This window comes from Polaribacter tangerinus, from assembly GCF_038024095.1.
GTDB classification, from domain to species: Bacteria; Bacteroidota; Bacteroidia; order Flavobacteriales; family Flavobacteriaceae; genus Polaribacter; species Polaribacter tangerinus.
Window position 1 is genome coordinate 749,730 of record NZ_CP150668.1, and the last position, 57,671, is coordinate 807,400.

At 32.1% G+C, this 57,671-nt stretch carries 51 protein-coding genes and 2 tRNA genes (2 of these 53 cut by a window edge); 24 read left to right on the forward strand and 29 right to left on the reverse strand.

What is annotated here, in order from left to right:
* The 5 genes from WHD54_RS03425 to WHD54_RS03445 all read right to left on the reverse strand — a co-directional run.
* Positions 1-102, reverse strand: the start of a protein-coding gene (locus WHD54_RS03425; RefSeq protein WP_088323252.1) for a peroxiredoxin. Its footprint begins 540 nt before the window's first position; the window shows 102 of its 642 coding nt (coding positions 1-102); its start codon is at positions 100-102; the stop codon falls past the left edge of the window.
* A gap of 148 nt (positions 103-250) precedes the next feature.
* Positions 251-1,414 (reverse strand): sigma-54-dependent transcriptional regulator, encoded by a 1,164-nt coding sequence (locus tag WHD54_RS03430; RefSeq protein ID WP_088323253.1) that lies wholly within the window; start codon positions 1,412-1,414, stop codon positions 251-253.
* Between the two features lie 59 nt (positions 1,415-1,473).
* Entirely contained in the window at positions 1,474-2,337 is an 864-nt protein-coding gene (locus WHD54_RS03435) for a mechanosensitive ion channel family protein (RefSeq protein ID WP_088323254.1), read from the reverse strand.
* 3 nt (positions 2,338-2,340) lie between these two features.
* A complete protein-coding gene (locus WHD54_RS03440) occupies positions 2,341-3,660 on the reverse strand; it encodes an ABC transporter permease (RefSeq protein ID WP_088323255.1) in 1,320 nt (439 codons plus the stop codon).
* Between the two features lie 2 nt (positions 3,661-3,662).
* Positions 3,663-4,592 (reverse strand): ABC transporter ATP-binding protein, encoded by a 930-nt coding sequence (locus WHD54_RS03445; protein ID WP_088323256.1) that lies wholly within the window; start codon positions 4,590-4,592, stop codon positions 3,663-3,665.
* A gap of 179 nt (positions 4,593-4,771) precedes the next feature.
* Here WHD54_RS03445 and WHD54_RS03450 point away from each other — a divergent pair, with 179 nt between their 5' ends.
* From WHD54_RS03450 to WHD54_RS03475, 6 genes are all read left to right on the forward strand, one after another.
* Positions 4,772-5,230 carry a MarR family winged helix-turn-helix transcriptional regulator gene (locus tag WHD54_RS03450; RefSeq protein ID WP_088323257.1) on the forward strand — a complete coding sequence of 153 codons (459 nt, stop codon included), beginning with the start codon at positions 4,772-4,774 and terminating at the stop codon, positions 5,228-5,230.
* Between the two features lie 79 nt (positions 5,231-5,309).
* Positions 5,310-7,715 (forward strand): 3-hydroxyacyl-CoA dehydrogenase/enoyl-CoA hydratase family protein, encoded by a 2,406-nt coding sequence (locus WHD54_RS03455; RefSeq protein WP_088323258.1) that lies wholly within the window; start codon positions 5,310-5,312, stop codon positions 7,713-7,715.
* Positions 7,716-7,758: 43 nt separating this feature from the next.
* Entirely contained in the window at positions 7,759-8,142 is a 384-nt protein-coding gene (locus WHD54_RS03460; RefSeq protein ID WP_088323259.1) for a hypothetical protein, read from the forward strand.
* A gap of 31 nt (positions 8,143-8,173) precedes the next feature.
* Positions 8,174-9,364 carry an acetyl-CoA C-acyltransferase gene (locus WHD54_RS03465; protein ID WP_088323260.1) on the forward strand — a complete coding sequence of 397 codons (1,191 nt, stop codon included), beginning with the start codon at positions 8,174-8,176 and terminating at the stop codon, positions 9,362-9,364.
* Positions 9,365-9,504: 140 nt separating this feature from the next.
* A complete protein-coding gene (locus WHD54_RS03470) occupies positions 9,505-11,313 on the forward strand; it encodes an acyl-CoA dehydrogenase family protein (protein WP_088323261.1) in 1,809 nt (602 codons plus the stop codon).
* A gap of 128 nt (positions 11,314-11,441) precedes the next feature.
* A complete protein-coding gene (locus WHD54_RS03475) occupies positions 11,442-11,888 on the forward strand; it encodes a KTSC domain-containing protein (protein WP_088323262.1) in 447 nt (148 codons plus the stop codon).
* Positions 11,889-11,988: 100 nt separating this feature from the next.
* On the opposite strand, the gene trxB is transcribed toward WHD54_RS03475, so the two are convergent.
* Positions 11,989-12,936, reverse strand: coding sequence for a thioredoxin-disulfide reductase (trxB, locus tag WHD54_RS03480; protein WP_088323263.1), 948 nt, complete (start codon positions 12,934-12,936; stop codon positions 11,989-11,991).
* A 212-nt stretch (positions 12,937-13,148) separates the two neighbouring features.
* Between trxB and WHD54_RS03485 the strand changes: the two genes are divergently transcribed.
* From WHD54_RS03485 to WHD54_RS11855, 4 genes are all read left to right on the forward strand, one after another.
* A tRNA-Pro gene (locus tag WHD54_RS03485) sits at positions 13,149-13,223 on the forward strand.
* Positions 13,224-13,271: 48 nt separating this feature from the next.
* Positions 13,272-13,517 (forward strand): GIY-YIG nuclease family protein, encoded by a 246-nt coding sequence (locus WHD54_RS11845; protein ID WP_088323264.1) that lies wholly within the window; start codon positions 13,272-13,274, stop codon positions 13,515-13,517.
* Between the two features lie 85 nt (positions 13,518-13,602).
* Positions 13,603-13,848 (forward strand): GIY-YIG nuclease family protein, encoded by a 246-nt coding sequence (locus tag WHD54_RS11850; protein WP_088323265.1) that lies wholly within the window; start codon positions 13,603-13,605, stop codon positions 13,846-13,848.
* A gap of 85 nt (positions 13,849-13,933) precedes the next feature.
* Positions 13,934-14,218 carry a GIY-YIG nuclease family protein gene (locus WHD54_RS11855; RefSeq protein ID WP_088323363.1) on the forward strand — a complete coding sequence of 95 codons (285 nt, stop codon included), beginning with the start codon at positions 13,934-13,936 and terminating at the stop codon, positions 14,216-14,218.
* Here WHD54_RS11855 and WHD54_RS03490 read toward each other — a convergent pair.
* From WHD54_RS03490 to WHD54_RS03525, 8 genes are all read right to left on the reverse strand, one after another.
* Positions 14,175-14,252 (reverse strand) — tRNA-Val (locus tag WHD54_RS03490). The genes WHD54_RS11855 and WHD54_RS03490 overlap by 44 nt on opposite strands.
* 59 nt (positions 14,253-14,311) lie before the next feature.
* Positions 14,312-15,520 (reverse strand): bifunctional folylpolyglutamate synthase/dihydrofolate synthase, encoded by a 1,209-nt coding sequence (locus tag WHD54_RS03495; protein WP_088323266.1) that lies wholly within the window; start codon positions 15,518-15,520, stop codon positions 14,312-14,314.
* 64 nt (positions 15,521-15,584) lie between these two features.
* On the reverse strand, positions 15,585-16,409 hold the full coding sequence (locus WHD54_RS03500) for an energy transducer TonB (RefSeq protein ID WP_088323267.1): 825 nt from the start codon (positions 16,407-16,409) through the stop codon (positions 15,585-15,587).
* 27 nt (positions 16,410-16,436) lie between these two features.
* Complete coding sequence (locus WHD54_RS03505; protein ID WP_088323268.1) at positions 16,437-16,829, reverse strand: ExbD/TolR family protein; 393 nt, start codon at positions 16,827-16,829, stop codon at positions 16,437-16,439.
* Positions 16,830-16,874: 45 nt separating this feature from the next.
* Positions 16,875-17,564: a MotA/TolQ/ExbB proton channel family protein gene (locus WHD54_RS03510; protein WP_088323269.1), complete on the reverse strand. Its 690-nt coding sequence runs from the start codon at positions 17,562-17,564 to the stop codon at positions 16,875-16,877.
* 139 nt (positions 17,565-17,703) lie between these two features.
* Entirely contained in the window at positions 17,704-19,107 is a 1,404-nt protein-coding gene (gene nhaD / locus WHD54_RS03515; RefSeq protein ID WP_088323270.1) for a sodium:proton antiporter NhaD, read from the reverse strand.
* Positions 19,108-19,121: 14 nt separating this feature from the next.
* Positions 19,122-20,354 (reverse strand): Glu/Leu/Phe/Val dehydrogenase dimerization domain-containing protein, encoded by a 1,233-nt coding sequence (locus WHD54_RS03520; RefSeq protein ID WP_088323271.1) that lies wholly within the window; start codon positions 20,352-20,354, stop codon positions 19,122-19,124.
* Positions 20,355-20,537: 183 nt separating this feature from the next.
* Positions 20,538-21,596 carry an anhydro-N-acetylmuramic acid kinase gene (locus tag WHD54_RS03525; RefSeq protein WP_088323272.1) on the reverse strand — a complete coding sequence of 353 codons (1,059 nt, stop codon included), beginning with the start codon at positions 21,594-21,596 and terminating at the stop codon, positions 20,538-20,540.
* Positions 21,597-21,686: 90 nt separating this feature from the next.
* Here WHD54_RS03525 and WHD54_RS03530 point away from each other — a divergent pair, with 90 nt between their 5' ends.
* The gene (locus WHD54_RS03530; protein ID WP_088323273.1) at positions 21,687-22,829 is read left to right on the forward strand and encodes an acyl-CoA dehydrogenase; all 1,143 of its coding nucleotides are present in this window, start codon (positions 21,687-21,689) and stop codon (positions 22,827-22,829) included.
* 157 nt (positions 22,830-22,986) lie between these two features.
* Here the strand turns inward: WHD54_RS03530 and WHD54_RS03535 are convergent, their stop codons facing one another.
* Positions 22,987-23,772, reverse strand: a complete 786-nt coding sequence (locus tag WHD54_RS03535; protein WP_088323274.1) for a tRNA pseudouridine(38-40) synthase TruA — start codon at positions 23,770-23,772, stop codon at positions 22,987-22,989.
* A gap of 264 nt (positions 23,773-24,036) precedes the next feature.
* Here WHD54_RS03535 and WHD54_RS03540 point away from each other — a divergent pair, with 264 nt between their 5' ends.
* The 6 genes from WHD54_RS03540 to WHD54_RS03565 all read left to right on the forward strand — a co-directional run bounded on the left by WHD54_RS03540 (position 24,037) and on the right by WHD54_RS03565 (position 33,858).
* Positions 24,037-24,762, forward strand: coding sequence for a DUF6733 family protein (locus WHD54_RS03540; RefSeq protein ID WP_143744238.1), 726 nt, complete (start codon positions 24,037-24,039; stop codon positions 24,760-24,762).
* Between the two features lie 66 nt (positions 24,763-24,828).
* The gene (locus WHD54_RS03545) at positions 24,829-25,179 is read left to right on the forward strand and encodes a P-II family nitrogen regulator (protein ID WP_088323276.1); all 351 of its coding nucleotides are present in this window, start codon (positions 24,829-24,831) and stop codon (positions 25,177-25,179) included.
* Positions 25,180-25,185: 6 nt separating this feature from the next.
* Positions 25,186-26,424, forward strand: coding sequence for an ammonium transporter (locus WHD54_RS03550; protein WP_088323277.1), 1,239 nt, complete (start codon positions 25,186-25,188; stop codon positions 26,422-26,424).
* Positions 26,425-26,640: 216 nt separating this feature from the next.
* On the forward strand, positions 26,641-31,152 hold the full coding sequence (gltB, locus tag WHD54_RS03555) for a glutamate synthase large subunit (RefSeq protein ID WP_088323278.1): 4,512 nt from the start codon (positions 26,641-26,643) through the stop codon (positions 31,150-31,152).
* A 4-nt stretch (positions 31,153-31,156) separates the two neighbouring features.
* Positions 31,157-32,620 (forward strand): glutamate synthase subunit beta, encoded by a 1,464-nt coding sequence (locus tag WHD54_RS03560; RefSeq protein ID WP_088323279.1) that lies wholly within the window; start codon positions 31,157-31,159, stop codon positions 32,618-32,620.
* A gap of 152 nt (positions 32,621-32,772) precedes the next feature.
* On the forward strand, positions 32,773-33,858 hold the full coding sequence (locus WHD54_RS03565) for a glycosyltransferase (protein ID WP_088323280.1): 1,086 nt from the start codon (positions 32,773-32,775) through the stop codon (positions 33,856-33,858).
* On the opposite strand, the gene WHD54_RS03570 is transcribed toward WHD54_RS03565, so the two are convergent.
* The 3 genes from WHD54_RS03570 to WHD54_RS03580 are packed head-to-tail and all read right to left on the reverse strand — an operon-like array spanning position 33,859 to position 36,228.
* Complete coding sequence (locus WHD54_RS03570) at positions 33,859-34,671, reverse strand: 2OG-Fe(II) oxygenase (protein WP_088323281.1); 813 nt, start codon at positions 34,669-34,671, stop codon at positions 33,859-33,861.
* Positions 34,664-35,542: a glycosyltransferase family 2 protein gene (locus tag WHD54_RS03575; protein WP_088323282.1), complete on the reverse strand. Its 879-nt coding sequence runs from the start codon at positions 35,540-35,542 to the stop codon at positions 34,664-34,666. The genes WHD54_RS03570 and WHD54_RS03575 overlap by 8 nt, the downstream gene beginning before the upstream one ends.
* Positions 35,542-36,228, reverse strand: a complete 687-nt coding sequence (locus tag WHD54_RS03580) for a cell division ATP-binding protein FtsE (RefSeq protein ID WP_088323283.1) — start codon at positions 36,226-36,228, stop codon at positions 35,542-35,544. The genes WHD54_RS03575 and WHD54_RS03580 overlap by 1 nt, the downstream gene beginning before the upstream one ends.
* Before the next feature lie 158 nt (positions 36,229-36,386).
* On the opposite strand from WHD54_RS03580, the gene WHD54_RS03585 reads away from it, so the two are divergent.
* From WHD54_RS03585 to WHD54_RS03615, 7 genes are all read left to right on the forward strand, one after another.
* On the forward strand, positions 36,387-39,425 hold the full coding sequence (locus tag WHD54_RS03585) for a tetratricopeptide repeat protein (protein WP_088323284.1): 3,039 nt from the start codon (positions 36,387-36,389) through the stop codon (positions 39,423-39,425).
* Entirely contained in the window at positions 39,422-41,185 is a 1,764-nt protein-coding gene (locus tag WHD54_RS03590) for a TonB-dependent receptor (protein WP_088323285.1), read from the forward strand. The genes WHD54_RS03585 and WHD54_RS03590 overlap by 4 nt, the downstream gene beginning before the upstream one ends.
* Positions 41,186-41,262: 77 nt before the next feature.
* Positions 41,263-42,693, forward strand: coding sequence for a M20/M25/M40 family metallo-hydrolase (locus WHD54_RS03595; protein ID WP_088323286.1), 1,431 nt, complete (start codon positions 41,263-41,265; stop codon positions 42,691-42,693).
* Between the two features lie 14 nt (positions 42,694-42,707).
* A complete protein-coding gene (locus tag WHD54_RS03600; RefSeq protein ID WP_088323287.1) occupies positions 42,708-43,070 on the forward strand; it encodes a DoxX family protein in 363 nt (120 codons plus the stop codon).
* A gap of 12 nt (positions 43,071-43,082) precedes the next feature.
* Complete coding sequence (locus WHD54_RS03605) at positions 43,083-44,696, forward strand: amidohydrolase (RefSeq protein WP_088323288.1); 1,614 nt, start codon at positions 43,083-43,085, stop codon at positions 44,694-44,696.
* 190 nt (positions 44,697-44,886) lie between these two features.
* The gene (locus tag WHD54_RS03610) at positions 44,887-45,504 is read left to right on the forward strand and encodes a TonB-dependent receptor plug domain-containing protein (RefSeq protein ID WP_088323289.1); all 618 of its coding nucleotides are present in this window, start codon (positions 44,887-44,889) and stop codon (positions 45,502-45,504) included.
* A gap of 21 nt (positions 45,505-45,525) precedes the next feature.
* The gene (locus WHD54_RS03615; protein WP_088323290.1) at positions 45,526-45,972 is read left to right on the forward strand and encodes an FKBP-type peptidyl-prolyl cis-trans isomerase; all 447 of its coding nucleotides are present in this window, start codon (positions 45,526-45,528) and stop codon (positions 45,970-45,972) included.
* A 56-nt stretch (positions 45,973-46,028) separates the two neighbouring features.
* On the opposite strand, the gene WHD54_RS03620 is transcribed toward WHD54_RS03615, so the two are convergent.
* The 11 genes from WHD54_RS03620 to gatB/aspS form a co-directional block, all read right to left on the reverse strand.
* Positions 46,029-49,196: a S41 family peptidase gene (locus WHD54_RS03620; protein ID WP_088323291.1), complete on the reverse strand. Its 3,168-nt coding sequence runs from the start codon at positions 49,194-49,196 to the stop codon at positions 46,029-46,031.
* An 86-nt stretch (positions 49,197-49,282) separates the two neighbouring features.
* Positions 49,283-50,047 carry a tryptophan synthase subunit alpha gene (trpA, locus tag WHD54_RS03625; protein WP_088323292.1) on the reverse strand — a complete coding sequence of 255 codons (765 nt, stop codon included), beginning with the start codon at positions 50,045-50,047 and terminating at the stop codon, positions 49,283-49,285.
* Positions 50,048-50,061: 14 nt separating this feature from the next.
* Positions 50,062-50,835 carry a DUF3050 domain-containing protein gene (locus tag WHD54_RS03630; protein ID WP_317043140.1) on the reverse strand — a complete coding sequence of 258 codons (774 nt, stop codon included), beginning with the start codon at positions 50,833-50,835 and terminating at the stop codon, positions 50,062-50,064.
* A 2-nt stretch (positions 50,836-50,837) separates the two neighbouring features.
* The gene (trpB, locus tag WHD54_RS03635; RefSeq protein WP_088323293.1) at positions 50,838-52,022 is read right to left on the reverse strand and encodes a tryptophan synthase subunit beta; all 1,185 of its coding nucleotides are present in this window, start codon (positions 52,020-52,022) and stop codon (positions 50,838-50,840) included.
* Positions 52,023-52,036: 14 nt separating this feature from the next.
* Positions 52,037-52,714, reverse strand: a complete 678-nt coding sequence (locus tag WHD54_RS03640) for a phosphoribosylanthranilate isomerase (RefSeq protein WP_233130962.1) — start codon at positions 52,712-52,714, stop codon at positions 52,037-52,039.
* 28 nt (positions 52,715-52,742) lie between these two features.
* The gene (gene trpC, locus WHD54_RS03645; RefSeq protein ID WP_088323294.1) at positions 52,743-53,531 is read right to left on the reverse strand and encodes an indole-3-glycerol phosphate synthase TrpC; all 789 of its coding nucleotides are present in this window, start codon (positions 53,529-53,531) and stop codon (positions 52,743-52,745) included.
* A gap of 29 nt (positions 53,532-53,560) precedes the next feature.
* Positions 53,561-53,728, reverse strand: coding sequence for a hypothetical protein (locus WHD54_RS03650; protein ID WP_198943139.1), 168 nt, complete (start codon positions 53,726-53,728; stop codon positions 53,561-53,563).
* 1 nt (position 53,729) lies between these two features.
* The gene (trpD, locus tag WHD54_RS03655) at positions 53,730-54,719 is read right to left on the reverse strand and encodes an anthranilate phosphoribosyltransferase (protein ID WP_088323295.1); all 990 of its coding nucleotides are present in this window, start codon (positions 54,717-54,719) and stop codon (positions 53,730-53,732) included.
* Positions 54,716-55,294 (reverse strand): anthranilate synthase component II, encoded by a 579-nt coding sequence (locus tag WHD54_RS03660; protein WP_088323296.1) that lies wholly within the window; start codon positions 55,292-55,294, stop codon positions 54,716-54,718. Before WHD54_RS03660 ends, trpD begins: the two co-directional genes overlap by 4 nt.
* A gap of 10 nt (positions 55,295-55,304) precedes the next feature.
* Complete coding sequence (locus WHD54_RS03665; RefSeq protein WP_088323297.1) at positions 55,305-56,696, reverse strand: anthranilate synthase component I family protein; 1,392 nt, start codon at positions 56,694-56,696, stop codon at positions 55,305-55,307.
* A gap of 269 nt (positions 56,697-56,965) precedes the next feature.
* Positions 56,966-57,671 carry the 3' end of a bifunctional amidotransferase subunit GatB/aspartate--tRNA ligase AspS gene (gene gatB/aspS / locus WHD54_RS03670; protein ID WP_088323298.1) on the reverse strand. 2,636 nt of this gene lie beyond the right edge of the window, so only the last 706 of its 3,342 coding nucleotides appear in the window; the start codon falls outside the window, past its right edge — the gene reads right to left on this strand; the stop codon is at positions 56,966-56,968.

The following is a 57,671-nucleotide window of genomic DNA, read 5'->3' on the forward strand; positions in this document are numbered from 1 at the left end:
GTTAACGGCCTCTTCTAAGACGTTAATTTTGAACGTATCTCCCATATCGTTCATTGCATCTACATTTAAATCTGGAAATTTTTTACCAACTGCTGTTGCCATGTTTTTATAATTTTAATTGGGTTAAATATTATTTTTTTACACCACAAAGATACCAATCAACACTTGCAAAAAAGAGAAAAGTTAATGGGAAGTTTTTATATTTCAATCAACTTTATTTATAGCTTTTATGATTTTAAATAGTTTTATACTATTTACTAGCAAAAAGTTTTACATCATTAGCAGATACCGTTTTTTCACCTAAAATAAGTAGGCGCTCCACAACATTTCTGAGTTCTCTAATATTACCTGTCCAATTATAGTCTTGCAACAGAGATATAGCTTCCTCAGAAAATATTTTTTCAGGAATTCCTTGTTCTTCACAAATTTTACTTGCAAAAAAATTTACTAGTAAAGGAATATCATCTCTCCGATCATTTAATGCTGGTACTTTTATTAAAATTACTGCCAATCTGTGGTACAAGTCTTCTCGAAACCTTCCTTGCGTAATTTCTTCTTGTAGGTTTTTGTTAGTAGCAGCAATCACTCTTACATTTACCTTAATATCTTTATCACTTCCTACTCTGGCTATTTTATTTTCTTGTAATGCTCTTAAAACTTTTGCTTGTGCAGACAAACTCATATCGCCTATCTCATCTAAAAATATAGTTCCGTGATTTGCTGCTTCAAATTTTCCTGCTCTGTCTTTATTAGCTCCAGTAAAAGAGCCTTTTACATGTCCAAAAAGTTCACTTTCTATCAATTCAGATGGTATGGCTGCACAATTAACCTCAATTAATGCCGCTTTATGTCTGTCGGATTTTTCATGTAACCAATGTGCCACTAACTCTTTTCCTGTTCCGTTTGGTCCGGTAATTAAAACTCTTGCATCAGTAGCCGCAACTTTTTCTATGATGTCTTTTATATGAGAAATTGCTGCACTTTCTCCAATCATCTCATAATTTTTACTCACTTTTTTTTTGAGACGTTTATTTTCTAAAACAAGCGTTTTCTTTTCAAGTGCATTTCTAACGGTATTTAAAAGACGATTTAAATCTGGTGGTTTCGATATGTAGTCAAAAGCACCCAAACGCATCGTGTTTACAGCTGTTTCTATATCGCCGTGACCAGAAATCATCACAATCGGAATTTCTGGTTTTATCTTTTTTGCTTTTTCTAATACTTCTACACCGTCCATTTTTGGCATTTTAATATCACAAAACACCAAATCATACTCATTATTTTTTATTTTCTCTATCCCTTCCAAACCATCAGATGCTTCTTCTACATTATAGGTGTCATTTTCTTCGGATATAATTTTGATTAATACCCGTCTAATGGCAGCTTCGTCTTCAATAATTAGTATTCTACTCATCTGTTATATTTTTTAGGGTTGTTTTTTATTGATGTAAAAAAAGGACTTTCTCTTACTTATTAAGATTTCTGAAATAAATGAACATCTCTTTGTGGAAAAGGAATTTGCACTTTATTTTCTCTAAATTTTTTATCTATTTCGAAACGTAAATCACTTTGTACAAATCTAGCTTCAAAACTATTATTTAAAGAGAAAACCAAAGAAAAATTAAGTGAACTATCTGCAAATTCTGTAAACAAAACATTGGGTGCAGGCTCCGATAAAATAGCATCATGCTCATTGGCAGCCTCTATTAGCAATTGCTTAACCAACGCAACATTACTACCATAAGCAACCCCTACATTTACATTTTCTCTTGTTTCTGTTCCGTTCTCTGTCCAATTATAAAGAATATTTGTTAGATACAAATGATTTGGAATTACCAATACTTTATTATCTATTGTAACCGCTCTAGTTGTTCTTAATCGAATTTCTAAAACACGCCCAACTTTACCTTCTAATTCAATAATATCCCCCACATGTACAGACTGATCTACTAAAATAAAAAGACCAGAAATAATGTCTTGAAACAAGGTTTGCATTGCCAAACCAACACCTATTAGTAAAGCTGCAGAAGCTGCAAAAACTGCTGTAACATTTACTCCGGATGCATTCATAGCTACTAAAAAAATAACTAAATACACAAACCATCTTAAGTAGGTAAATACAGTTACAAATTTGGGTTTATCGTTTTCAGGTAATTTTTTTGTTACTATTCTACGAACTAATTTTAACACTACAGAAGTTATTACTAATGAAATAACAATAAATAAAAGTCCTCTTACACTAATACTTATTTTGTCTGATAAATGAAAAGTATGATTTAAAATAGAGTTTGTTTCACCAACAATTGTATCTGTTACATTTGCTATACTATCTTGCATTTCTTAATATTTTAACCATTTATATAAATCTTTGTATGTTGGTTTTTTGCCATACATTAAAATACCAACTCTGTAAATTTTTGATGCCAACCAAACCATAAAAACAAAAGTAGCGACTAATAAGCTCATAGAAAGTACTATTTCTAACCAAGAAACCCCAAAAGGAACTCTCATAAGCATTACAATAGGACTCGTAAACGGAATATGAGAAAACAACACCGCCATAGAACCATGTGGCTCATTAATAACCGTTGCAAAACCAACATAAACGCCTAAAATTAGTGGCAACATTATAGGTAGCATAAACTGTTGAGTATCTGTTTCGTTGTCTACTGCAGCACCAACTGCTGCAAATAAAGAACTATAAAGCATAAATCCTCCTAAAAAGTAAAATATAAATAGTATAAATAGTTTTAATAGAGGTAAACTTGCTATTTCCTGAATTAACAATTGAACTTTATCTATACCCGCAGCATCTTTTACAACTTCCATTTGTGCATCTGGTATTCTTGCAGTTTGCATTTCTACAACATTTATACCAAAAATTGCAGACAGTACAGAAGAAATAACGAGTAGTAATATTCCCCAAATAAAAAATTGTACCAAACCAGCTGAGGCGTTTCCTATAATTTTTCCTAACATTAACTGAAATGGTTTTACAGACGAGACTATAATTTCTATAATTCTACTTGTTTTCTCTTCTATTACACTTCGCATTACCGAAGAACCATAAATAATTACAAACATCATTAATAAATATCCTGCAATTGCTCCTACCCCAATTTTTAAGCCATTTATTAGCTTTGAGGACTCCTCTCCAGAAAAATTATACATTTTTATATCGGTAGCAATTTTTGAAGCTTTAATCTGAGCTACATCAATACCTAAACTTGTTAACTTTTCATTCCTAATTTTATTCTCAATTTTACCTTCTAAAACACCAATTACAGAAAAACCAGGGGTGTCTTTAGAATAAAACTCTATAGATTTAGCTAATAATTCTAAGCTGTCTTTTTGTGGTATATACAAAACACCATAATAATTACCATCGGCTACTTTTTTCTTAGTTTCTGTAATACCTAATGCAGTAAAATCTTGATAATGTATAGTTTTTGTATCTGTAAAATCATCTTTGGTAAATAGTTTAGAATTATCTACATACACTATTTCTTTAACTTTTTCGTCATTCTTTTTCATCAAAAAAAACACTAAGGCACCCATACCTATCATTAACAACGGACTTAAGAAAGTCATCATTAAAAAAGATTTGTTACGAACCTTTGCAATAAACTCTCTCTGTATAATAAGTTTTAATTTGCTCATTGTTAGTTGTTTTTATGTATTGCTTGTATAAAAATATCGTTGGCACTTGGTACTACTTCAACAAAATGCTGTACCTCTCCTCTTGCTGATAAAAAAGAAAGTAAGTCATTAGAACTCGTTTCTTTGTTTAGCTGAACATTTAACGTTAACCCCTCATTTAACATGTTAAAATTGGCAGGAAAAATAGTGAAATGTTGTTTTAATTCCTCTTGTACTTTAGCAGGAACAGTTGTTTTTAATCCTACTTGAAAAGTATGAGTTCTAAAAGCTCTTTTAATATCTACTAATTTTCCTTCTAAAATTTTATTAGAGTTATCTATAAGAGCAATTTCATCACACAATTCTTCTACAGACTCCATTCTATGAGTAGAAAAAATAATAGTAGCCCCTTCATCTCTTAATTGTAAAATTTCTTTTGCAATTAATTGTGCATTAATAGGATCGAAACCAGAAAAAGGCTCATCAAAAATTAACAATTTAGGAGCATGCATTACGGTAACAATAAACTGTACTTTTTGAGCCATTCCTTTAGATAATTCTTCTATTTTCTTGTTCCACCAAGCTGAAATATCAAATTTCTCAAACCAGTATTGTAATCTTTTTTTGGCCTCTGTTTTACTCAAACCTTTTAATTGTGCTAAGTACATGGCTTGCTCACCAACTTTCATAGATTTGTACAACCCTCTTTCTTCTGGTAAGTACCCAATATAAGCAGTGTGTTTTGGTGCCAACTTTTCGCCATCTAAAAAAACACTACCAGAATCTGGCATCGTAATTTGATTGATAATTCTTATTAAAGATGTTTTTCCAGCTCCATTGGGGCCTAACAACCCATACACACTTCCTTTAGGAACGTGAATAGAGACGTTATTTAACGCTGTAAAATCTCCATATTTTTTTACAACGTTATTTATTTCTAATACATTTTTCATTTTATAAAGTCTCTTTTTTTTATCGAAGACAACACTACAAAACTACATATTTTCAAATTATTAAAGTGCAAACTAAACAAAAGCTTATTTCTTATTTTTTATGTTAAAATTTACTATGCACGCATAACTTTTTTACTATTTATTATGCATGCATAATAAATTTTATTATATTTGATGCAATGGATAAAGATAAAACAATAGATCATCAGTTAAGAGCAACGTGGCAAGCGGTTGCAAAGATGTATAATGAGCAAGCGGCACAGCACGATAGCACTATGGCAACAGCTTTTGTGCTATTAAATATAGACAAAGAGAAAGGAACACCTTCTACTGCTTTAGGGCCCTTAATGGGCATGGAGCCCACTAGTTTGTCCCGAATTTTAAAGAATATGGAAGATAAAGGCGCTATATCTAGAGAAAAAAATCCGGAAGATGGCAGAAGTGTTATTATAAAACTAACTCCTTATGGAAAAGAAATGAGAGCAATTTCTAAAGGACATGTTATTCAATTTAACGAAACGATTGTACAGCAAGTGTCTGCTAAAGATTTAGAAGGTTTTTTTAAAGTAACCTCTGTAATCAACAAACTTATAGCAAATAAAGAAATTTTTACAACAGTTGCCGAAAAAGCACTATAAGAGATTAAACCCCAACAGCAAAGTATCATCCTAAGAATTTTCTTTAACTGTTGGAAAACTAATAAAAAATTAAAAAATAATGACTAGAAGAATTAATAAAATAGCAATTATTGGATCTGGTATAATGGGAAGCGGAATTGCCTGTCATTTTGCTAATATTGGTGTAGAAGTACTTTTATTAGATATTGTACCCAAAGAATTAAACGACAAAGAAATTGCAAAAGGACTCACATTGCAAGATAAAATTGTAAGAAATAGGTTAGTGAATGATGCATTATCAGCCTCGTTAAAATCGAAGCCATCGCCTATTTACAGCCAAAAGTTTGCTCATAGAATAACAACTGGTAACTTAGAAGATGATATAGCAAAAGTGGCAACGGCAGATTGGATTATGGAAGTTGTTGTAGAACGGTTAGATATTAAAAAAAGTGTTTTTGAAAAGCTAGAAAAGCACAGAACACCAGGTACTCTAATTACTTCTAACACCTCTGGTATACCTATACATTTTATGAATGAAGGAAGAAGTGATGATTTTCAAAAACACTTTGCTGTTACACATTTTTTTAACCCTCCAAGATACCTTAAACTTTTCGAGGTTGTACCTGGGCCAAATTGTAAGCAAGAAGTAACCGATTTTTTAATGATGTATGGTGAAAAGTTTTTGGGAAAAACAGCTGTGCTAGCTAAAGATACCCCTGCATTTATTGGAAATAGAATCGGTATATTTGGTATTCAATCTTTGTTTCATCAAGTAAAAGAAATAGGCTTAACAGTTGAAGAAGTAGACAAATTAACGGGCCCAGTTATTGGACGACCAAAATCTGCTACTTTTAGAACTGTTGATGTTGTTGGTTTAGATACCCTGGTACACGTTGCCAATGGTATTTATGAAAATTGCCCAAATGATGAAGCTCATGAACTTTTTAAGCTACCCAATTTTATCAATAAAATGATGGAAAACAATTGGTTTGGTAGTAAAACAGGTCAGGGTTTTTATAAAAAATCTGTAGATAAAAACGGTAAAAAAGAAATACTAGCATTAGATTTAGAAACGTTAGAGTATCGTCCTTCTAAAAAGGCAAAATTTGCCACTTTAGAGCTTACAAAAACAATAGATAAACCCATAGACAGATTTAAAATATTAGTAAACGGTAAAGATAAAGCAGGTGAGTTTTACAGAAAAAACTTTGCTGCAATGTTTGCTTATGTCCAAAACAGAATACCAGAAATTTCGGACGAAATTTACAAAATTGATGATGCCATGAAGGCTGGTTTTGGCTGGGAAAACGGACCCTTTGAAATTTGGGATGCAATCGGTGTAGAAAATGGAGTAAACCTAATGAAAGCCGAAGGAAAAGAACCGGCTGTCTGGGTTACAGAAATGATAAATTCTGGAACTTCAACTTTTTATAGCGTAAAAGAAGGAGCTACATACTTTTACAACATACCAAGCAAATCTCAAATAAAAAAACCTGGTCAGGATGGATTTATTATTCTCGATAATATTAGAAAATCAAACGAAGTTTTTAAAAATTCTGGTGTAGTAATTGAAGATCTTGGAGACGGAATTTTAAATGTAGAATTCCAATCTAAAATGAATACCATTGGAGGTGATGTTTTAGCCGGAATAAATAAAGGGATAGATTTAGCCGAAAAAGATTTTCAGGGTTTAATTATAGGAAATCAAGCTGCAAATTTCTCTGTTGGCGCAAATATCGGTATGATATTTATGATGGCAGTAGAACAAGAATATGACGAACTTAACTATGCCATAAAATACTTTCAAGATACTATGATGCGCATGAGATACTCATCTATTCCAACCATATCTGCACCACACGGAATGGCATTAGGTGGTGGGTGTGAAATTTCTTTACATGCAGATAAAGTAGTTGCTGCAGCAGAAACCTATATGGGACTTGTAGAATTTGGTGTTGGTGTAATTCCTGGTGGTGGTGGCTCCAAAGAAATGGCACTAAGAGCGTCAGATTCTTTTAGAAAAGGCGATGTTGAATTAAATATTTTACAAGAAAACTTCCTTACCATAGGAATGGCAAAAGTTTCCACTTCTGGCTATGAAGCCTTTGATTTAGGTTTATTACAAAAAGGAAAAGATGTTATTGTTGTAAATAAAGACAGGCAAATTGCCACTGCAAAAGCACATGCAAAATTAATGGCTGAAAGTGGTTATACGAAACCTGTTACAAGAAAAGATGTAAAAGTACTTGGAAAACAAGCATTAGGTATGTTTCTAGTGGGTACTGATGCAATGGAGCATTCTAAATACATTTCTGAACACGACCAAAAAATAGCGAATAAACTAGCTTATGTAATGGCCGGCGGAGATTTATCTGAACCAACATTGGTAACAGAACAATATTTGTTAGACATAGAAAGAGAAGCTTTTTTATCGTTATGTACAGAACGTAAAACATTAGAAAGAATTCAGCATATGCTAAAAACAGGGAAACCTTTAAGAAATTAATTGAATTGTTATGAAATCATACACTTTCATTTTAATACTATTTATGAGCATACACTTTTCTTGTACAAAAAAGAAAATAGCTACTGGTAGTCATTATATGATTAATGAAACGTCAACTACAGAAAATAATCTAAAAGATAATTATAAAATAATTTCTCAATGGAAAGGAGATGGCTATTACATATCTAAACTAGTACTAATCAAAAGAAATGATAAGAATATTTTAATTACAGAATATGTGGATCATACACCAGTTCCTCTAAATTATTCTGATGAAACTATTGGCTCGGAAATGGGAACCGAAAACAATAAAGAATTTTGGGACTTAGAAGACCCTTCTCATGGCTTTAAAATTCTTGATAACGGAAACTTTAAAAATACCAATGCCAATGACAATCAAACGATTTATATAAAAATTGCACATTAATGCATTTTAAACATTATACAAACTTGTAAATATGAAAACAGCATATATAGTAAAAGCATACAGAACAGCAGTTGCGAAAGCACCAAAAGGGGTTTTTCGCTTTAAAAGAGCCGATGAATTAGGTGCAGAAACCATTCAGCATATGATGAAGGAATTACCAACTTTAGATACAAAACGTATAGATGATGTAATAGTTGGTAACGCCATGCCAGAAGGTTCTCAAGGACTAAATATGGCACGTTTTATCTCTTTAATTGGTTTAAATTCTGTGGATGTGCCTGGTGTTACTGTCAATAGATTTTGTTCTTCTGGCCTAGAAACAATTGCCATGGCAGCTGCAAAAATACAAGCAGGTATGGCCAATTGTATCATTGCAGGTGGCTCAGAAAGTATGAGTGCTGTTCCAATGACAGGGTTTAAACCAGAACTAAATTATGAGACTATAAAAAACGGACATGCAGATTATTATTGGGGAATGGGAAATACTGCAGAAGCAGTTGCTAATCAATTTAAAATTTCTAGAGAAGACCAAGATGAATTTGCTTTAAACTCTCACATAAAAGCTCTTAAAGCACAATCCGAAAATAGGTTTCGAGACCAAATAGTACCAATAGAGGTATCTGAAACATACTTAAAAGAAGATGGAAAAAAAGAGACCCGAAAATATACTGTTTCTAAAGATGAAGGTCCTAGAAAAGGAACTTCTTTAGAAGCACTAGCAAAATTAAGACCTGTATTTGCTGCTGGTGGAAGCGTTACTGCAGGAAATTCATCGCAAATGAGTGATGGTGCAGCTTTTGTGATGGTAATGAGTGAAGAAATGGTAAAAGAATTAAATTTAGAACCTATTGCAAGGGTTGTAAATTATGCAGCTGCAGGAGTTGAACCAAGAATTATGGGAATCGGACCTGTTGCTGCCATTCCAAAAGTTTTAAAACAAGCCGGACTTCAACAAAAAGATATTTCTCTTATAGAGTTAAATGAAGCTTTTGCCTCACAATCATTGGCAGTTATTCGTGAATTAGACTTAAATAAAGAAATTATAAATGTAAATGGAGGTGCTATTGCACTTGGGCATCCACTTGGATGTACAGGAGCAAAATTATCAGTTCAATTATTTGATGAAATGAGAAAACAACGGATGAACAATAAATACGGAATGGTAACAATGTGCGTTGGAACAGGGCAAGGTGCTGCCGGAATTTTTGAATTTCTCTCTTAAACAAACAAAGAAAATTAATATTAAAAAACATTTAAAGACATCGTAGAAATATTCTCAGGAATCTCAATAAAACAATTAGATAGCGTCTAAAAAACTATTTATAAACTATTTCTACTCTAAAATGTATAAAAACAAAAAATATGGAAACTAGTAAAAAAGAACTACTAAGAGGCGGTCAATTCTTAGTAAAAGAAACAAAATGTGAAGACGTTTTTACCCCAGAAGACTTTACCGAAGAACAACAAATGATGAAAGAGGCGGTTAAAGAGTTTAACGACCGTGAAATTATACCACATAAAGCTCGCTTTGAAGCAAAAGATTATGCATTAACAGAAGAAGTAATGCGTAAAGCAGGTGAGTTAGGCTTTTTAGGGGTTGCAGTTCCAGAAGAATTTGGTGGACTCGGAATGGGTTTTATTTCTACTATGCTTACCTGCGACTACATATCTTCAGGAACAGGTTCTTTTAGCACCGCTTTTGGTGCACATACAGGTATAGGAACAATGCCTATAACATTATATGGTACACAAGAGCAGAAAGAAAAGTATGTTCCTAAACTTGCTACTGGAGAGTGGTTTGGAGCTTACTGTTTAACTGAACCTGGTGCAGGATCTGACGCTAATTCTGGAAAAACAACTGCTACACTTTCCGAAGATGGTAAAACCTACAAAATAAACGGGCAAAAAATGTGGATTTCAAATGCTGGCTTCTGTAGTTTGATGATTGTTTTTGCTCGAATAGAGGATGATAAAAATATTACTGGTTTTATTGTTGAATTTGATAAAGACAACCCGAATGGAATTACACTAGGAGAAGAAGAGCATAAACTAGGTATTAGAGCATCATCTACAAGGCAAGTATTTTTTAATGACACTATTGTACCAGTAGAAAACATGTTAGCTGGAAGAGGAGAAGGTTTTAAAATTGCCATGAATGCTTTAAATGTAGGCCGAATTAAATTGGCTGCTGCTTGTTTAGATTCTCAAAGAAGAATTGTAAACTATGCTGTACAATATGCTACAGAACGTAAACAATTTAAAACTCCTATTGCAAATTTTGGAGCCATTAAAGTAAAATTAGCAGAAATGGCAACAAATACCTATGTTGGCGAATCTGCTTCGTACAGAGCAGCAAAAGATATCGAAGACAGAATAGCTTTAAGAGTAGCTGCAGGAAACTCTCATCAAGAAGCAGAATTAAAAGGAGTAGAAGAATATGCTATAGAATGCTCAATTTTAAAAGTTGCTGTTTCTGAAGATGTTCAAAATTGTGCCGATGAAGGAATCCAAATTTTTGGTGGAATGGGCTTTTCGGAAGAAACTCCTATGGAATCTGCCTGGAGAGATGCAAGAATAGCTCGTATTTACGAGGGAACTAATGAAATAAATAGAATGCTTTCGGTAGGAATGTTAGTTAAAAAAGCCATGAAAGGTCATGTAGACTTATTAGGTCCTGCTACAGAAGTTGCAAATGAATTAATGGGTATTCCTTCTTTTGAAACTCCAGATTATTCTGAATTATTTTCTGAAGAAAAAGTACTCTTATCAAAATTAAAGAAAACATTTTTGATGGTTGCAGGGGCAGCTATTCAAAAATATGGTACGGAATTAGAAGAACACCAACAATTACTAATTGCTGCTGCAGACATTTTAATAGAAATTTATATGGCAGAGTCTGCTATTCTGAGAACAGAGAAAAACGCAAAACGTTTCGGAGAAGAATCTCAGTCTGCTCAGATAGCAATGTCTAAATTATATCTATATCATGCGGTAGATAAAATTGAAGAAAAAGGAAAAGAAAGTATTATTTCTTTTGCAGAGGGAGACGAACAAAGAATGTTACTAATGGGATTAAAGAGGTTTACAAAATATACAAACTATCCCGATATTGTAGACTTAAGAAATGAGATTGCAGAAAAAGTAAAATCAGAAAATAAGTATTGCTTTTAATGATTGATGAAATATGATTTTTTTTCTAAAGAGCACCTTCGATGGAAGGTGCTCTTTTTTTATCATAAAATTTAATGCTTTAATTCATATAATAACAATACTTTTGCACGCAATTCGAAAACATTACAATGAAACGTATAAAGGAATATAAAAAACTTTTTGAAATAGAGGGAAATATTGAATTAAAGACATTAAAAACTAAATACAGAAATTTAGTAAAAGAATGGCACCCAGATAAATTTCAGGATGAAGATAAAAAGTTAGAAGCAGAAGAAGTTAGCACAAAAGTTATTGATGGATACCATTTTTTAGTGAGTATTGCTCCAGAAACGAAAGAGGCAAACTTAGAGGCGTATAAAACCACCATTTCTGAATTTCAAGTAGCAGATTGGCATCACAAAAGTATGCTTTTGGAGGTTACTTTTACCGACGGAAATACCTATGAATATTTTGGTGTTAACAAAATACTTTTTGGAAAGTTTGTAAATGCTAAATCCATGAATAATTTTGGCAGAAGAAACATTTTTAACAAGTTTTTATATCGCAAATCTAAAAAAGCAACAGTTAGCGCATAGTTATTTTAAGTAAAATACCTTTTAAATCTACTAAAATGTAAACAAAAAAAAGGAGCATCTGATATCAGATGCTCCTCTTTCTTTTTAAAATTATATAAAGTTACTCTAAAGAGCCCAAATATCTTTCTGCATCTAAAGCAGCCATACAACCAGTACCTGCTGCTGTTACAGCTTGCCTATACTCTTTATCTTGTATGTCTCCAGCAGCAAAAACACCTGGTAAATTAGTTTTAGTAGTTTTGCCCTTCGTAATTAAATAACCTGTTTCATCCATATCTAAAACTCCCTTAAACAAATCTGAATTTGGTGTATGTCCAATAGCTATAAATACACCGGTTACAGGTATATCATGGGTTTCTTTCGTTTTATTGTTAATAGCCCTAACACCCTCAACCACATTTGCACCTAGTACCTCCTCTATCTCTGTGTTGTAAAGTACTTCTATATTTTCAGTTTTGTTCACACGATGCTGCATTGCTTTAGAAGCTCTCATAAAATCTTTACGAACTAACATGGTTACTTTTCTACAAATATTAGCTAAGTAAGTAGCTTCTTCTGCAGCAGTATCTCCTGCGCCTACGACAACTACATCCTGACCTTTATAAAAAAATCCGTCGCAAGTTGCACATGCCGAAACACCTCCACCCATTAAACGTTTTTCACTTTCTAAACCTAAATATTTTGCTGTTGCTCCCGTAGAAATAATAATAGTTTCTGCTTCGATATGTTTATTATCATCAACAACAACTTTATGAATTCCTCCTACTTTATCACTTAAATCGACTTTAGTTACTACTCCAAAGCGTACATCAGTCCCAAAACGCTCCGCTTGCTTTTTTAAATCTTCCATCATTGCAGTACCATCAGTTCCATTTGCATATCCTGGAAAATTATCTACCTCTGTTGTAGTGGTTAACTGCCCACCCATTTGCATTCCTGTGTACATAATTGGCTTCATATCTGCTCTAGCAGCATAAATAGCTGCTGTATAACCTGCAGGACCAGAACCAATAATCAAACATTTAATTTTTTCTATGTTTTCAGACATTTTGTTGTATTTAATTTGAAGTGTAAATGTATCATTTTTTAGAAATTATAAAAACCAATGTTTATAAGTTTTAATAATGAAAACATAAGAATATGTAATAAAAATAACGTAAGATAAATTGGCTTTTGAAGTTGATTTTTAAAAAAAGAATGTATATTTGCCGACCATTATAAGAGTATATTATAAATATAACTTATTTTATACAATTATATCGGGGTGTAGCGTAGCCCGGTCATCGCGCCTCGTTTGGGACGAGGAGGTCGCAGGTTCGAATCCTGCCACCCCGACTAAGAATCCAGTAAGTTTGTTACTGGATTTTTTTATTTCGACACACTATGTTTTCAGTATATATTTTATTCTCTGAACAAATTCATAAATTTTATGTAGGACATACCAGTTTAACTATTCATGAAAGATTGAAACAACACCTTTATAATCACAAAGGGTTTACTTCTAAAGCTAGAGACTGGAAGATAATACATAGTATAAAAGTAGAAGATAAAACAAAAGCCATTTTGCTCGAAATAAAAATAAAAAAAAGAGGAGCGAAAAGATTCTTGAACGATATAGCGTCACGCTGAAGCGTGAAGGTCGCAGGCTCGAATCCTGCCACCCCGACTAAGAATCCAGTAAGTTTGTTACTGGATTTTTTTATTTCGACACACTATGTTTTCAGTATATATTTTATTCTCTGAACAAATTCATAAATTTTATGTAAGACATACCAGTTTAACTGTTCATGAAAGATTGAAACAACACCTTTATAATCACAAAGGGTTTACTTCAAAAGCTAAAGACTGGAAGATAATACATAGTATAAAAGTAGAAGATAAAACAAAAGCCATTTTGCTCGAAATAAAAATAAAAAAAAGAGGAGCGAAAAGATTCTTGAACGATATAGCGTCACGCTGAAGCGTGAAGGTCGCAGGTTCGAATCCTGCCACCCCGACTAAGAATCCAGTAAGTTTGTTACTGGATTTTTTTATTTCGACACACTATGTTTTCAGTATATATTTTATTCTCTGAACAAATTCATAAATTTTATGTAGGAAATACCAGTTTAACTGTTCATGAAAGATTGAAACAACACCTTTATAATCACAAAGGGTTTACTTCAAAAGCTAAAGACTGGAAGATAATACATAGTATAAAAGTAGAAGATAAAACAAAAGCCATTTTGGGGATCAATACCAAAAGTTGTGGAACAAAAAAATCCTTCACTTTTCGTGAAGGATTTTTGGTGGGCAATGAGGGATTCGAACCCCCGACCCCCTCGGTGTAAACGAGGTGCTCTGAACCAACTGAGCTAATTGCCCTTAGCGGGTGCAAATATAACACACATTTTTACATTACCAAATAAAAAATAAACTTTTATTTAAATTATTTCTGCCACTACAAAAGTACTTCCTCCTATATAAATTATATCTTCTTGATTTGCATTATTTAAGGCATCAGAAAGTGCTTTTCTAACAGAGTTATATTTTTTCCCATTTAAATTATACTCCATGGCTTTTTCTCCCAAAACTTCCTCTGATAAACCTCTAGGAATATTTGGTTTACAAAAGTAATAATTAGCTTTAATAGGAAATAATGGCAAGATAGTTTCTAATTTTTTATCAGAAACAACACCCAATACAATATGTAGCTTCCTAAAAGATTCCCTTTTTAGCTGTTCTAGAACTATAATTAAACCCTCTCTATTATGTGCCGTATCACAAATTACTTTTGGATTGTTCTGCAAAATTTGCCACCTTCCCTTTAAATTTGTGTTTTTAACAACATTAAGTAATCCTGATTCTATATGATTTTTTAAAACTCTAAAACCCTTTAACTGTTGTATTGCTGCAACTGCTGTTCTTGCGTTTTGTACTTGATATGATCCTAATAAATCAGTTGCATAAACTTTTTCATCGTCTGACGCAAAAGATATAATTGCCTCTTGAAAAACTGCTTTATTTTTAAATATCGAAACAACCTCCGTTTGCTTTTCTCCTATTACTACAGGAATATTTTGTTTAATAATACCTGCTTTTTCTTGTGCTATTTCGGGTAACGTTTCTCCTAAAAAATCAGTGTGATCTAATCCAATATTAGTTATAACACTTACCTCTGGTATTAAAATATTGGTAGAGTCTAATCGACCTCCTAGTCCGACTTCAATAATTGCAATATCTACGTTTTCAGAAGAAAAATGATCGAATGCTAAGCCTACCGTCATTTCAAAAAAAGATAATTGTTGCTTTTCTAAAAACAACCTATTTCTTGCTATAAAATCTACTACCTTTTGTTTAGAAATTTCTTCGCCATTAATTCTTATTCTTTCTGTAAAGTTCTTTAAATGCGGAGATGTGTATAATCCAACTTTATAGCCAGCCTCTTGTAAAATTGATGCCAACATATGACTTGTAGAGCCTTTTCCATTGGTGCCTCCAACATGAATAGTTTTTATTTTTTGATGAGGGTTTCCCAAAACTTTAACAAAAGCAAAAATATTGGTTAAATCTTTTTTAAAAGCGGTATTGCCATCTCTTTGATACATTGGCAACTGTAAAAACATCCAATCTAGCGTTTCTTTGTATGTCATTTATATAAAAAAATTAGAAACTCTTTAAATATATTTCTTCATTACTAAATAGAAATATAATTGATTAATTTGAAAGTGAAAACTTATAAATGATAGTCCCAATTTGAATGTTTGGCGCACTTTTGTCTGGGTTCCATTTTGTACTTAAAGCAGCCTGTTTAGCTGGTTTTGCTAAACATGGTGCTGTATTTGTTGTCCCTTTGGCTCCTGGTACTGCTCTTATAACTTTACCTTCTCTATCTACAGTTATTTGAACTACAACTGTCCCTTCTTCCTGACAATCGGGCTGTCTTTTAGGAGTAGATAAAGCTACTCTTCCTGATAAGTTATAGTTCCCTTTAGTACCTGATTTTGAATTTCCGTAATACTTGTTAGAATTTAAATTTCCTTCTTTCTTGCCTTGTACTCCATCTCTATTTGTTACTCCTTCACTTAATGATTTCTCGGAATTTGATGTTCCTTTTAATAAACTATTAAGTGCATCTTGTGTTTCTTTTGAAGGCTTCGGAATAGTGCTTGACTTTGAAGGAATTTCAGGAGCAACTTCTGTTTTCTTTTCTATTTCTTTGGGCTCATTTTTTTGAGCAACAGGTAGTTCTTTACTAGTAGTGTTGGTAATTATTTTTTCATTAATTAAAGGTTTCTCATTATCAAATGACTCCTTTTGTACTACTTCTTTTGTATTATTTTTGGAGCTCTTTTTTTTGATATTTTCAACTGGATTTCCATAACCTTCAGAAGTCGTCCCAAAATTTATTGCAACACCATACTCTTCTGGAGGGTCTACATACGACAAACCAAAATTAAAGACCAAGAACAGTAAAAATACAATTAATGCCGTGGTTATTATAGCCGATTTTCGTTGGTGATTTGTTGTTAAAAAAGACATTTTCATAAAAGATTATAGTATCAAAAATTAATTGCCTTTTACAGCAAGTATCATTTTTAATTTATTCTTATTAGCTATATCTATTACTTTCATTATGTTTCGGTATGGCGCATCTTTATCTCCTCTAATTACTATCGTTATTTTTTTGTCTGCTCCCACACTTTTTAAAATTTCACTTTCTAAATTAGCTGCAGCTACCATCGTTTTATCAATGTAATATTTTGAATTATTGGTAATAGAAACAGCAACCGATTTATTATTTTCAGTTTTACCACCAGCCTTAGGTAATAATACATCAATAGCACTAACAGTTACCAAAGTAGAGGTTAGCATAAAAAAAATTAATAACAGAAATACAATATCTGTCATTGAAGACATGTTAAAAGTCGGATCTACTTTATTTCTTCCTCTTAAATTCATACACTTAATTATAGGTTAAAATATTTATTAAAAATAGCCATAATTTTAAACAGGCTCATTTAGTAAATCTAAAAACTCAACAGACTTTGCTTCCATTTGATAAACTACTTTATTTGTTTTAACTACCAAATGATTGTAAGTAATATACGCTATAATACCAACTATTAAACCAGCCACAGTAGTTGTCATAGCAGTGTATAAACCATCGGATAGCATTTTTATGTCTATTTGGCCACCCGCATTTGCAATTTCATGAATTGCTACAATCATACCAATTACTGTACCTAAAAAGCCAATCATTGGTGCAGCACCTGCTATAGTTGCTAAAACACTAACATTCTTTTCTAGTTGATAGACCTCTAGTTTACCTGCAGTTTCAATTGCTGTATTAATATCTTCTAGAGGTTTACCTATTCTATTGATTCCTTTAGAAATTAAACGAGAGGTTGGAGTGTTTTTACTTTTACAAAGTGTGTCTGCAGCTTCTAGTTTTCCGTTTGATACAAAATCGCGAATCTGATTCATAAAATTTTCGTCAATTTTTGTAGCTGATTTAATCGCTAAAAATCGCTCAAAATAAATATACAATCCTACTGTTAGTAAAATAAAAAGGAGTCCTATAATTATTTGACCTCCCAAACCGCCCTCTACAATTAAATTGTAAATTGAAAGCGTTTTTTCTTCTGATACCAATTTTTCTGTAATAACTTTACTTTCTTGAGGGAATAAAAACATGTGTAGTTGCTTTAAGATTTCTTGTTTATAACGAAAAGTATTCGTTTAAATTGTTAAAATACTTTATTTGAAATAAAAATGTCATTTTAACTATTGTTAAAATGACATTTCTTATGTAATACTATTATATTCATAATTATTAAAATAGTGTTCTAATAACCATAAACGCTCCAGAACCTACTAAAAAGCCAACAAGTGCTAACCAAGAAATCTTTTTCAAGTACCAAAAGAAATCTATTTTTTCCATTCCCATGGCAACAACACCTGCAGCGGATCCAATAATTAGCATAGAACCTCCTGTACCTGCAGAAAAAGCAATAAAATGCCATAAAGGATTATCTACTGCTTGAGAAAACATTCCCAAACTTGCTGCTACCAAAGGTACATTATCTATTACCGCAGATCCAACTCCTAATAACAGAACAACCAAATCGGAAACTCCAACAGCACCTGGCACCTGAAACTCTGTACCCATCATTGGTACACTTTCTTGTAATGTAGATGCAAAGTTAAATAATATTCCTAGAGACTCTAATGCTGCAACAGCCATTAATATTCCTAAGAAAAATAAAATACTAGGCATTTCAATTTTAGATAATGAGGCATGAACCGGACTGTGATGTGCAGCTCTATCAGACTCGGTTGAATTATAGTCTGTTAACGATATTTTTGAACGACTGTAAATTTCTGCAAAAGTTGCTACTACTGCCAAAGAAAGCATCATTCCCACATAAGGAGGCAAATGTGTTACTGTTTTAAATACAGGTACAAAAACAATGGCAGTTAAACCTAAATACAACATTCTTGCGCTATGCGGACTTTTAGGCTTATCTTCTACATCTTCTTCAAAATCTATTTCTCCTTTAAACGCTGGTAAAAAAGATGCAATAAAACTCGGAATTATCATACAAAGTAGAGATGGAATAAATAAATATAAGAACAACATTTCAGTAGTTACTTTTTTACCTATCCACAACATTGTTGTAGTTACGTCTCCAATAGGAGACCATGCTCCACCTGCGTTAGCTGCAATAATAATTAAACCTGCAAACCAAATTCTTTCGTTTCTATTTTTTACAATTTTCTGTAAAATGGATATTAAAACTATAGTAGCAGTTAAGTTATCAATAATTGCAGATAAAATGAACGCTAGTGCAGAAAAGATCCATAAAATAGTTTTTTTCTTTTTGGTGTGAATGAAGCTTTTTATGGTAGAAAAACCATCAAAATAATCGATAATTTCTACAATAGTCATTGCTCCTAATAGAAACACAAGAATTTCTGCAGTTTTACCAAGATGATGAAGTAATGTTTCTTCTACAAGGTGCATTTTATCCTCATGGACTAAACCTGTAAAACCTTCTACCAAAGAATGCTGACTAGAGTCGAACCAATTTGTAAAATTATCTACACCCAATGCTACTAAAGCCCAACAAACTGCCATCATAACCAAAGCTGGTATAAGTTTATCTAACTTAATATTGTGTTCTAAGGTAATGGCCAAATATCCCATTACAAATACTATAATAATTGCTGATTCCATATTGTATATTTAAATTAAATCAATTGATTGAGCGCTATTTCAAACGCTGTTGAACATATTTTTGTTTTTGATGCACTCTTTTTAAATGTTTTTTGCAAGGCTTTTTTAATGATATTTGAGGTATCATCAAAAATAGCTTTATCTTGCATAGGCAATGATACTTTTGCTTCCATTAAATAAGCAAAAACTCTTGCTATCCCACAATTTGAGATAAAGTCTGGCAATAGACTTAAATGATTATCTGTATACTCCATAATTGGCCCAAAGAAAATTTCTTTGTCTGCAAAAGGTACATTAGCACCAGGAGAAATTACCTCTAATCCGGTATCTATCATTTGCTGAACTTGCTCTTTAGACACCAACCTAGAAGCAGCTGCAGGTATGAATATTTCTGCAGGTAGGCTCCATATTTTAGCATTAATTTCGTCAAACGGAATCATATGCTTAGAAACCAATTTATTACCATCTTTAGATAAAAATAATTGTCTCATTTCATCCATAGAAAAACCAACTTCGTTAATTAGGCCTCCTTCTCTATCAATAATTCCGACAACCTTTGCACCTAACTGAGTGAGATAGTAAGCAGCTGCAGAACCAACATTTCCAAAACCTTGTACAATAGCTCTTTTTCCTTTTATGTTTCCTCCATAAATATCATAATAGTGCTTTACTGCCTCTGCAACACCGTAACCTGTTAGCATATCTGCCACCGTATACTTTCTAGATACATCAGGAGAGAAATGCTTATTTTCTATTACTTTGATAACCCCTAAACGTAACTGCCCAATTCTGTTAATTTTATCAGCTTCTGAAGGCTTAAAATGTCCATTAAAAATACCCTCTTGCGGGTGCCAAACACCACAATCTTCTGTAATTGGAATTACATCTTTATCTGCATCTACATTTAAATCTCCTCCGGTACCATAGTAGTGTTTTAATAATGGAGTTACTGCTTTGTACCAACGTTCTAAAACTTGCCTTTTTCTAGGATCATTAGGGTCGAAATTAATACCAGATTTAGCACCACCAATTGCGGGTCCTGAAACAGTAAACTTTACCTCCATTGTTTTTGCTAAAGAAAGTACCTCATTCATATCTAATCCTTTACGCATTCTTGTACCACCTCCAGCAGCACCACCTCGTAAAGAATTGATAACCGTCCAACCTTCTGCATCTGTTTCTTGATCTTTCCAATGAAACACAATTTCTGGTTGTTTTTCTTCATATCTTTTTAATAATTCTTTCATCTTATTTTAATAAATTTTTCAGCTTAATATCTTTAATTTTCAATTTAATTCTTATCCAGGTATTCTTTTTAAAAAAAGCTAAAGCTGATTCATATTTATTGATATTTTTTTTTGAATTATTACCACAAACGGTTTAACAAATTTAATTTAAAAAAGCGATTAGCCAAATTATTAGATTAAAATCTACGGATAAAAAATAACGCCAGATGAATGGTCTTTTATTGCTCCTGTTACAGATTTTAAACAATTTACCTGATTATCAATTCGTAACAACCCTAAAAAGGCAAAAATCAAGGCTTCTTTAAAGTCGATAATTTTTGGTGATTGTTGCTTTATTGTTATTTTAGAACAAGTAGATATTTGAGACATCAAAAAAGAATTAAAAGCTCCTCCTCCAGTTACTAAAACTTTATCTGAACCTTTTATTATGGCTGCTATTTGCATCGCCGCATGCAAAGAAAAAGTAGCTAAAACATTCGCGATATCTTTTTCAAACGAATCTATAAGAGGAAAAATTTCTTTTTGAACCCATTCTAAACCAAGTGATTTTGGAGGCAATTTTTTATAAAAATCTAATGCATTCAATTTTTCTAACAACAAGGTATTTACAACACCTTTGGAAGCTATTTTACCAGACTCATCAAAAGCAAAACCCAACTTACTTACATAATGGTTTAAAACAATATTTACTGGACAAATATCAAATGCTATTCTACAATTACCTTTTGTAAAAGATACATTAGAAAACCCACCTAGATTAAGACAATAGTCATATTCAGAAAACAATAATTCGTCTCCAATAGGTACTAGCGGAGCTCCTTGACCTCCTAATTTTACATCTTGGGTTCTAAAATCACACACCACTTTTTTATTGGTAATCGCTGCAATTTTTTTTCCAGAGCCAACCTGAAGGGTAACTCCATTTTCTGGCTCGTGCAAAATAGTGTGTCCGTGAGAAGCTATAAAATCAATATGATTAATCTTGTAATTTGCAATAAAATTAGCAATTAAATTACCTAAGTAACTTCCGTACAAGACATCTAAACTTTCCAACTCATCGGAAGTAGAAAATAGTGCATTTTGTAATAACTGTTTCCATTCTTTATTGTAAGGAATCGTGGTTGCATGTATAATATCAAAATTATAAACATCATCTTTTGTGAATTTAACATACACTAAATCGACTCCATCAAGAGAGGTTCCAGACATAACCCCAATAGCAAAAGTTGTTTTTGTATTCATATTTGTAAAAATAATAAATGTCTATTGATAATATGTTACGAAATCGATATCTTTGAACACGAATTTTAAGAATTTAATAAAAATATACATATGGATTTTAGTTTAACAGAAGAACATGTAATGATTCGTGATGCTGCAAGAGACTTTGCTCAAAACGAATTACTACCAGGAGTTATAGAAAGAGACCATAAACAAGAGTTCCCTCAAGAATTGGTAAAAAAAATGGGCGACTTAGGTTTTATGGGAATTATGGTAGACCCCAAGTACGGTGGTAGCGGTATGGATACAACTTCTTATGTTTTAATTATGGAAGAATTATCTAAAATTGATGCCTCTGCTTCTGTAATTGTATCCGTTAACAACTCTCTTGTTTGTTATGGTTTAGAGGCTTACGGAAACGAAAATCAAAAGCAAAAATATTTAACAAAATTAGCTACTGGTCAATTTGTTGGTGCTTTTTGCCTAAGTGAACCAGAAGCAGGATCAGATGCTACTTCTCAAGCAACCACTGCAATAGACAAAGGAGATCATTATCTAATTAACGGAACCAAAAACTGGATAACAAGCGGTGGCCGCGCCGATGTGTATTTGGTAATTGCACAAACCGATAGAGCAAAAGGGCACCGAGGAATTAATGCTTTTATTGTAGAAAAAGGAATGGAAGGTTTTCATATTGGCCCTAAAGAAGATAAACTAGGTATTCGAGGCTCAGACACACATACATTACAGTTTAACGATGTAAAAGTACCAAAAGAAAACAGAATTGGCGAAGATGGTTTTGGTTTTAAATTTGCCATGAAAACACTTTCTGGCGGTAGAATTGGTATTGCTGCTCAAGCTTTAGGTATTGCCTCTGGCGCTTACGAATTGGCTTTAAAATACTCAAAAGAACGAAAAGCTTTTGGTACCGAAATTTGCAATCATCAAGCAATTGCCTTTAAATTAGCAGACATGTACACCGAAATTGAAGCAGCTAGAATGCTTGTTATGAAAGCTGCATGGGACAAAGATAACGGCAATAATTACGACATGTCGTCGGCAATGGCAAAGCTATACGCCTCTAAAGTTGCTATGGAGCAAACTGTAGAAGCTGTTCAAATTCATGGAGGAAATGGATTTGTTAAAGAATACCATGTGGAACGCTTAATGCGTGATGCAAAAATTACTCAAATATACGAAGGCACCTCCGAAATTCAAAAAATAGTTATCTCTAGAGGTGTCATAAAAGGGTAATCAACACTTTATTACAACTATAAAATCCATCTTTCTTAGATGGATTTTTTTTTGAGCACAACCTTTCAGGTCAGGCTTTTCGCACTCGCTTTACGCAAAAAAGCGTAAGAGCTCAAACAACTGCTACAATCCTTTGTGCAAACTCCATAATAAAAACCTACTCGGTAATTAATGTAACATCATATAACTGTAACCCAGACGATGGTGCTATATTTCTCAAATGTCTTCTATCATTATTCTCTTTTAGAGAGTCTTCTATAAAAGATACATCTACATTTCCTTTGCCAAGCTCAAAAAGTGTTGCCATAATTAATCGAATTTGATAACGTAAAAAACCTTTTCCTCTTACCTTTAAAATATAAGATTTTTTTGGAAAAAAACTTGCTGTTAAAATTGTGTTCTCTACAATTTCACAGCTTTCAATTTGCCTTTTAAAAATGGTGTTTTCTGATGGTTTTGTGCAATACTTATGAAAAAAATGAGTTCCTTCAAACAACTTAGCTCCTTGCTTCATTTTTTCGATATTTAAATTATCTAGAATAGCAACAATAAAAGGCGCTGCAAATGGATGATTTTTTTCACAAAAAGAAAAATAATAATGATATTCTTTAATCTTTGGAGCGTTAATTATGTTAAATTTATTAGAAACCTCTCGTATAGTTAATGCTCTAAAATCCGCAGAAAGATTATCATTTAGCAATTTTAAAAATTGAGTAATTTCAATTTTCTCATCCCTAAACAACTGCACATAATATTTACCCGCCGAAACCTTTGCATCTGTTCTACCAACTCCAATAGTTTTAAAATTAAAATCTCCAAATGCATACGAAAGAGACTTATCCAGCATATCATGAATGGTTTTAACATTTGGTTGCTTTTGCCATCCCGAAAACCTAAAACCTAAAAATTGAATGCTAATAAGATAAGAAAATGAGTATTTCATGCATCAAAAATACACATTTTAATTTTTTTTTTAGAAAAATGCATTTTTGTGAATATAAAAATAAATAACATATATTTTTAAACACACCCTCAAAAAACACACATTGTAAAACTATAATTTATATTATAAACAAAATTACCCCTATTTTTTTAAGGGTTATAATTTAAAAAACTTAGTTTTTAAAATAATAACCCCTAAAAATTAAATTTAAAACTATACATTTGACTCGTTCAATAAAACTAACCATAACAAAAAAGAACAATCATGAAAAAAATTTCAACTTTATTAGTGCTTTTTTTAGCAATTAACATGTCTGCACAAAAAGACTCAGAAGAAAATCTAAACATCGGCTTATCTTTAAACCATGATGCATTTTTTGGTTTTAACCCAATGATGACACTTAGCTTCCCAACAGATAAGTCAGGCGCTATTACAGCATACGGTATTCAATGGGGTGCAGGAACAGGAAGTGAATGGGGACAATGGACCGAAGTAGGTATTGGTTACAACTTTACCGTTGGTAATTTTAACATCAATCCACAATTAGGTTTCACAATGGGAAACTTACTTTCCAGCGGAGCTGCTCAAGAAGGGATTATTGGAGACGGTATAGTACCTAACTTAACAGTAAACTATAGCTCAAAAAAATGGGAAAGTCAATTCTACTTTGGGTATTACGGAGCATTGATAAACAACACAGATTCGGGAGAATCTACAAATAACTATGTACATTATTGGGCAAATCTGGGCTACAAAGTAGGCAACCATATATCTTTAGGCTTACATTTTGAAGAATTGTACTTGTCAGGTGGAGAAACAAATGGAGGCAAAAACCTAGAAAGAGCAGATGGCTACGTATGGCTTGGACCATACATACAACTACAAAAGAAAAATGCAGGACTGCGTTTTTCTCTCGGAAACAATATTGGAAAAACAGCAAGTTTTGCCAATAACGAATTTTACAAACTGACATTTTTCTTATCTATATAAGAAAAATAATCAAGACAAATTACCTCAAATATTTGAGGTAATTTGTGGTTTACGAAACACAATATCATGAAAAAAATAGAAGCAATAATTAGAAAATCTAAATTTAGTGCAGTAAAACAAGCACTGCATGAAGTAGATGTGAACTTTTTCTCCTACTGGGACGTAACAGGCCTAGGTAACGAAAAAGAAGCACACGTATATAGAGGTGTTAGTTACAGCACTAGCGATATTCAAAGAAGATACTTATCTATAGTAGTTAATGATGATTTTGAACATATTACCATCAATGCATTACTAAAATCTGCTGCCACAGGAGATGTTGGAGACGGAAAAATATTCGTATCAGACATTTCTGAGGTTTACAGAATTAGAACAGGGGAAAAAGGTGGTGAAACATTAAAAAAAGATTCAAAATAACAAAACATGGAATTACTTACAACAAATAATGTATGGATGATGATCTGTACAGCACTAGTTTTCTTTATGCATACTGGCTTTGCTTTTTTAGAAATTGGCTTAACAAGACAAAAAAACACAATTAACATCTTATTTAAAAATATTTTTATAATAACTGTAGGCCTACTTTTATACACCTTTATCGGTTTCAACCTAATGTACCCAAATTGGTCTACAAACTCAATAGGTTTTATGGGCGATTTTATATTCGGCCTCTCAGCACCATTAAAAAATGGCACACTAGATTTAGATTACAATACCGGCTACACTTTCTGGACCGAATTTCTATTCCAAGGAATGTTTGCTGCTACAGCAGCAACTATCGTTTCGGGTGCTGTTGCAGAAAGAATGAAAATTGGTCCATTTATGACATTTACCATCCTATACGTAGGGCTCGTGTACCCAATTGTAGGGTCTTGGAAATGGGGTGGCGGATTTCTAGACAAACTATCTACCCCTTTTTATGATTTTGCAGGCTCTACACTCGTTCACTCGGTTGGTGGATGGGCTGCTCTAGTAGCAGTTTGTTTATTAGGCGCGAGAATTGGTAAGTTTAAAAACGGAAAAATACAAGCAATACCAGGTCATAATCTTCCGATTGCTACTGCCGGAGTTCTTATTTTATGGCTAGGATGGTTTGGCTTTAACGGTGGCTCTGTTTTATCTGCAGACCCAGAATTAACCTCTTTAACTCTAGTTACAACATGTTTAGCTGCAGCCGCAGGTGGTGTTTTTGCAGCAATTACCTCTACCATACTTTTTAAAAATCTAGATTTAACCATGTTTTTAAACGGAATTTTAGGTGGATTAGTAGGCATTACGGCCGGAGCAGATCAAATGTCTCCAACAGATGCAATTTTAATAGGCGGAATTGCAGGGATACTAATTGTATTTGCCGTTAGTTTAATAGATAAATTAAAACTTGATGATCCTGTGGGAGCAATCGCGGTGCATTTAGTATGTGGTGTCTGGGGAACTTTAGCTGTTGGAATTTTTGGAAATCTTGCAGGTTGGTCTCAATTTTTGAGTCAACTACTAGGCATAGCTTGTTACGCAGCATTTTGCTTAATTTCTTCGTTTTTAATAATTTTCACACTCAAAAAAACAATCGGAATAAGAGTTGATGAAAAAGAAGAGCTAGAAGGTTTAGATGCTCACGAACATGGCATGGATGCCTATCCTGATTTTCGATTAAACGAACACTAAATATAATTACAAACAACTTTAAATATCTGCATTATTTTACTAATAATGCAGGTTTCTGTGCAGATTATCATTTTCTTAAAATAAAAAGCTAAAATTATCATTATTAAATTATTATTAGCATTATTTTATTTTCATGATAAAAATTATATTAAAAGTTAAAAATCATTGAATTTATCCTAATAAAAAATATAAATTAGCGGATATAATTCAATAAAAATGAAAAAACAAGGCTTATATTTACCAGAATTCGAACATGAAAATTGTGGCGCAGGATTTATCTGTAATCTAAATGGAGAAAAAACAAACCAAATTATACATGACGCACTAGAAATACTAGTAAAACTAGCACACAGAGGTGGTGTTAGTTCCGATGGAAAAACTGGAGATGGAGCTGGATTACTAATAGACATTCCTCACAAATATTTTAAAAGAGTTTGTGATTTTGAAATCCCTGAACCTAGAGAATATGCTGTTGCTATGGTTTTCTTGCCTAAAAACAAGAATCAATACTCTTATTGTAAAAATATTTTTGAAAAAGAATTAAAAGAACAGGGGCTATCTGTTTTAGGCTGGAGAAAAGTTCCTGTAGACGCCTCTCACCTTGGTGAAATTGCCTTAGCCTCAGAGCCTAACATTGAACAACTTTTTATCGGAAAAAAAGAACCAATTGACGAGGCTATTTTTAAGGCCAAATTATATGCTGCAAGAAAAATTGCAGAACATGAAATAAGAAACTCTAAAACATCCGAAAGCAACTATTTTTACGTTTCTAGTGCCTCACTAACAACTATAATTTATAAGGGTATTATAAAGCCCGAAGATATTGGTCCTTATTTTAAAGATTTACAAGAAAAAGACCTGGTTACTAGATTAGCACTTGTACACCAACGTTTTTCTACCAACACAATGCCAACCTGGGAACTTGCACAACCATTTAGGTTTATGTGCCAAAACGGAGAAATAAACACTCTTAGAGGAAACGTAAGCAGAATGCGTGTTCGAGAAGAAATTATGAAAAGTGATGTTTTTGGTCCACAAATAGAAAAATTATTTCCGATTATTTTACCCGGAAAATCTGATTCTGCCTCTATGGATATGGTAGTTGAACTCCTAACACATACCGGACGATCGTTACCAGAAATTATGATGATGATGATACCTGAAGCATGGGAAAAACACGCTACAATGTCTAATGAACGAAAAGCATTCTACGAATACAACAGTTGCATTATGGAGCCTTGGGATGGCCCGGCATCTGTTCCTTTTACAGACGGTGATTATATTGGAGCTTTACTAGACAGAAACGGATTAAGACCTTCTAGATACACTGTTACCAAAAGCGGAAAACTGATAATGTCTTCTGAAATTGGGGTGGTTGATGTAGCTCCTGAAGACGTAAAAAGACACGGTAGGCTAGAACCCGGAAAAATGTTTTTAGTAAACATGAATGAAGGCCGAATAATTGAAGATGAAGAAATTAAGAGTAAAATTGTTTTGGAAAGACCCTATTTAGAATGGTTAAATAAAACTCGTTTACACCTTAAAGATGTACCATACACCGGAGATACTTGTCCTATTGAAACGATAGATATTAAAACCAGACAGCGCTTATTTAATTACACTTTCGAAGACATACAAGAAGTTATTACACCAATGGCGCAAGTTGGAAAAGAAGCATTAGGCTCAATGGGAATCGATACACCTTTAGCAGTCTTATCGGACAGACCTCAATTAATTTCCAACTACTTTAAACAATTATTTGCCCAAGTTACCAATCCTCCTCTAGATGGTATTCGAGAAGAAATTGTAACCGATATTAGTTTAAACCTAGGAAAAGACAGAAATATATTTAGCATAACCGAAAGGCAGTGTAGAAAACTAAAAATACAAAATCCTGTAATTTCTAACGCCGATTTAGAAAAAATTAGAAGTATTAATATCGAAAGTTTTAAAGCTAAAACGATCGAAATTTTATATCCAAAAAATAAGGGTTTAAATGGCTTAGAAGATGCTTTAGAAAATATTATTACGCAAGTAGAAAAAGCAATAGAAAACAAACACAATATAATTATTCTATCTGATAGGGGCGTAAATCAAGAATTTGCTCCTATACCAGCATTATTAGCATGTTCTTATGTTAACCATCAACTAAACCGCTTAAGAAAACGTTCTTATTTTGATATTATCATAGAGTCTGCAGAACCTAGAGAGCCTCATCATTTTGCTACTTTGTTTGGCTATGGAGCCAGCGCTGTAAACCCTTACATGGTAAATGAAATTATAAGAGCTCAAGTGAAAGAAGGGTTTATTACCGACATGAACGAACAACAAGCGGTAGACAATTTCAACAAAGCTATTGGAAAAGGTCTTTTAAAAGTGATGAATAAAATCGGAATTTCTACATTACACTCTTATAGAGGTTCTCAGATATTTGAAATCGTTGGCTTTAACTCGCAATTCGTAGAAAAATACTTTCCCTACACAGCTTCTAGAATTGAAGGTATTGGATTGTATGAAATTGAAAAAGAAATAGATCAAAGGTACAAGCAAGCCTACCCAGACAATCAAATTGATAAAAATTTAGGGCTGAATATTGGAGGAGATTATCGATGGAGAAGAAATGGCGAGCGCCACTTATTTAATCCTACAACAGTAGCAAAACTCCAGCAAGCTGTAAGACTGAGCGACCAAAAAAGTTATGATGTTTATGCCAAAGCTATAAACGAACAAGCCGAAAACTTAATGACTATTAGAGGCTTATTTCAGTTTGACAACCTAGATCCTATTCCGTTAGAAGAAGTAGAACCATGGACTGATATTGTAAAGCGATTTAAAACCGGCGCCATGTCTTATGGATCAATTTCAAGAGAAGCACACGAAAATTTAGCAATTGCCATGAACAGAATTGGTGGAAAATCTAACTCTGGCGAAGGTGGTGAAGACAGAAATAGATTTCAGAAAGATGCTAATGGAGACAGTAGAAACTCTGCTATAAAACAAGTTGCTTCTGGTAGATTTGGCGTTACCTCTCACTACCTGAGCAATGCTAAAGAAATTCAAATTAAAATGGCTCAAGGTGCTAAACCTGGTGAAGGCGGTCAATTACCAGGCTACAAAGTTTTACCTTGGATTGCCAATGCTAGAAACTCAACTCCTTTTGTAGGATTGATTTCTCCGCCACCCCATCATGACATATACTCGATTGAAGATTTAGCGCAGCTAATCTATGATTTAAAAAATGCCAATAGAGAAGCTAGAATAAATGTAAAACTAGTATCTGAAGTTGGTGTTGGAACAATTGCTGCCGGTGTTGCAAAAGCAAAAGCAGATGTAGTATTAATATCTGGATATGATGGTGGTACAGGTGCCTCTCCATTAACTTCGTTAAAGCACGCTGGTTTACCTTGGGAACTAGGTCTTGCCGAAGCGCAACAAACACTTGTTTTAAATAATTTAAGAAGTAGAATCGTTGTAGAATGCGACGGACAGCTAAAAACGGGTAGAGATGTAGCAATAGCTGCACTTCTAGGTGCCGAAGAATTTGGCTTTGCTACAGCCCCTCTTGTAGCGTCTGGCTGTATAATGATGCGTAAATGCCACTTAAATACCTGCCCTGTCGGTATTGCTACACAAGACAAAGAATTAAGAAAAAACTTTAAAGGAACTCCTGAACATGTAATTAATTTCTTTTACTACATAGCAGAAGAATTAAGAAAAATAATGGCACAACTTGGTTTTAGAACTGTTGCAGAAATGGTCGGTCAAACTCATAAAATTAATGCCAATAAAGCAATTAAACATTACAAAGCAAAAGGTCTCGATTTATCTACCATACTTCACAGACCAGAGGTTTACAAAAAAATGACCGTTAGAAATACCAAGGCTCAGGAGCATGAACTTAAAAATGTATTGGACTTTACCATTCTAAAAGATTCGCATAGAGCAATGTATCGTAAAGAAAAAATGACCTTGCACTACCCTATTAAAAATACAAATAGAACTGTTGGCGCAATTGTTAGCAACGAAATTTCTAAAATATATGGTCATCTTGGTTTACCCGAAGACACTATTACCATGAAGTTTTCTGGCGCTGCTGGGCAAAGTTTTGGCGCATTTGGTGCACACGGACTTACCTTTATTTTAGAAGGTAGCACCAACGATTATTTAGGAAAAGGACTTTCGGGAGCAAAACTAATCGTTAAAAAACCTGAAAAAGCGGACTTTGTTGCCGAAGACAATATTATTGTTGGTAATGTTTGCATGTTTGGAGCTGTTGAAGGAGAAGCGTTTATTAATGGAATTGCTGGCGAACGCTTTGCAGTAAGAAACTCTGGAGCAACAGCAGTAGTTGAAGGTGTTGGAGACCACTGTTGCGAATATATGACAGGAGGAAAAGTGATTGTACTAGGTAAAACAGGTAGAAACTTTGCTGCCGGAATGAGTGGAGGAATCGCTTATGTATATGACCCAAAAAACACTTTTACAAACGGACTCTGTAACACCGAAACAATCGATTTTGAAGAAATAACAACAGAGGATTCTGTTGAGTTAAAGGAAACTATACAAAAACATGTGCTTTATACAGGAAGTAAAAAAGGAACTACTCTGTTAAATGATTGGGATATGAATGTTAAAGACTTTGTAAAAATAATGCCTACAGAGTATAAGATTGCTCTACACAGAATAGCTACAGAAGCACCGATGTTTGAAGAACTAACTAAAGCATAATGTCATGGGAAAAATAACAGGATTTAAAGAAATTAAAAGAAAAGATGAAACCTACACTTCTGTAAAAGACCGTGTAAAAAACTATAAAGAATTTACAGTTTCATTAACAGAAAAAGAAATTTCTAAACAAGGCTCCCGATGCATGGATTGCGGTATTCCTTTTTGCCACAGTGGTTGTCCGTTAGGAAATTTAATTCCTGATTTTAACCACATGGTGCATCAAGGAGAATGGAAAAAAGCTTCTTGGATTTTGCATGCCACTAATAACTTTCCAGAATTTACAGGAAGACTTTGTCCTGCACCTTGTGAACAAGCTTGTGTTTTAGGAATTATTGAAGACCCAATATCTATAGAAAATATAGAGAAAAATATTGTAGAAAGAGCTTTCAAAGAAGGTTGGATAAAACCACAACTTCCCAAAAAGAGAACCGAAAAGAAAGTTGCAATTGTTGGTTCCGGACCTGCAGGATTAGCCGCCGCTCAGCAACTAAATAGAGCCGGCCATTGGGTAACTGTTTTTGAAAGAGATGATGAAATTGGTGGCTTATTACGATATGGAATTCCAAACTTTAAAATGGAAAAGGAAATTATAGACCGAAGAGTTGAAATTTTAAAAGCAGAGGGTATTGTTTTTAAAACCAATGTAAATGTTGGTGTAAATTACGATACAAAGGATTTAAAAACTTTTGATGCTATTGTTTTGTGTGGTGGAGCATCTGAAAAAAGAACATTACCAACCCCAGGAATTGATGCTAATGGTGTGGTACAAGCAATGGACTTTTTAACACAACAAACAAAAGTATTATTTGGTAAAAAAGTAGAGAATCAAATTACAGCGACCAACAAAAATGTAATTGTAATTGGTGGCGGAGATACAGGCTCCGATTGTATAGGAACCTCTAACAGACAAGGCGCAAAATCTGTTGTAAATTTCGAAATTATGCCAAAACCACCCGGACACAGAGCACCAAGTACTCCATGGCCATACTGGCCTTTAAAATTAAAAACTTCGAGTTCTCATGAAGAAGGTGTAGAGAGAAACTGGCTTATAAATACCAAAGAGTTTATAAAAGATAATAACGGAAAATTAATAGCCCTTAAAACAGTTAATGTTACTTGGAAAATGAATCCTGGAGAAAAACCAGTTTTAGAGGAAATTGCAGGAACAGAAAAAATTTGGCCTTGTGATTTAGCATTATTGGCACTTGGTTTTACAGGGCCTGAAAAAACGCTAGCAGAAAAACTAGGTGTTGAAACCGACATTAGAACTAATTACAAAGCAGACTACGGCAAATACCAAACAAATATTTCAAACATATTTACTGCAGGAGACATGCGAAGAGGACAATCTTTAATTGTATGGGCTATTTCTGAAGGAAGAGAAGCTGCTAGACAAGTAGATTTATTTTTAATGGGAAAATCTGAACTTCCGTCGAAAGATATAGCTGGAGACTTGGTTGCAATGTAGATTTATTTTTGTGTGATATTTTATTTTTCTAACATATATAAACTCCGACAGTATATATTGCAGTCGGAGTTTTGATTAAGAATTCTAAACTAGAGATTAAAAACCTAACATCTAATAAATTGTTTTTATATTGCAGTAAAAATCAATAAAAATTGAGAAAAATAATTGTATCGGTAACTACAGATTTAACTACTGACCAACGCGTAGAAAAAGTTTGTAATACACTTTATAAAAACGGTTTTAATGTAACTTTGGTTGGTAGAAAATTAGCCAATAGTTCGCCTTTAAAAAGAGACTATAAGGTTAAAAGATTTCAGTTATTTTTCAATAAAACGATTCTCTTTTTTGCCGAATATAATATTCGCCTTTTTTTTTACTTAATGTTTTCAAAAAAAGAACTACTTCTTGCCAACGACATAGATACCTTAATACCTAATTACTTAATTCACAAACTACAACGTAAAAAATTAATATTTGACAGTCACGAGCTTTTTTCTGAAATACCTGAATTAGTTCATAGAAAAAAGGTTAAAAAATTTTGGCTTAGTATAGAAAACTGGATACTTCCAAATCTAAAAAACAACTACACTGTTAGTAACAGTATTGCAAATTATTATTTTAATAAATACAAGGTTTCTTTTACCACAATTGCCAATTATCCTCAGAAAAAAAAATACGAAAAAACACTAGTTTCTTCATTAAGAAAAGATGAAAAAATAATTATTTACCAAGGAGCTGTAAATATTGGAAGAGGTCTAGAATTAATGATAGAAACAATGAGTCTTTTAAATAATTATAGGTTGATAATTATTGGAGAGGGAGACGTTTTGAAGTCATTAAAAAAGCTAGTTGCTCTAAAAAATCTCAAAAATAAAGTCGTTTTTATGAATAAGGTAAGTCCTATAGAACTCTCTAAAATTACACCAAATGCACATGTAGGAATAAGTCTCGAGGAAGATTTAGGCTTGAGCTACAAATATGCTTTACCAAATAAAATTTTCGACTATATACAAGCAAAAGTTCCTATTTTAGTTTCAGACTTACCAGAAATGAGAAAAATTGTTGAAGAGTATGGAGTGGGAGAAATTCTAACGTCTAGAGAACCAGAAATACTAGCCAACAAAATTGAAACAATTACAACAAGCGATTATCAAAAAAAATTAAAATTAGCAAAGCAAGAATTAGTTTGGGAAGTTCAAGAAAAAAAGTTGGTAGCAATTTTTAAAAATGCTCAGTAACTATTTTTTGTATTGATGAGGATTTTCGCGAATCCCTTTTTTAAAAATTTTTCGAATACTCGTTCTCAAAAAGTTGTCTAATTGTAAAAACACGTCTTTTACCAATTCCGATTTTCTACCTCTAAAGGTTGTTACATGAAACTTGTCTGACGAATTTAAAGGAGTATTAGAAAAATAATAATTAGACACACAACACCTAACCAAATTTTTTTGAACCTTACTAACTGAGTGCCAAGAATTCTGATGTGTAGCCATAACCACTAATCTATTATATTTACTAACAATAGTAACCGGTTTCTTTCTAATACCTTCTGGCCATAACTCTAAGTTACCTCCGTTTTGTAACTTCCAATTTGGTGTAACATAATACAACAAATTTAATATTCGCCAACGATTTCTATCTTTATCATGAGAATTGTCTAAATGCGGATTTAAAAAATTGTTTTTTCCCATTAAAGAAAGTCCGCCAGCATACAAATTCTCATCTGCGAAAACCTCTTCAACTCCACAAATATCTGCTACAAGATTCACAACTTTTTTGTCTTGAAAAGCATAAGTTACCTCCTCTAAAATAGCCCCATACTTATTTAGTTGATAAGCTGTATATTTTTTTTCTCTTAAACTTTTACGCGCCACAGTATTGTGTACCGATGGAAAATTATCATAAATATTTTTAGTAATGTTAACCGGAAGTAAATCATCGACGTAGAAATACCCTATTTTATCTTTTGTTTCTTTAAACTGAGCTTTTAACTGCTCTTTTTCTTCTGTTAATTTTAGGTAAATTAAGTTTGCAATTTCTTTTCTATCCATCGTTTCTATCTAATTTACATAAATATGATATTTTTAAACAATTTAAGAAAAAAACTGATGTTTTTCTAATTGCCAACTGTTCGAAAAAATTAGATTTTTTGGCTAAATAATTTGAAAACCGTACTTTTTTAAAGTAGCTTAAAAGTTGTAACAAAGGTACTTTGTGTTTAATAAAATGATAATTTTTATTTAAAAAAAGTAAATTTCGCATAGCTTTTTTAGTTTTCTCAACAAACAAAACATCATCTTCAACACCCAAATGAAAAACCTCATTTTCTATATGACATATTGGGTGTCTGTTTTTTTGTAGCATTAGTGAAAACAACAAATCTTCTCGCCCATAATCTTTTAAACGCTCATCGAAAAGCATAGAGGAAAAAACATTTTTACTTATTAAAAAATTAGAAGTGAAAAAATATTTCTCAGGATTCTTTTGCCTATTTTTTAAACTAATTTCTTCATGCTTTTTTCCGTATTTATACCTCAATAATTGTAATATTTCTGGATTATTATCATATCGTAATCCACCACAAAAAACCTTACATCCTTTTTGTAATGAATTTAAATAATTCTTTATAAAACTTTTAGAAGTTGGATACACATCTGCATCTAAAAATAAAAGCCACGAAAACTGCGCTTTTTGAGATAGTAAGTTTCGTATTGCACTTCTGCCAATATTATCTTTAAGAGCGGTAAAACTGACATGAGAAAAACTTACTATTTTTTGATTCTCTATATTCAAATCTGAGAGAGAACCATCATCAATACATATAATTTCGAAAGGTATATTTTCTATTAAAAGCTGACTATGCAGTTCTTTTACTAAAGAAAAAACAGAAAAATTATATGTAGGTATTAAAACTGATAACATTAAACGGATGCTTGTTGTGCAACTTCGAATAATTTTCCTCCTTCACACTTTATTGTTTTTTGTTTAAACCTAACAATTAATTGATAATCGTGTGTTGCCATTAAAATAGTTTTGCCACTTTTATGAATTTCGGTAAGAAGTTCCATCACTTCCATAGAGGTTTTTGGGTCTAAATTTCCGGTAGGCTCATCTGCCAAAATAAGTTCTGGATCATTTAATAATGCCCTTGCAATTGCCACTCTTTGTTGTTCACCACCAGAAAGTTCGTAGGTATTTTTGTAGTATTGACTTTTCATACCTACTTTTTCTAAAACCTCATGAATTTTATTTTTTATGGCTTCTTTATCTTTCCAACCTGTTGCTTTTAGTACAAATTTTAGGTTATCAAAAACATTGCGATCGCTTAAAAGTTTAAAATCTTGAAAAACGATTCCTATTTTTCTTCTTAAAAAAGGGATTTCCTTTTCTTTTAACTTTTTTAAATTAAAATCTACAATACTTCCCTCACCTTGTTTTAAAGATAAATCTCCATAAAGTGTTTTCATTAAACTACTTTTTCCACTTCCTGTTTTTCCTATAAGATAGTAAAAATCTCCTTTATCAATTGTTAAATTAACATCCGAAAGCACTAAATTATCTCTTTGATAAATAGCTGCGTTTTCTAAATGTAAGACGGCATTTTTCATAAAAATTGTAGTTTCTACAAACTTAAAAGTTTCTGTTGATTTTTTTACTATAAATTAACAACTATTCTTATTTTTGAATTAAAAATAAAAAAAATCTTAGCTCAAGCCAACAAACTAACTATTTGTGCGTTGTATGTTTTGAAAGTAAAATTAACGACATGAAATTTAAATTTTTTAAAAAATATTTTTTCTTACTTAGTATTTCTTTCAGCACATATAGCCTAATTTCTCAAGAGTCAATAGTAAATACAACTGCTTTAAAGGAATATAACAATGCTGTTATTTTGTTTCAAAATAAAGCATATGCTGCCGCTAAAACAAGTTTAAAAAAAGTTGCTAAAAATTTACCAAGTACCTCCAGTTTAAAAGCTGATGCAACTTTTTTGGAGGCCATGTGTGCCATAAAATTGAACGAACCACAAGCAGATAAAAAAATTCTTTCTTTTATTGAACAAAACCCTAATAGTTCTAAAAAAGATATCGCTTTTTTTGCAATTGGAAATCATTATTTTGCACAAAAAAAAGCTGCTCATGCATTAAAATGGTACAATAAAATAAATAACTTTTCATTATCAAAAGAAGAAATAAAAGAATTAAACTTTAAAAAAGGCTACTGCTACATTGAGTCTAACAACCTAACGCTTGCTCAAAAAACTCTTTTACCTCTTTTAAATGATGCTAAATATGGCAACGACTCTAGGTATTATTATGGTTTTGCCTCCTACAAATTAGAGGATTATGGTATTGCAGAGTCTACTTTAAAAGAAATTGCAGATAACGATTCTTACAAAGCAGAAATATCTTATTATTTGTTAGACATTAGTTTTAAATCTGGCAAATTTGATAGAGCTATACATGTTGGCCTAAAACTATTACCAACTATTGATAAAAAACTAAAATCAGACGTTTCTAAAATTATTGGTGAAAGCTATTTTAATCAAAAAAAATATACTGAAGCTATTCCTTACCTAAAAAAGTACAAAGGTAAAAATGGAAAATGGAACACTACCGATTTCTATTTATTAGGATATGCTTATTACAGACAGAAAGAGTATGAAAATGCTATAAACAATTTTAATAAAATTATAAATAGTAATAATAGTATTGCTCAAAATGCCTACTCACATTTGGGAGAATGCTATATGAAATTAGGAAAAAAAAATGAAGCTTTAAATGCTTTTAAATCAGCCTCTGAAATGGATTTCGATAAAATAATTCAAGAGGATGCTGCGTTAAATTATGCAAAATTAAGTTACGATGCAGGAAACCCATTCGAAACGGTAGCTAATGTTTTACAGAATTACTTAAAAAAATACCCAAACTCAAAAAACTTCAACGAAATAAGTAGCTTGGTAATCTCTTCTTACATAAATGAGAAAAATTTTAAAGGTGCATTAGCTTTTTTATCCAAAAATGAATCGATATCAGAAACAGAAAAAATTTTAGAAGTATCTCTTTACAGAGCTATTCAATTGTATAATGAAAATAAGTTTTCTCGAGCTTTGCCTTTTTTTACAAAAGCCAAAGCTGCTAAAAACACAAAAGTAAAATTGAAAGCTAACTATTGGGAAGCACAAACATTTTATGATCTTAAACAATACAAAGAAGCTTTAAACAGTTTTTTAAACTTAAAAAATATTGGCGGTAAAGCAGTAGTAAATATGTATAAAGATATAGATTACGCAATTGGATATTGCTATTTTAATTTGAACAATTATAAGATGGCCATAAATGCTTTCGAAAATTTCATTGATCAGAATGCAAGTTCAGAACCGCTTATATTAGATGGTTATTTGCGTTTAGGAGATGCTTATTTTGCAGAAAGTAACTACAAAAAAGCAATAGATAAATACACAAAAATCACTACCAAAAATGCTGTAGATAGTGATTATGCTTTGTATCAAACCTCTTTAAGTTATGGTTTTTTAAACAATAACAAAACTAAAATAACATCACTAAAAAAACTGGTAAACAACTATACAGATTCTAACTTACATGATGATGCTCTTTATCAACTGGCAAATACTTACACAAAGTTAAAAGACACAAAAAATGCTCTGATTGCCTACAATAAATTATCTGAAAAACACCCTAATAGTATTTTTCTTCCTAGAGCATTATTAAGACAAGGACTACTCTACTTTAATGAAAACTCTTTAGAAAAAGCACTACAAAATTTTAAGAGAGTAACACTAGAATTTCCAAACACATCTGAAGCTATGGAAGCGGTTTCTAATGCCAGAAATGTGTATATAAACCAAAATAAGTTAGACGAATATATTCAATGGACAACCACATTAGATTTTATAAACATAAGTGATGCTGAAATAGACAATGCAGCCTTTGAAATTGCAGAAAACGAATATTTAAACGGAAGTGATACTGAACAAAAGTTATTTGAGTTATATGCTTATATTAAAAGGTTTCCTAATGGAATTCACAAAATAAAAAGCAACTTATACTTAGCAAGCCTACATTATAGTTTACGGGACTTTGACAAAGCATTAATATCATACATAAACATTATTAATGAAGGAGTTTCGGAGTACTCAGAGGAGTCGCTAAACAAGGCAGCAAATATCTACCTTAATAAAGGAAATTATACAGATGTAATTCCGATACTAGACCAATTAGAACAAGAGGCATATAGCACAGATAATATTCTTTTTGCACAAAGTAATTTAATGCAAGGTTACTACAAAATAGGTAATTATGAGCTTGCTATTGCGTACGCTAAAAAATTATTGGGTAAAACTAAAATTACCGATGAGTTAAAAAATGATGCTAAAATAATAATTGCGAGAGCGTCTTTTGAAAACAATGATTTTGAAACATCAGAAGAGTACTACTCCTCTCTAAAAGAAGAATTAACGGGTATCTTAAAAGCAGAGACATTGTATTATTTAGCCTACTTTAAAAACATAAAAAAAGAATACAATGCCTCTAATAAAATTGTTCAAAACCTTATTGCTAATTTTTCTAATTACAAATATTGGGGAGTGAAAAGCTATGTGGTTATGGGAAAAAACTACTATGGCTTAAAGGATGTTTATCAGGCAACTTTTGTCTTAGAAAATATAATTACAAATTTTCCTCAATATAAAGATATTGTAAAGGAAGCAACCGAAGAATTAAATGCAATTAAAAAAAGAGAAGCAAAAAATAATAACTCTATAAATACAGAAAAAATCAAATGATAAAAAAAAGCATTCTTCCTGTATTATTTTTAGTATACTTTTTTTCTGGGATGGCTCAGGAAAAAAGAAAAGATACTCTTGTAAAAACAGCTATTGTATCTATTACCACAAAATACAATCCTGAAATTTCTGGTGCCCAAAAAATTACTAAAAAACCAACACTAAATCTACTTAAAAATAGTTTAAAAAAGAAAGTAAATTACAGCATTTATTCAGCCCCAGTAGCCTCAACATTTATCCCAAAAACAGGTGTCGTAAAAGGAATTAACTTAGGCATTAAAGAAACCATATATTCTAATTATTTAGCACTAGGCTACGGCAATTACAGCACTACTTTTTTAAATGCAAACCTATATAAAATGAATCGGTTTGATAATGAAATTGGTATTTCTTTAAACTACAATGCAGCCAACCAAAACATAAGAAATTCTCTTTTAAACAGTACTTTTTCTAATTTCGACGCTAGTGCATTCTTTAAAAAAGAGGCACGATATTTTGATTGGAAAGTTGCCCTAGAAACACAAAACAATAAATACAATTGGTTTGGTTTGCCTACACAAAATTCATCATTAATAAATCCTTCTACAATTGATGAATTGCAAACATACAGTTATTTTAAAGGCATAGGAAACCTTCAATTTCATGACTCATATATTAAAAACATCTTATTAAAAACCTCTTTCTTTACAGATAGATTTGATAGTAATGAAATAATGATAAACTTTGACTATGATTTATTATTTCCCTTAGATTTTCTTTTTAGAAATGCTAATGATATAGCAATTATAGGTGGTGTAGAATTTTTAACAGGAAAATTTAATAATAACTACCAAAATTCGGCAACTATCAATTACAAGATAATGACCGCAAACTTAAAGCCAAATTATACTTTTTTAAAAGATAATTTTATTTTAAAAATAGGTTTTAATTCCTTTGCAACTGTAGATTATGAAAACAAAAAAAGCAAATTTTTAATTTTTCCAGAAATCTTTACAGAAACCAATATTTACAGCAGTTATATTTCTGGATTTGCAGGAATAACAGGAAATTTACACACAAATACCTACCAAAAATTTAGTGAAATTAACCCATATGTCTCACCAACATTATCAATAAACCAAACTATAGAAAACTCTAATGTTTATGTTGGCTTTAAAGGAAATTTAAATACAAAATTAAATTACAACATCCGTGGCTCATTAATATCAGAAGACAATAAACCCCTATTTGTAAGAAATAATGCTAAATCAAATACTAATTTAATAATAACTAATGGCCCTGTTTTAAAGAGTTATGAATACGGTAATTCTTTTAATGTAATTTATGACGCTGTTAAAACTACTTCTATATTTGCTGAGTTTAATTACAAATACAACAAAAGTTTACTATTAAATGCCCAAGTAGATTTTAATAGTTATACTGCAAAAAATGCTACAGAAATATGGAATTTACCTACACTTCAAACAACTATAACAGGTAAATTCACTACAAAAAAATGGTTTGCTAACACTGCACTTTTTCATGTAAGCGAGCGTAAAGACGCATTATACAGTAGTACATTTCCATCAAATATTAACGCCGTACAGAAATTAAAGGGTTTTGTAGACGTAAATATATATGGTGGCTACCATTTTAATGATAAATTCACAGGCTTTATTAGACTTAACAACCTTTTAAACACAAAGTACCAACGCTTTGCAAATTTCGAAACTCAAGGTTTTCAGGTATTAGGAGGTATTTCCTACAAATTTGATTTCTAAATAAATAAGTACCTAAAAAAGCAATGCTATTTTATCAATTCATTTTTGTAATTTTAACAAAATTAAATTACACTAAAATGAAAAACATATTCTCATTTTTATTTGCTATCATATTACTATTTTCTTGTAATTCTGGTAAAGAAAAAACGCAGCTAGAACAATTAACAATAGAAGAAAAAATAGACTCTACAAATATTAAATCTATTTTTAATACTGCTTTAACAGAGGGAAAGTCATACGAATGGCTAAGAGACTTAACACAAAATATTGGAGCTAGGTTGTCTGGTTCTGCAGCTGCAGAAAAAGCAGTACTTTGGGGTGAAAAATTAATGAAAAACACAGGTTTAGATTCTGTATGGTTGCAGCCAGTAATGGTACCGCATTGGGTTCGTGGAGAAAAAGAAGTAGCAAACTATACTGTTAACAATAAAAAGAAAAATGTACCAGTGTGTGCTCTTGGCTTTTCTGTAGCAACCCCTGAAGAAGGAATATTAGCCGAAGTAATAGAAGTTAAAAGTATACAAGAAGCACGAGAGTTAGGTGAAAAAATGAAAGGTAAAATTATCTTTTTTAATAGACCTTTCGACAATACATTAATAAATACCTTTAGCGCCTACGGCGGATGTGTAGACCAGAGAGTTCAAGGAGCAATAGTTGCTGGAGAGTATGATGCAAAAGGAGTAATTGTTCGATCTATGACAAATTCTATTGACGATTTTCCTCATACAGGAACCATGTCATACGGAAACCTACCTAAAGAAAAACACATTCCGGCTGCGGCGATAAGCTCTCGTGCTGCCAATATTTTAAGTCGTGATTTAAAAGAAAATCCTACTTTAAAGTTCTTTCTAAAGCAACACTGCAAAACATTGCCAGATGCTCCATCTTTTAATGTAATTGGAGAAATTAAAGGAACTGAAACTCCAGAAAACATTATTGTGGTTGGAGGTCATTTAGATTCTTGGGATTTAGGCGAAGGTGCTCATGATGATGGAACAGGAATTGTACAATCTTTAGAAGTTGCCTATTTATTTAAAAAATTACAAATAAAACCAAAAAACACCCTTAGGGTTGTTTTCTTTATGAATGAAGAGAATGGTACAAGAGGAGCAAAAAAATACGCAGAATTAGCAAAATTAAATAAAGAAAATCATATTGGTGGGTTAGAATCTGACTCTGGCGGTCACACGCCGAGAGGTTTTTCTATTGATGCAAATTCTGTAAATACACAACTATTACAGAGTTGGAAAAAACTACTCTCTCCCTACGGATTGCATGATTTAATTAAAGGAGGATCTGGTGCAGATATTTATCCGCTAAAATCGGACAATGTAACTTTAGTAGGCTATAAACCAGATAGTCAAAGATATTTCGACTACCATCACACAAGTAATGATACTTTTGATAAAGTAAACAAAAGAGAACTAGAATTAGGAAGTGCCTCTATGGCAAGTCTTATTTATCTTATGGATAAATACCTTTACAGTAACACGGTAATAAAACCATAAATAAATTTAAAACCATGGATAATTACACTTTTATTCTTCGTGTTTTTTTTAGTATTCTATTTTGTTTTGCAGGAATAATGCACCTCATAAAACCAAAAATATTTAATAATTTTATACCAAATTTTTTACCCAAAACAGCTGTTAACTATGTTTTTGGAACCTTAGAATTTGTATTTGGTGTAGCTTTATTAATTTCTAATTTATATAAAAATGCTTCGTTAGGTATATTAATACTATTAGTTATTTTTCTGCCAATACATATTTGGGATGCTACTAAAATTAGACCTGCTATTAGAAAAAAGTGGATTGCTAATATTAGAATTCCAATTCAATTTTTACTCATCTATCTAGTTTACAACATTTACATATCATCATAAACATTACAAAAAATGAAAAAAAATATTCTAACTTTATTAATAATTACAATCCTTTTTTCCTGTTCTAAAAAAGACGTGGATACCATTATTATTAATGCCAATATTTACACAGTAAATGAAGATTTTGAAAAATCGGAGGCATTTGCTATTAAAAACGGAAAATTTATTGCTGTTGGAGCCAACGAGGAAGTTTTAGGAAAGTTTACTTCAAAAGAAATAATTGATGTAAACAATAAAACAATAATTCCAGGAATAATAGATGCACATTGTCACTTTTATAGAATGGGCTTACAGCAACAAAAGGTTTCTTTAGAGGGCACAAAAAGTTACGAAGAAGTTTTACAGAAACTTGTAGAGTTTCAAAAAGAAAAGAACACCCAATTTATAACTGGTCGCGGATGGGACCAAAACGATTGGGACGTTAAAGATTTTCCGACAAAAGAAAAATTAGACAAACTTTTTCCAACAATACCAGTGGCAATTACAAGAGTAGATGGGCATGCCTTATTAGTAAACCAAGCAGCAATAAATTTGTCTGGCATTAATGCAAACACAAAAGTGAGTGGAGGTGAAATAATTACCGAAAATGGTAAAATGACAGGCGTTTTAATTGATGCTGCTATGGATTTCATTAAAATACCGGAACCTTCTAGGCAAGAAGCGATTCAAGGACTTTTAGATGCACAAAAAATTGCTTTTTCCTACGGACTTACCACTGTAGATGACGCAGGACTAAATAGAGAAACCATTGAACTTATTGATAGTTTGCAACAATCTAATGTTTTAAAAATGAAAGTGTATGCCATGGTTTCAGGCGACAACCAAGCTCAGATTGATTATTATATTAACAAAGGAATTATAAAAACAGACAGGCTAAATGTAAGATCTTTTAAAGTTTACGGGGATGGCGCTTTAGGTTCTCGAGGAGCAGCCATGCGAGAATCTTATTCAGATAGAAGCAACCACTTTGGTGCATTAATTTATAGCCCGAAAAGATACCAAGAAATAGCAACCCAAATAGCAGCATCCAACTATCAAATGAATACCCACGCTATTGGAGACTCTGCAAATACATGGATGCTAAAAACCTATAAAGAAGTCTTAAAAAATGCAAAAGACAGGCGCTGGAGAATAGAACATGCTCAAATAATTTCTGAAGATGATTTTACTCTTTTTAACAATATACTGCCATCTGTTCAACCAACACATGCAACTTCGGATATGTATTGGGCAGTTGATAGAATTGGGCAAAAAAGAATAAAAGGAGCTTATGCTTTTAAAGATTTATTAAACACATATGGTAAAATAGCATTGGGAACCGATTTCCCTGTAGAACAAGTAAATCCTTTTTTAACTTTTTATGCAGCAACCACAAGAAAAGATCTGAACAATTATCCAGAAAATGGGTTTCAAATGGAAAATGCACTTAGTCGTGAAGAAACTTTGAAAGGAATGACAATTTGGGCAGCATTTTCTAATTTTGAAGAAGAAGAAAAAGGAAGTATTGAAGCAGGAAAATTTGCTGATTTTGTAATCTTAAATCAAGATATTATGACTGTTAAAGCAAAAAATATCCCTAAAACTAATGCAGAAGCAACTTATATTAACGGCGAGAAAGTATTTTAATTTTTATATGATATTATTTTTTTAGTAGTACGATGTATTAATGAATATAACTGAATTATTTTAACTTCTTACTTCAATCTTTTTATGTAAATTAGTATGTAATTATAAAAAATAAATTTTGCTTGTAAAAGAAAGTAATTCATAGACTAATTCTATTAATTTCAAATTACTCATTACTAACAACAACAATATGAAAAATTTTAAAATAGTACTTTTTTTATTATTAATTAGCTTAAGTCCAAATATTTTTTCTCAAGAAAACATTAAACTTTTTATAAAAGTTAAAGACGAAAAGAACAAACCTGTACCTGGTGCAGTTATTCTTATTGATGATGTAAAACAAAATAGAGTTGCAAATTTACAAGGTGTTTTTAAAATCAGGCTTCAAAAAGCTCCGAAAACAATTACCGCTTTTTCTCCCGTAATTGGAGTAAATAAAATAGATTATCAAAACGGACAAAACAACATTACCATTAAAATTTCTAAAGGAGAAAACCTACTATACAAAGAAAAGAATTTAAAAGAGCAATCTGTAAATCCACAACAATTTGCAACCATTTATGATTATTTAAGAGGCAATGTTCCTGGATTAAATGTAAGTGGCACAAATATAACCATTAGAGGCTTTAACACAGTTAATGGAAATACAGAACCACTATTTATAGTAAATGGAACTCCGGTAGAAAAGTCTACTTTTAGCTTAATAATACCTTTAGAAATTGAAAAAATAACAGTTTTAAAAGGTGCAGAAACAGCAAGATATGGTGTAAGAGGTGCAAATGGAGTAATTGTAGTTGACACAAAATAATTGCGAATTAAAACGTATCTAATGAAAAAAATAATATTTCTACTTTCACTAATTTTTATATTGTGCGCTTGTAGCAGCGATAGTGATTTCGAGCCACAAACAGCAGCAGATATTACTACCTATTTATCTGAAAATAATTTACAAGCAAAGAAAACAAATAATGGACTTTACTATATTATAGAGCAAGAAGGTTCTGGCAAACGACCAACAAGTAATTCTACTGTTACTGTAGCTTACAAAGGCTATTTGTTAGATGGTACAGTTTTTGACGAAAGTAGCGCTTCTGGTGTTACGTTTCCCTTAAACGCTGTAATACCTGGCTGGACTCTTGGAATTCCATTATTTAAAGAAGGAGGTTTTGGTACGTTAATAATCCCCTCTAATTTAGGATATGGTAATAATGGAACTCGAGGTATTCCTGGTGGTGCTGTGTTAGTCTTTGAAGTGAAACTTTTAAAAGTAAACTAGGTAATTTAGACTGTATAAAAAAAGCGAAACTTTAAAGTTTCGCTTTTTTTATGTAACTATTTTAATTCATTTAATAATACCTCTACTGCCTTTTTTAGTTGATCATCTTCTCCTCTCTCCTTCCATCCTGGTTTATTTTCAACTAAATAATCTGGTACTGCTGGGCCATGTTCCATATTTAAACCAGACTCTTTCACATACCATGCTCTATAAGGCATTCTTATAGAACCATCTTGAAGTCTGTAAGAACCTGTAGAAATTACTGCTCCGAAAGTTGGTTGCCCAACCAATTTACCCAACTTAAAACTTTTAAATGCATGCGCAAAAATCTCTGCATTTGAATAACTACTCTGATTTGCTAAAGCTACTAATGGTTTTGTATTTACAGATAAAATAGCTCGTTCGTTGAACGGATAATTTTCTGAAAAACTTTTATTATTTTTCTCTAAATTATTAGTAGCACCTCTAGGAACTGTGTATGCATGTTGTTGTACCGTTAAAACTGCCATTAAACGATCGGTAGTCCAACCTCCTCCATTATTTCTAACATCAATAACAATTCCTTTTTTTCCGTATCCACTTGCTTTCAACTCTCTTTCAAAACGTTCAAAACTCGGCAAATTCATTCCTTGTATATGAATGTAACCTAGTTGACCGTTAGAAAATTTATCTACTAATTTTTTACGAGAATTAATCCATTCTTCATATCGTAAACTCGAAATAGTTCTGGTGCTTTGTGTTCTTACCACTACATCGGTATTATCAGACAATGTAAGTAACACTTCTTTTTCTGAAGTATTTCTTAAAAGACTGTAAAAATTAGTATTTCTATTGATTTTATTACCGTTTACCTGTTTTATAACTGCACCAACTTTTAGAGAAACATTTGTTTTTGTTGCTGCTGAGTTTGGTAAAATGTAATTAATTTTTACACCACTTTTTACATTAGAAACATCCAAACCTAAAAGCCCCACATTATCACTAAATGTTTTTTCTGGTGTGCTTCCTCTATATCCCATATGACTCGCATTTAACTGACCTAACATATTGTTAAACATAAAAGAATAATCTTGTTTTGTTTTTGCCGACAAAACCCAAGGTCTGTATCTTTTTACAATTTTTTCCCACTCATATCCATGATACTGAGGGTCGTAAAAACCTGCGGTAATAGCTCTAACACCCTCTTCAAAAACTTGTTCATTTAACTTTGAAAAATCTGTAGTATAGGTGGCTGAATGACCATAAGAAATAACCTTATCATTTTTTAAATTTAACGATTTTAATTTTCCCCTCGATGAAAAGTATAGGTTTTGATTGTGTAAACTTTTGGAACCGATATTAGACACATCTTTTACAATTTTTGGTGTACCTCCCAAAATTGCTACTTTATATAAACCATTTTTGTTTGTTACGGGATCTGTTGCAGAAATATAAACACTCTTACTATCTGGACTAAACATTGCTCCGAATTCATTACCAGCCCAACTTGTTAATTGCACTAAACGGTCGTAAATATTTTCTTCATGAATTCTTACAATAACTTCTTTAGAAGCTGATTTCTCTTTGGAAGCTTCACTAATATCGTAATAGTTTCCTTCTTTAAAGTCTACCTTAGTTTTTTCCCAATCAGATTTTTGTAACCAAACCATCCATGTATCATAATTGATTCCTCCTCGATCTCCTGCTCTATTAGATACAAAAGATAGCTTTTTTCCGTCGGGACTCCATACTGGCGATGAATCTGATCTAGGATGCATAGATACATTCATTCTTTTAGATGGGTTCTCTATAGAATGAATATAAATTTCGCTATCGAAATTTAAATCTTGCTGAGAGTATGCAATATACTTACTATCTGGGCTCCAAGATACATCTCTAGCAGCTGCCCAAGTATCTGAAAAAGTTGTTTGTTTTACAATTTTACCATCTACAACATTTGCAATTACTAGTTTTCCTCTGCCAACTCGGTAAGCAATTTTCTTTCTATTAGGAGATAATAATGGTTCAAAAACATCAATGTTACTTGATGTCAATTTGGTGATTTTTGTTTTTAAACTTCTACTTAAATTTACATTTTCATCAACAGAAACTACTTTATAAAGTTCATTTTGACCGCTTCTATCTGATACAAACCCTAGAGTAGTATCGTCTATCCAAAAAGGTTCGTCGTCTTTAAAAGGATGATTGCTTACATTATTTGTTGTTGATATATCTTTGTTATTTTCCTTTACAAAAATTTCACCATTAATACTTAAGGCAATTAATTTTCCGTTTGGAGACACATCTATAGCACCAACATTTGAAGTAGTTGTTTCTGTTTCAATTATTTCGAAACGATTGTCTGTAGCTAAATTTAAATTGAGTTTTGTAGTACGGCCATTATGTAATTTAAATACTTCTAAACCGCTGTTATAAACAACAGTTCCGTTATTACTCACAGAAAAAGACAATACGCCGTTAACTTTTAAGTCTGTTAACTGTTTTGCTGCTTGTTTTGCACTACCATCGGCTTGGATAGAAGTTTTGTAAATATTATATCTTCCGCTTTCCGAACCTATAAAATATAAGCTTCCTTGGCTATCCCAAAGAGGTGTATGGTCGTTTTTTTTACTAGTAGTTATTTGATGATATTCTTGCGTATTTTTGTTGTAAATCCAAATATCTCGTTGAGCTGGTCCGTTATAATCTTCTCTCGAAATTCTACAAGTTCCTTTAACAAAAGCTACCAAATTTCCATCTGGTGATACTGTTGCTTGACTACCTAAAGCAGTCATATAGCGATTTGGAGTTTCGCCTTTTTCGTTTACACTATATATAGAAGTTTCTCTTTCTGTACCTTTAAAGATTCGATTGCTAGAAAAAATAATATCTCCATTCTCCGACCAAAAACTTGGAGTATCTGTAGTTGGGTAAAAAGTTAATTGTGTAGGTATACCTCCATTAAGGCCTATTTTAAAAATATTGGAATACCCTTTTCTATTAGAATTAAAGATTAATTGAGAACTTGTGCTATTCCAAATGGGGTTACTTTCATAGGCTTGATGAATGGTTAATCTTTTTTGCTGATTGGTAGCAAACTCTAAAACCCAAATATCACCATCAAAACCAAATGCCATTTTCGTTGCATCTGGGCTAATTGTTGGAGTTCTAACGAATGTTTCTTGCGCAGAAACCACAAATAAATTACCCAAAAAGGCAAGTATAAATAATATTTTTTTAGTCATTTTGTTGATTTTTAAGCAACTAAAATAAACTATAAAACAAGAAACAAGATGAGAACAAGTCCCTTTAAGAAACTTTTAAGAATTGTTTAACTAATAATTGGTTTTATAAAAGCCTCGATTCCTTCCACTCCATTTTTTTCTAGGTTTTTAATAAATGCTGAACCAATAATTGCACCATCAGCGTATTTACAGGCAGTTGTAAAGGTTTTTTTATCAGAAATTCCAAAACCTATAATCAGTTTACTCTTCAAGTTCATAGCTTTAATTCTTTTGAAATATGCAATTTGCTCGTCAGAAATTTCTCCTTTAGCACCAGTTATAGAAGATGAGGCAACTACGTAAATGAATGCTTTTGTATAAGAATCTATTTTCTTAATCCTCTCTACTTCTGTATTCGGAGTAATTAAAAAAACATTTGTTAAACCATATGTATCAAACAGTTTTTTGTAATGATTTTCGTACTCTACCATTGGCAAATCGGGTAAAATTAGTGTATCAATACCACAATCAACTACTTTTTTACAAAATCTGTCTTCACCATATTTAAGCATTTGATTTAAATATCCCATTAGAACCAATGGTGTTTTATTCGTAGATTTTATTGCCATTAATTGTTCGAAAACAACATCTAAATTTACACCATTTTCTAAAGCTTTTTGACTACTTTCTTGTATAGTTGGGCCATCTGCTAAAGGATCTGAATACGGCAAACCTACCTCTATAAAATCTACTTTACTTTTTTCTAAAGCAGCAATTACTCTTGTTGTATCTTGTAGTTCTGGAAAGCCACATGTAAAATATATAGATAATAAATTGTTAGTATTGGCAAATAGGGAGTTTAGTGTTTTCATAAACTAGATAATATTTACTGTTTTAATAATTGGTGTATACCAGACCATAGGTTAATTCTTACTTGTAAAGAGTGTTTGGCAACATCCAAAACCTCTTGCCATTTTTTTGAGTCAACTCCGCATAATTCTTCAATCATTTGAAGTGACAAAGGTCCGTGTTCATCTCCATCTAACTCAATATGTCTTTTTAGGTAATAGGTAAAGCTATCATATTTTTTATCATTGTTAGAAGATGATTCATCTACAATTTTTAAAAACATGTCTGGTATAATGTCTTCTCTACCAAAGGTAAATGCAGCAGCAATTTTATGTGTTTCATTTGTATCTATAACCTTAAATGTATAGGATACAAACTCTTTTACTTCTTTAATAATCGGAAGGCTTTCTAAAGAATCATGTACCGATTTTCCAGCAATTATTTCTGCAATAAAAATATCTATAATATTTGTATTTGCTCCCATTTCTTGCATGGCATCTAAATACATTTCAAAATGACTTTTTACAACACCATCTTTATCAAAATCACTTTCCTCTGCCAAGGTTATTTCATTTATAAACCTTACTAAATTTGAATTCTTTTTTGGAACCCATGGTAATGAAACAGTGGTTAAAGCGATTTGAATTCCTTTTAAAAGCGACATAAAATCCCATACAGCAAAAACATGATTTTCCATAAAAACTTTAATATCTTTTATAGATGTTAAGCTCTTATATAGTGCATGGTTATTTAACTCTTCTCTTAAACTAGCAATTTGATTTTCTATAACTATTATTTGGGGGTTCATCATTTTTATGCGTCTAAATGTTTAATAAATGTTTCTAAATCTTTGTCTCCTCTTCCAGACAGATTAATTACAACAACCTGGTTTTTTTTAAATGTTATTTTCGGCAATACTGCAAGTGCATGAGCCGTTTCTAGAGCAGGTATAATACCTTCGGTTTTAGTTAATTCATATGCTGCTGTTAAGGCTTCTTTATCTGTAGCGTTCATAAACTTAGCCCTTTTACTTTCATATAAAAACGCATGTAAAGGTCCAACACCAGGATAATCTAAACCAGCAGAAATTGAATATGGTTCTACTATTTGACCATATTCATCTTGCATTAAAATTGTTTTACTTCCATGAATAATTCCCACCTCTCCTAATTGAGAAGTCGCTGCACTTTCTCCAGAATTTACACCCAATCCTGCTGCTTCTACAGCAATTAATTCTACAGATTCATCATCTAAATAATGATAAAAAGCACCAGCTGCATTTGAGCCGCCACCAACACAAGCTATAATAGTATCTGGATTTTCTTTTCCTGTTTTTTCTTTTAATTGCCATTTCATTTCTTTCGAAATAATGGCTTGTAGTCTTGCAACCATATCTGGGTGTGGAGCTGGACCAACAACAGAGCCAATTAAATAAAATGAATCTGGGTTTTGTATCCAATACCTTATTGCTTCATTAGTAGCATCTTTTAATGTTTTAGAACCACTTGTTGCAGGTACAATTTTAGCTCCCAACATCTTCATTCTTGCTACATTTGGCGCTTGCCTAACAATGTCTTTTTCACCCATAAAGACGGTACAATTTAACCCCATTAAAGCACAAACTGTTGCTGTAGCTACTCCGTGTTGCCCTGCTCCTGTTTCTGCTAAAATTTTGGTTTTTCCTAATTTTTTAGCTATCAATATTTGACCGATGGTATTATTTACCTTATGAGCTCCTGTGTGATTTAAATCTTCTCTTTTTAAATAAATGGTTGCTCCATACTTTTCTGATAGTCTTTTTGCAAAATATAAAGGCGTTGGTCTGCCTACAAAATCTTTTAGCAACGATTTATATTCTGCTTGAAATTCTTCAGATTCGATAATTTGTATATAGTTGTCTGCCAACTCCTTTACATTCGGATATAGTAATTCTGGAATAAATGCGCCCCCGAATTGTCCGAAATAACCGTTTTTGTCTGGGTGAAATTTTGATTTCATATGTTTATTATCTACTAAATAACGTTACTTTTAAACTTCTTTAAGTCTTCTAACTTTTTAACTCCTGGACTTTCTTCAAACTTACTATTAACATCTAATGCATAAATAGGCAAGGTGGTATTTAATAATTCTTTTACTGCCAGAACTGATTCTAAACCAATACCTCCACTTAAAAAAAATGGTTTCTCAAAAGGATAGTCTTCTAAAACCGACCAATTAAATGTGGTACCATTTCCGCCTCTTTCTTTTCCTTTTGTATCAAATAAAAAATAATCTACAAATGGTAAATAAGTTTCTAACCCACTAAAATCAAACTCATCTTTTATAGAAAAAACCTTAATTATTTCTACTTCTTTTAATGGTTTCCAGTGCTTACTTTTCTTTTTCTGATTGTTAGTTTCAAAAATAGCATCCGCTATATATTTCTTCAAATTAATAATGTATTCTACCGTTTCATCTCCATGCAACTGAATAGCTTCTAAATGATATTCTTCTATAAATGAAACTACAATTTCTGGCAATTCATTTACAAATACACCCGTTTTTTTTATTGACTTAGGTAATTCTGGTATGATACCCTCAAAATTTCGTTGAGACTTTTCATAAAAAATAAAGCCTAAATAATCTGGCTGCAAGTTGGCAACTTGCTTAATATTTTCTACATATTTCATTCCACATACTTTTAGCTTCATTATATTGATGTTTTTATAAATGAATAAGTTACCTAATCTGACTAATAAACTCCATGCAAGCCTCACCCGGATTTTCTGATTTCATAAAATTCTCTCCAATTAAAAAACCTTGAAAACCATATTCTTTTAAACCCGTAATGATTCTTGGGTCTGAGATACCACTTTCTGATACTTTTAATGAGGAGTCTGGAATTTGATTTGCTAATTTTATAGAATGCTCTAAATCGACCTCGAATGTTTTTAAGTTTCTATTATTAATTCCAATAATTTTTTCGTCAAGGTCATTTATTTTATCTAAATCTTCTTGAGTATGTACCTCATACAACACCTCTAAACCCAAATCTTCAGCCAAATTCCCATAATTTTTCAACTCTTTTTCAGTTAAGCATGAAGCAATTAGTAAAATAACGTCTGCTCCTATGGCTTTTGCTTCTACAATTTGAAACCCATCTACAATAAAATCTTTTCGTAATATTGGTTTTTGTTGATTGATAACTCTAGCTTCCATTAAATCTGCCATGCTTCCTCCAAAAAAAGAAGTATCTGTTAATATAGACTGTGCTGCTACATTTGCATCTAAATAGCCATTGGTAACCGCTGCGATGGTTGCAGTGTCATTTATAACTCCCTTAGAAGGAGATTGCCTTTTAAACTCTGCAATAATACCTGTAGACCCCACTTCTAACAAAGATTTTTTTAAAGAAAATACGGTTCTATTAAAATTCGGACTTTCTACTAATTTCTTAACAGGAACTTCTGCCTTAATTTTAGCTATCTCTGTTTTCTTAAAAGCTACTATTTTATCTAAAATTGTCATTATTTACTATATTTTCTGTTCTTAGTTATTTAGAGTTTTTTTTTATTCCTTATCGATAAAACAACATAAACTATTATTCCTACTAACAACCCTGTAAGTGTATGCTTTAATAAACTACCAGTTTGAACTCCAATGGCAGTTCCTACCAATAAAAATGCCGGAATAATTAAAATTAAATTGTTTTTCTTATGTACCATACTACGCACTTATTAATTTATCTAAAGATTGTTTTGCCTTTAATCCAAAAAGCGATTCTTTTGCCACATCAAATGCATCTTCAAAACTACTATTTTTATTGGCAATAGTAATAGCAAAAGCAGCATTTGTTAGCACCACATTGTTTTGTGCTTCTGTACCTTTTCCTTCTATAATATTTTTAAATATTTTTGCTGCATCGGAGACAGAGTTTCCTCCAAAAATTTCTGATTGCTCAATTCTTTTCATTCCTAAATCTTCCGGATTTATTATTTGTTCTCCGTTTCTTGTAAACAACTTAAACCCGCTAGTTAACGAAATTTCGTCGTAACCATCTAAGGCGTGAATAATACCATAATTGCACGCTTCTTCTTGTAAAATATAATGATACAACCTAGCAGTTTCTAAATTAAAGGTTCCTAATAGATGATTTTTTGGTGAACTAGGGTTTACCAAAGGCCCAAGCATATTAAAAAATGTTTTTAAAGCCAGTGCTTTTCTAGTAGCGCCAACAGCTTTCATTGCCGGATGAAACATGGGCGCATGTAAAAAACAAATATTCGACTTCTCTAGATGCTTTTTTAAGATACTTTCATCATTAGTAAAACGATATCCAAAACTTTCTAACATATCAGAAGAACCAGATTGTGAAGACACCGAATAATTACCGTGTTTTGCTACTTTTTGCCCTGTTCCTGCTACCACAAAAGAAGTTAGTGTAGAAATATTAAAAGTATCTTTACCATCGCCGCCTGTACCTACAATATCTATCGTATTATAATCGGAAAAATCTACCTTTATAGCCAACTCATTTAATGCGTCTCTAAAACCAGCTAATTCATCTGCGGTAATAGATCGCATCATAAAAACAGTCATAAAAGATGCTAAATGAGCATCATTATACTTTTCTGCAGCTATATTTATCAATACTTTTTTTGCTGTTTCTTTTGATAATCTCTCGTGATTATAGAGTTTATTTAATATTGATTTCATTTTGAATATTCATTAATAAAATTAGCAACCAACTGTTCTCCAACATCTGTTAAAATAGACTCAGGGTGAAATTGCACCGCAGAAATTGGATATACTTTATGAGCAATTGCTTGTATTAACCCGTCTTCATCTCTTGCTGTTACTTTTAATACTTCTGGAAAACCATCGTCAGTTGCCGCCCAAGAATGATATCTTGCCGCTAAAAAGGTTTTTGGAACATCTTTAAAAATTGTAGCAGATGAATCTACAACACTCATTTCGGTGGCTACTCCATGAAAAACTTGTTCTAAATTTGTAATTCTTCCTCCAAAAACTTCGGTAATTGCTTGTAAACCTAAACAAACACCAAAAATTGGCTTTATTCCTGCATATGTTTTAATTACCTCTTTTAAAATACCAGCTTCATCAGGAATTCCAGGTCCTGGAGACAACATTATAAGATCGTAATTTGCTACCTCAGCCACGCTTATTTCATCATTTCTAAAAACTGCAGGGTAATTGCCTGTAATTTTTTCTACCATGTGAACCAAATTGTAGGTAAAAGAATCGTAATTATCTAAAATTAATATCTTCATTTGAAAAGCTTTATATTTTTTCTGCTAGAATTAACGCTTTTTTTAACGCTGCTAACTTATTATTTACCTCTTGTAACTCTTTTTGTTCATCGGAATGAATTACAATACCTGCACCCGCTTGAGAGTATAAAACATTGTTCTTACTAACAAAAGAACGAATAGCTATTGCTAAATTTACAGACCCATTTAAACCAATAATACCAACAGCACCACCATAAAAACCTCTAGTTTGGTTTTCATACCTATCTATCAACTCCATTGCTTTGTACTTTGGTGCACCACTTAGCGTTCCTGCAGGAAAAGTATCTCCAACAATTTCGATTGGATTTCCTTTAATTTTACCTCTAACCGTAGACACCAAATGAATTACATGGCTAAAATATTGTACTTCTTTAAAAACCTCTACTGTTACATTATCGGCATGTTTGCTCAAATCATTTCTAGCTAAATCTACCAACATTACATGCTCGGCAGTTTCTTTTTTATCTTCAGAAAGTTTTTTACCTAATTTCAAATCTTCTGCCATATCTCCAGTTCTTCTAAAAGTACCAGCAATAGGATTTATAGTTGCTTTACCCGAAACAATTTTTATTTGTGCTTCTGGTGATGAACCCATCAATTTAAAACTGCCATAATCGAAATAAAACAAATATGGCGACGGATTTATAGAGCGTAATGCTCTGTAAACATTAAACTCATCTCCTTTAAATTTTTGTTGAAACTGGCGCGATAAAACCAACTGAAAAACATCTCCTCTTTTACAATGAGATTTTGCATTTCTTACATATTCTACAAACTCTTTTCCACTAACATTTGATGTTTCCTCTCCTACAACTGCAAATTTTTGGGTATTAAAAGCCTGAGCATCTATAATTGTTTGAATTTCATTAATTCGAGAAGAACTTCCTTCTTCTACATTTTCTATCAATGTCATTTCATCATTAAAATGATTGATAGCAATAATAAAACGATAAAAACTATATTGCATTTCTGGAATAGCAGAAGGTGCTTTTTTATTCGAAAACTGAATGGTTTCAAAATACTGAACCGCATCGAAAGTTGAATAGCCATACAAACCATTAAAAGATTTTAAATTTTCAGGGCAATCTAAAGCTACACTATTTGAAAACTGATCAAATAATTCGTAAAAATTTCTGCTAATTTTATGAGATTCTATCTGTGTTCCTTTGTGGGATACCGTAAATAAATTGGCATCTACCTTCATAGAAACAATAGGGTCAATTGCTAGAAAAGAATAACTTTCTTCTTTACTATGGTAGTCTGAACTTTCTAACAAAAGTGTGTTGGCAAAACGATCTCTAAATCGCAAATACAAGCCTACCGGCGTTACTGTATCTGCCATTTTAGTTTTATAAATTGTTTTAAAATTTATTTTTTTCATACTGATTATTCTCCATTTGAAATGTTTATAAATAGTATATATCAAACTAAAAACAAGTGCTACAATAAAGTACACACTTATATTTTAATAAGAAAAGGCTTATCGTGAGATAAGCCTTTTGTATATATATTATATGATAGGTTTTATGCTCACTTATGAATTAAGAGAGTTCCACCACCAAATATTTTGTACATTGTTTTTCATTGTTCAACAAAAATAAGGCAGATTTTTAAATTGAGCAACCTTTACAACAGAAAATAATAAAAAAACTATTTTCTTAAAATTCGTACATTCATCTCTTCTACTTTTTTATCAGACAATGGCGAAGGTGCATGAAATAATAAGTCTTCTGAGGCACCTGTTTTTGGAAATGCCATTACTTCTCTTATAGATGATTTTTTCTCTAAAATCATCATTAACCTGTCTACACCCCAAGCAATTCCTCCATGCGGCGGCGCTCCATACTGAAAAGCTTTGTACATCGTTCCCACACTTTTTAACATTTCTTCTTTAGAGTATCCCATGTTTTTGTATGTGGCCTCTAAAATTTCTGCTTTATGGGCACGAACTGAACCTCCGCCAATTTCATAACCATTTAAAATTAAATCGTATTGTTGTGCAATTATAGTTCCGATTTCCTCCTCATTCCCATTCATGTGCTTTTCTAAATCGTATACTGCTGGCATCGAAAATGGATTATGGGTAAACGTCCATTTTCCTTCATCTGTTTTTTCAAACATTGGAAAGTCTACAACCCAAGCTGGCCTTAATTCTTTTGGATTTATCAAATTTAAAACACGAGCCATTTCTTGTCTCACAGCATCTAACGCTTTATTTGCAGTTGCGTAGTCTGCAGCTGAGAAAAACACAATATCTCCCACTTTTGCTTCGGTTACTTTGATGATATTTGCGGCAATTTCTTCTCCTAAAAACTTAATAATTGGCGATTGTAAATCGGATTCGTTAACAATAATA

What these genes read in the sequence shown, in the direction of transcription:
- WHD54_RS03430 (WP_088323253.1), bottom strand. Translation starts at nt 1,414, where the DNA reads ATGAGTAGAATACTAATTATTGAAGACGAAGCTGCCATTAGACGGGTA.
- WHD54_RS03435 (WP_088323254.1), bottom strand. Translation starts at nt 2,337, where the DNA reads ATGCAAGATAGTATAGCAAATGTAACAGATACAATTGTTGGTGAAACA.
- WHD54_RS03440 (WP_088323255.1), bottom strand. Translation starts at nt 3,660, where the DNA reads ATGAGCAAATTAAAACTTATTATACAGAGAGAGTTTATTGCAAAGGTT.
- WHD54_RS03445 (WP_088323256.1), bottom strand. Translation starts at nt 4,592, where the DNA reads ATGAAAAATGTATTAGAAATAAATAACGTTGTAAAAAAATATGGAGAT.
- WHD54_RS03450 (WP_088323257.1), top strand. Translation starts at nt 4,772, where the DNA reads ATGGATAAAGATAAAACAATAGATCATCAGTTAAGAGCAACGTGGCAA.
- WHD54_RS03455 (WP_088323258.1), top strand. Translation starts at nt 5,310, where the DNA reads ATGACTAGAAGAATTAATAAAATAGCAATTATTGGATCTGGTATAATG.
- WHD54_RS03460 (WP_088323259.1), top strand. Translation starts at nt 7,759, where the DNA reads ATGAGCATACACTTTTCTTGTACAAAAAAGAAAATAGCTACTGGTAGT.
- WHD54_RS03465 (WP_088323260.1), top strand. Translation starts at nt 8,174, where the DNA reads ATGAAAACAGCATATATAGTAAAAGCATACAGAACAGCAGTTGCGAAA.
- WHD54_RS03470 (WP_088323261.1), top strand. Translation starts at nt 9,505, where the DNA reads ATGGAAACTAGTAAAAAAGAACTACTAAGAGGCGGTCAATTCTTAGTA.
- WHD54_RS03475 (WP_088323262.1), top strand. Translation starts at nt 11,442, where the DNA reads ATGAAACGTATAAAGGAATATAAAAAACTTTTTGAAATAGAGGGAAAT.
- trxB (WP_088323263.1), bottom strand. Translation starts at nt 12,936, where the DNA reads ATGTCTGAAAACATAGAAAAAATTAAATGTTTGATTATTGGTTCTGGT.
- WHD54_RS11845 (WP_088323264.1), top strand. Translation starts at nt 13,272, where the DNA reads ATGTTTTCAGTATATATTTTATTCTCTGAACAAATTCATAAATTTTAT.
- WHD54_RS11850 (WP_088323265.1), top strand. Translation starts at nt 13,603, where the DNA reads ATGTTTTCAGTATATATTTTATTCTCTGAACAAATTCATAAATTTTAT.
- WHD54_RS11855 (WP_088323363.1), top strand. Translation starts at nt 13,934, where the DNA reads ATGTTTTCAGTATATATTTTATTCTCTGAACAAATTCATAAATTTTAT.
- WHD54_RS03495 (WP_088323266.1), bottom strand. Translation starts at nt 15,520, where the DNA reads ATGACATACAAAGAAACGCTAGATTGGATGTTTTTACAGTTGCCAATG.
- WHD54_RS03500 (WP_088323267.1), bottom strand. Translation starts at nt 16,409, where the DNA reads ATGTCTTTTTTAACAACAAATCACCAACGAAAATCGGCTATAATAACC.
- WHD54_RS03505 (WP_088323268.1), bottom strand. Translation starts at nt 16,829, where the DNA reads ATGAATTTAAGAGGAAGAAATAAAGTAGATCCGACTTTTAACATGTCT.
- WHD54_RS03510 (WP_088323269.1), bottom strand. Translation starts at nt 17,564, where the DNA reads ATGTTTTTATTCCCTCAAGAAAGTAAAGTTATTACAGAAAAATTGGTA.
- nhaD (WP_088323270.1), bottom strand. Translation starts at nt 19,107, where the DNA reads ATGGAATCAGCAATTATTATAGTATTTGTAATGGGATATTTGGCCATT.
- WHD54_RS03520 (WP_088323271.1), bottom strand. Translation starts at nt 20,354, where the DNA reads ATGAAAGAATTATTAAAAAGATATGAAGAAAAACAACCAGAAATTGTG.
- WHD54_RS03525 (WP_088323272.1), bottom strand. Translation starts at nt 21,596, where the DNA reads ATGAATACAAAAACAACTTTTGCTATTGGGGTTATGTCTGGAACCTCT.
- WHD54_RS03530 (WP_088323273.1), top strand. Translation starts at nt 21,687, where the DNA reads ATGGATTTTAGTTTAACAGAAGAACATGTAATGATTCGTGATGCTGCA.
- WHD54_RS03535 (WP_088323274.1), bottom strand. Translation starts at nt 23,772, where the DNA reads ATGAAATACTCATTTTCTTATCTTATTAGCATTCAATTTTTAGGTTTT.
- WHD54_RS03540 (WP_143744238.1), top strand. Translation starts at nt 24,037, where the DNA reads ATGAAAAAAATTTCAACTTTATTAGTGCTTTTTTTAGCAATTAACATG.
- WHD54_RS03545 (WP_088323276.1), top strand. Translation starts at nt 24,829, where the DNA reads ATGAAAAAAATAGAAGCAATAATTAGAAAATCTAAATTTAGTGCAGTA.
- WHD54_RS03550 (WP_088323277.1), top strand. Translation starts at nt 25,186, where the DNA reads ATGGAATTACTTACAACAAATAATGTATGGATGATGATCTGTACAGCA.
- gltB (WP_088323278.1), top strand. Translation starts at nt 26,641, where the DNA reads ATGAAAAAACAAGGCTTATATTTACCAGAATTCGAACATGAAAATTGT.
- WHD54_RS03560 (WP_088323279.1), top strand. Translation starts at nt 31,157, where the DNA reads ATGGGAAAAATAACAGGATTTAAAGAAATTAAAAGAAAAGATGAAACC.
- WHD54_RS03570 (WP_088323281.1), bottom strand. Translation starts at nt 34,671, where the DNA reads ATGGATAGAAAAGAAATTGCAAACTTAATTTACCTAAAATTAACAGAA.
- WHD54_RS03575 (WP_088323282.1), bottom strand. Translation starts at nt 35,542, where the DNA reads ATGTTATCAGTTTTAATACCTACATATAATTTTTCTGTTTTTTCTTTA.
- WHD54_RS03580 (WP_088323283.1), bottom strand. Translation starts at nt 36,228, where the DNA reads ATGAAAAATGCCGTCTTACATTTAGAAAACGCAGCTATTTATCAAAGA.
- WHD54_RS03585 (WP_088323284.1), top strand. Translation starts at nt 36,387, where the DNA reads ATGAAATTTAAATTTTTTAAAAAATATTTTTTCTTACTTAGTATTTCT.
- WHD54_RS03590 (WP_088323285.1), top strand. Translation starts at nt 39,422, where the DNA reads ATGATAAAAAAAAGCATTCTTCCTGTATTATTTTTAGTATACTTTTTT.
- WHD54_RS03595 (WP_088323286.1), top strand. Translation starts at nt 41,263, where the DNA reads ATGAAAAACATATTCTCATTTTTATTTGCTATCATATTACTATTTTCT.
- WHD54_RS03600 (WP_088323287.1), top strand. Translation starts at nt 42,708, where the DNA reads ATGGATAATTACACTTTTATTCTTCGTGTTTTTTTTAGTATTCTATTT.
- WHD54_RS03605 (WP_088323288.1), top strand. Translation starts at nt 43,083, where the DNA reads ATGAAAAAAAATATTCTAACTTTATTAATAATTACAATCCTTTTTTCC.
- WHD54_RS03610 (WP_088323289.1), top strand. Translation starts at nt 44,887, where the DNA reads ATGAAAAATTTTAAAATAGTACTTTTTTTATTATTAATTAGCTTAAGT.
- WHD54_RS03615 (WP_088323290.1), top strand. Translation starts at nt 45,526, where the DNA reads ATGAAAAAAATAATATTTCTACTTTCACTAATTTTTATATTGTGCGCT.
- WHD54_RS03620 (WP_088323291.1), bottom strand. Translation starts at nt 49,196, where the DNA reads ATGACTAAAAAAATATTATTTATACTTGCCTTTTTGGGTAATTTATTT.
- trpA (WP_088323292.1), bottom strand. Translation starts at nt 50,047, where the DNA reads ATGAAAACACTAAACTCCCTATTTGCCAATACTAACAATTTATTATCT.
- WHD54_RS03630 (WP_317043140.1), bottom strand. Translation starts at nt 50,835, where the DNA reads ATGATGAACCCCCAAATAATAGTTATAGAAAATCAAATTGCTAGTTTA.
- trpB (WP_088323293.1), bottom strand. Translation starts at nt 52,022, where the DNA reads ATGAAATCAAAATTTCACCCAGACAAAAACGGTTATTTCGGACAATTC.
- WHD54_RS03640 (WP_233130962.1), bottom strand. Translation starts at nt 52,714, where the DNA reads ATGAAGCTAAAAGTATGTGGAATGAAATATGTAGAAAATATTAAGCAA.
- trpC (WP_088323294.1), bottom strand. Translation starts at nt 53,531, where the DNA reads ATGACAATTTTAGATAAAATAGTAGCTTTTAAGAAAACAGAGATAGCT.
- WHD54_RS03650 (WP_198943139.1), bottom strand. Translation starts at nt 53,728, where the DNA reads ATGGTACATAAGAAAAACAATTTAATTTTAATTATTCCGGCATTTTTA.
- trpD (WP_088323295.1), bottom strand. Translation starts at nt 54,719, where the DNA reads ATGAAATCAATATTAAATAAACTCTATAATCACGAGAGATTATCAAAA.
- WHD54_RS03660 (WP_088323296.1), bottom strand. Translation starts at nt 55,294, where the DNA reads ATGAAGATATTAATTTTAGATAATTACGATTCTTTTACCTACAATTTG.
- WHD54_RS03665 (WP_088323297.1), bottom strand. Translation starts at nt 56,696, where the DNA reads ATGAAAAAAATAAATTTTAAAACAATTTATAAAACTAAAATGGCAGAT.